The organism is Rhizobium phaseoli, from assembly GCF_010668805.1.
Classification (GTDB): domain Bacteria; phylum Pseudomonadota; class Alphaproteobacteria; order Rhizobiales; family Rhizobiaceae; genus Rhizobium; species Rhizobium phaseoli_A.
In genome coordinates this window covers 1-42,757 of sequence record NZ_WUFT01000032.1, presented here as the reverse complement: position 1 = coordinate 42,757, position 42,757 = coordinate 1, and the positions used below count along the sequence as shown (strand labels likewise).

The following is a 42,757-nucleotide window of genomic DNA, read 5'->3' as shown; positions in this document are numbered from 1 at the left end:
AACCGGCTCCAACGCTGCGCGAGATGAAAGCTTCGCGTTTCCGCCGGTTGCTCACACCGCGCCACTTGGCGTATTCAAAACCGCCGAGGCTCTAATCGCCGCCGGATGAAAATTCAGTGGCAGGTCACCGTGACGGTCGCAGCAATGAGCCGTCCCTACGAAAAGTCTCAGGAGCACAAGCCCCCGGATGTGCAAAACGTTACCGGCTATTCCTCGACAACAGTCCAGTTACTGCGGTCGGGATTGAAGTCTGATCGCCGCAGCTTTCTCCTCGGTCGTGACTCGAGATCGCGCTGATAGATCAGGTTCATGCCTTTGACGACAAACGTTTGCACCCCGGTCATGCAGTATTTGACGGGCCAAGCAATCAGCGCAAAGCCTGCTGTCGTATGGCCATTGACGAGGTGGCTCTGCTTGCCAACCAAGCACGTTTGCGCGCTGCCCGGTGAGGATGCGATAGTGATATCCGAATTGCCATCGCCTCGATTGGCCTTGCCGAACGCGGCCGTTTCGATCAGGGCGCTTGCGGGCCTGTCCTCATCGTAAAGGCCCGGCTCCCATTATGGACCGTTTCGCATGCCCCGGCGTGCTGATCAGCTTCTGGGCATACTACTAGCTTTCCTGGCCCCGTAAGAGGCGGGAAGAGTCAGGTGGAAAACAGATGCACCTCGCTCTGCCACAAACGGGCGACGGTGAGCTTGCCGCTACGATAGGCGCGTGTATCGAGATTGAGCCGTTTCGACCGTATGTCGGGCTCGTTGTTCGGCGTATGGCCGTGAACGACGAGTTTCGGCAACGGCACCCGGCTTTCGAGAAACCGCTGACGGATGATGACCAGATCCTCGTCCGTCTGCTCGCCGAGCGGCAGCTTCGGATTGATGCCGGCATGCACGAAAATTACGCTCGGAGTATCCAGCATGACAGGCATCGCCCGCATGAAATCGATATGCGTGCGCGGTAGCGACTGGCGGATGAAGGCATCGAGCTTTGCGCCGGAGGGAAAGACCAGCGGCAGATGCTCCGGATCGAGTCCATAGGATTTGAGCGACTCTGCCGAACCCATCCCCATCCACTCGTCATAGGAGATCCAGCCATCGATATAGTCGAGCATGGCAATTTCGTGATTGCCGGCGAGGCAGATGCGATCGAACTCATCCGGCGGCGGCTCCATGAGATGAGTGATGACCTGGGCCGATTCCGGCCCACGGTCGATATAGTCGCCAAGCGTGACGATCAGCTTGCGCCCTGGCAGCCGCGCGGCATCGCGCAGGATCGCCTCTTCTGCTTTCACAAGCAGATCGTACCGCCCATGGATGTCACCGATCGCATAGGTGGGTATAGCAGCGATATCCAGCGTCAGGCGCGGTCTCGGCTGGCGTGCCATTTTCGAAACCTCGCCGTTGCGAGCAAGAGTACTGCCCATCAAGTTTCTCGATCAAGGAAGCCCCACTTCACCGTAAGTAGAGTGGAGCACAAGGCAATCAAGCTGGTAAGAAAATTCAAAGCCTTTGGGTTTTGTAGAAAAACCGGCCTTATCATTCGTGGGCCGATCCCCCACTCCTGTATCTCTCGCATCGGCCCGAAAATCGGAGCGATTTTCGGAAAGCACGAGGCGCCGAGTCAACCTGTTGCAGCATTCTTTGCAGGTCTGAAAAGAGCCTGCGGCGCTGTAGGAAAGAGTGACCGATGGGAACGGTATCGCAGTTTCAGGATAAAGTGAGGCCTCCCGCACATCGCATCGAAAGTGAAGAGGAGGCGATATCCACCGCCCGCAGCCTCGCCGCCGCATTCCGGCATCAGGCGAGGGAACGCGACATCAACCGCGTGCTGCCCTTTGCTGAACTTGATGCGCTGTCGGTCTCGGGACTGACGGCGATCACTGTTCCGCCCGACCATGAAGGGCTCGACGTATCGAACGCGCTGCTCGCCGAAATCGTCGCAATCATCGCCGAGAGCGATGCCTCGATCGGCGAGGCGCTGGAAAACCATTTTTGCGCGCTGGAAGCGCTCCGCACCCAGGCTGGTGAGGATTTAAAGGCATCGCTGTTTGCCCGTGTGCTGCTCGGCGACCGCTTTGCCGGCGCCACCTTCACCGAGGGAGCCGAGCTTACGGCCGAAGGCCCGGGCTACCGCCTGAGCGGGCGAACGCGGCAAGCGCCCGGCATTCTATTTGCCGACTGGATCGCGGCCGCCGCCACCGCTCCACCCGGCCGCCCGGTGACGCTCTACCTCGTACGCAATGACGAAGGCGTGCAGGTGATCGACGATTGGGACGGCTTCGGCCAGCGCACCAACGGATCCGCGACGGCGATCGTCAGCACGCTTCACGTCAATGCCGATGCGATTGCGCCAGCCCCCTCCTTCGAATATTCGACCGGCATCTCGCTCGGCCTGCTGCTCAAGGCAGGTGTCAGCCTCGGCATCGCGCGGGCCGCATGGAACGACCTAATGACGACAATTGGCGATCGCGGCACGACGATCCTTCCCCGGATCGGCGAACGCGCCGTCCGCATCGAAGCGACGGCCGCAGCCCTGGAACGGGCTGGCCGCAAACTCGACATTGCCCAGGTCAATCCTGTGGAGGCCGCGATGGCAGACGCGCATTTCTCCGCGTCGGCGGCCGCGATCCTTGCCGGGGAAACGGCACTCGACTCCGCAAACGCGCTGTTCGAACTAGCGGGGGAAACATCAGCCGGTATCGGGCTCAATCTCGACCGGCATTGGCGCAATGCCCGCATTCATGCGCTGTCGCTGCCACGGGACAAGCTGCTGCGTGCCGCAGGCGAATATAGGTCGACGCCCAGCGACGCCTAACTCAGCTGGCGGCGGAGACTGGGAATTGTTCCTCGGGGCCTTCGATGCGGCCACCGGCGGCGACGAATTGCTCGAGGCTCATATTGTCGAGAATGGCGGCGATCGCGTCACGAACATCGGTCATCGAGCGCCGCACCTGACAGGTTTCCGGATCGGCGCAGTCGTCGCAGGCCTCGTAAGCCGTACGGCTGGCACAGCGGATCGGCGCCAGCGGCCCATCGAGCGTGCGGATGACATGGCCGATGCGGATTTCGGAGGCCGGCCGCGACAGGGAATAGCCGCCGCCCGGCCCCTTCTTCGAGCGCAGGATGCCGACATTGCGCAGTTCGAGCAGGATCGTATCGAGGAATTTCTTCGGGATATTATTGCGGTTTGCGATGTCATTGATAAAGGCGGTCTCACCCGGCGCCAGCCGCGCCAGATCCACCAGCGCCTTCAGCCCGTATTTGCCCTTTTTAGTCAGCATCGTCGTTGCCCTGTAGAAAACGCAGTATTTATCCTGCCAATAGCAAGCAAATAGCGTCAAAAGCGTGAACATACAACAAAATAGCTATTATTTATAGCTTATATCGGCAACGTCCACAGGCCGCCCGGCAGTCTTGGAAAGAGCCGACTTGCTGAGGGATGCTGCTACTGCATAATTCCTTAAATCGGAATCGATTTAAGGACAATTATGCAGCAATTCAAAGTGCTACAGCGTCCTTTGCGCGTCTGAAAAGACGCGCGGCGCTGCAGGACCAGTCAGATCGTCTTCAGCATACCGCCATCGACGAAATAGGTGGAGCCGACGCAATAGCTCGCGCGCTCCGAACTCAGGAAGACGAAGACGTTTGCCAGTTCTTCGGGCGTGCCGAACCGTTTGGAGGCGGCGTGCTCGTTGGCGACGCTCTGCAGGTAGCCTTCCCAGTTTCCGCCGGTTTCGGCCGTCAATTGCTTGGCGGTCTTGATCCAGTCGGGCGTCAGGATCAGGCCGGCATTGACGCAGTTGACGCGGATATAATCCTTGATGAGCTCGGTCGAGAGCGTCTTCGAAAACATCATCAGTGCCGACTTGCTGACATTGTAGATCGGCTCGTACCAGAGCGGCTGGACGGCGCAGATCGAGGCATTGTGCAGGATCACACCGCCGCCGCGTTCCTTCATCTGCGGCGCAATTCCGCGCGCCAGCCGCACGGCAGCCATCACATGCAGATCCCAATAGGTCTGCCACTTCTCGTCGGGCGCCTCCATCACCGTCTCGTTCGAACCGGTGCCGGCATTGTTGATGAGGATGTCGGCGCCGCCTTTTTCGGCCGCTGCCGCAATGATCGCCTCGGTTCCCGCAACCGTCGCCACATCGGCGACAATAGCGGCGGCGCTGACGCCATACTTCTCGGCGATCCGGGCGGCTTCCGACTCGAGCCGTTCACCGCCGCGGGCCGCCAACACGAGATTGGAGCCCTCAGCCGCCAGCCCCTCGGCGATCGCCAACCCAATGCCGACAGACGCGCCGGTGATGACGGCGGTCTTTCCCCTCAGTCTCAAATCCATATGTTCCTCCAAAGCCTGCGGTTCCGGCTTGACGCACTGAGTGTTTCGCCAATGGATCCGGGCGTCAAGCACCCAAACGCCTCTTGCGACAGGCACCGATCTGTCGCAGCCTGGATCCACACAGAAGAGGAGCTTTCATGCGACATTATTCAGCCTGCATAGAGTGGCTGTTTGCCGAAGAGGGCGACAGCTTTTCCGATCGCATCCGCCGCGCTCATGCCAGCGGCCTGACGGCGATCGAGTTCTGGCGCTGGACAGACAAGGATCTGGACGCGATCGAGGCGGCGCTTGATGAAACCGGCCTTGCCGTCACCAGCCTCGTCGCCGAACCGATGATCGCGCTGACCGAGGCCGGCAACCGGCAGGCCTGGCTGAAAGGCCTTGCCGAATCCGTCGCCGTGGCAAGGCGTCTCGGCGCGCCGGTGCTGATTGCCCAGGCGGGCAACGATCTTCCGAACGTGCCCCGCAAAGAGCAGCGCCGAACGCTCACCGAAACGCTAAAAGCCGGCGCCGATATTCTTGCAGGCAGCGGTGTGCGCCTCGGCGTCGAGCCGCTCAACATCCGCATCGACCATGTCGGCTATTTCCTCGATTCAACTAGCGAGGGCCTCGACATCATCGATGACGTCGCCCGCCCGGAGATTGGCATCGTCTACGACATCTACCATTCCGCCGTGATGGACGAACGGACGGAAGAGGTGCTCGAGGGCCGCCTCGACCGCGTGATCCACGTCCATGTCGCCGATCATCCCGGCCGCAACGAACCGGGCTCCGGCAGCATCGACCTTGCCCACCGCCTCGGCTGGATCTTCGCCAACGGTTACGACGGCGCCGTCGGCTTGGAATACCGGCCGACAATGCCCGGCGCCGACGCAGTCATGGCCGCGATCGCTTCGCTGAACGGTTAGGTCGGGTTTGCACCTTCGGCAAAGGCTTCAAGCTCGGGGTCGAAATCGACCTCGACGACATTGTTGAAGACGGCGGTGGCCAGCATGATGCCGGCGAAAGCGACGAGATCGACCAGCACCTTGGTCTCGTAGCGCTGTTTCAGCTTCGCCCAGACGTCAGTGGGAATAGCGTTGGAATCGACGACGATCGCCTTGCCGAAAGCGTCGAGCAGCGCTTCCTCCTCGGAAAGTTCCAGCGCGTCGGGATTGAAACCCTTGTTGATCAGCGCCCGGCGAAAGAACGTAATGGCTATCTTCGATTGCGCCGCTTTCGAGATTGCATGGGAGAATATCCAGATCGCCCGGTCGCTGATAGCGGGATCGAGTTCTGCCCGCAGCGTGAACCATTCGGCATAGATGCGATGGGCGGCGGGCGAATGTAAGAGCGTTCGCTTCATGTTGGTCATGCGTCCGCGCAGCCTGACTTCCTCGTCATGCGCCGCACGAACCTCTTGCGAAGCGCTGTCGTAATCGATCTGTGGCAGGTGGCTCATCGGGTCCGCTCTTTCTGATGCACGAAAATAAATCCGCTTGGCCGCCGCGCCGCGCCCAGCTAAAGCGCGTCGCGATCTTTCAGATTCGCTCCTTGCGCTTTAGCTTTTTGTTTTTACGCGTGTCGTTGCCGCAAAACCGCTGCACACTTTTGCGCGACATGCTTTAAATTGCTCACATCGAAGGTGGAGGCAAGGCATGAGCGACGATCACGAGCATCACCACATCGACTGGCGGGAACATGGCGTCAAGGTCGTTCCCGGCAATTCGCTCGATCCGAACACTGCGCAGACGGCAGGCATGAACCGGGCAACCGCGATCAACAATGCGCGTGCCGGGGCCGAGAAGATCTGGGCCGGCACGGTGACGATCCATGCCAAAGCCAAGACCGGCGCCCATCATCACGGTGACCTCGAAAGCATCATCTACGTGGTCAAGGGCAAGGCCCGCATGCGCTGGGGCGAGCATCTGGAATATACCGCCGGCCGGTCCCGGCGACTTCATCTATGTTCCGCCCTATGTGCCGCACCAGGAGATCAACGCCAGCCGCGACGAGACGCTGGAATGCGTGCTCGTCCGTTCAGGCCAGGAGCCGGTCGTCGTCAATCTCGACATCGATCCGATCGAGAAACCGGAAGATGTGCCCTGGATCGACCCGATCCATCGCTGATGCATGCCGTCAAGCCCGCCGGGAAGGAAGCGACCGCGGCGCGTCCCCTCAAGCGTGAACGGCGCCAGCGCTGCTCATCACAGGGTTCTCGATGATCCGGCCGGTATCGGCGGCATAGAGATGGATCGCGCTATGGTCGATGGCGATGCCGATCAGATCGCCGGATTTCACTTTCACGGCTTCGGTCAGCGCCACGGCAAAGGGCAGCCCGTCGAAATCGGCGTGAACGACACGGCTTGCGCCGAGTTCTTCGATGAAATCGGCCGTTGCGGTGAGAGCGCCGGGCGCATCCGGGGCCACCAGCCTGGCCGCTTCGGCGCGCATGCCGAGCACGACGCGTTTGCCTTTCAGCGGTGCTGCGCGCTCGCGCGGCAGCGCGATCTTGCGGCTCTGATCGTAGACGAAGACACCCTCGTCATTGATCGTGCCTTCGAGCAGGTTCATCGCCGGCGTGCCGACGAAGCCGGCAACGAAACGCGACACCGGATGATGATAGACTTCTTCCGGGGTGCCGACCTGCTCGACCGTGCCGCCGTTCATCACCACCAGCCGGTCGGCCAGCGTCATGGCCTCGGTCTGATCATGCGTGACGAAGATCGAGGTGGCGCCGAGGCGGCGGTGCAGGCGGCGGATTTCGGCGCGCATGGCGATGCGCAGCTTGGCGTCGAGGTTCGACAGCGGTTCGTCGAAGAGGAACACCTTCGGCTCGCGGATCATCGCGCGGCCCATGGCGACACGCTGGCGCTGACCACCGGAAAGGGCGGCCGGTCTGCGTTCGAGGAACGGTTCGAGGCTGAGCGCCTTGGCGACCTCGCCTATGCGCCGGGTACGCTCCGCCTTCGCAACGCCAGCCACCTTCAAGGCGTAGCCGATATTCTCGGCGACGGTCATGTGCGGATAAAGCGCGTAGTTCTGGAACACCATGGCGCAGCCGCGCTCGCGCGGCTCCAGCTGGTTGACGACGCGCCCGTCGATGGCAATTTCGCCGCCGCTGATTTCCTCGAGGCCGGCGATCATGCGCAGCAGCGTGGACTTGCCGCAGCCGGACGGGCCGAGGATGACGATAAATTCGCCGGACTGGATTTCGAGATCGACGCCGTGAATGACGGGATTCTTGCCGTAGCTCTTCTTCACATCACGGATTGAGATAGGTGCCACAGGACTATTCCTTCATTTCTCGGTAGAGATAAGGCCGCGCACGAACCAACGCTGCATCAGGATGACGAGCACCAGCGGCGGCGACATGATGATAAGTGTACCTGCCATGGCAACGTTCCAGTCTGGCAGGCCGAATTCGGAGGGGATGAGGGTCTTGAGCTGTGTCACAGCAATGCCGAAATTCGGATCGGTGGTAATCAGCAGCGGCCAGAGATACTGGTTCCAGGCCCAGACGAACATGATCGTGAACAGTGCAATCATGTTTGGCCGCGAAAGCGGCACCAGAATGTCCCAGAAAAACCGGACGGGACCCGATCCGTCCATCTTCGAGGCCTCGGCAAGTTCGTCCGGAACCGTCAGGTAAAACTGCCGGTAAAGGAAAGTGCCGGTCGCGGTTGCGACCAACGGCAGAACGAGACCGGGATAGGAATTCAGCAGGCCCCATTCGAGCTTGATCTGGATGCCGGTGATCTGCGCCACGAGCCAGCTTATGCCGAGAACATCGAGGATCGTCTGGAACGGCTGTAGCGCATTGGCCGCGATCGAATAGGTCGGCACGATGCGGACTTCCAGCGGCAGCATCAGCGTGATGAAGATGATCCAGAAAATCACATACCGGCCACGGAAGCGGAAGTAGACGATCGAGAAGGCTGCCATGGCAGAAAGGATCACTTTGCCGGCGCCGACCGCCGCAGCAAAGATGATGCTGTGAAACAGCTTGTTGCCGAGATCGGCACGGACCCAGGCGGTCTGGACGTTTTCCCAGAAGTGCGAGCCTGGCGTAAGCGGCAGCGGCACACGATTGACCGTCTCCAGATCGAGGGTCGACGCGATGATGACGATGGCGAAAGGCAGGAGCGCGATGACCATGCCGAGCGCCAGAAGCGTATAGCAGATGAAATTGAATATTGGCGTGCGTTCGATCATGTGCAGGGGCCTTACTTGTAGTGCACGCGCCGCTCGATAAAGCGGAACTGAAAGATGGTGAGAAGAACAACGAGCACCATCAGAATGATCGACTGGGCTGCGGCGCCCGAATAATCGAGGCCCCTGAAGCCGTCGAAATAGATCTTGTAAACCATGAGGTCTGTCGCGCGCGCCGGCCCCCCCTGCGTCATGACGTCGACGATGCCGAAGGAATCCTGGAAGCTCTCGGTGATATTGATGACGAGCAGGAAGAACAGCGTCGGCGTCAGCAAGGGCAGCTGAATATCCCAGATACGGCGCATCGGCCCCGAACCGTCCATTGCGGCCGCCTCGATCAGCGAGCGTGGAATGCCTTGCAGGGCCGACAGGAAGAAGATGAAGTTGTAGCCGATATATTTCCAGGAGAAGGCGACGATGACGGCGATCATCGCATCCTTGCCGTCGAGCGCCGGGTTCCAGAGACCGGGCCAGACGTGATTGATGACCGACAGAAGGCCGGCCTCCGGCGCCAGGATGAAGCGGAAGGCCAGGCCGAGAGCCGGAGCGGCAATCGCGTAGGGCCAGATGAAAACCGACCGGTAGATTTTGTGGCCGCGCAGTTCGCGATCCGTCAAAAGCGCCAGGATGAGCGCCAGCCCCATGGCAATCGCGGTCGAGCTGAAGCCAAAGATCATGCTGCGAGAAATCGAGTCCCAATAGATCGGATCGGTGAGCAGCTGTTTGAAATTGTCGAAACCGACCCAGGCATTACCGCCGCCCCATGGCTGCTCGAGCGTGAACGCCCAATAGAGCGCCTGCGCGCTCGGCCAATAGAAGAAGACGAAAATCAGCAGCAGCATCGGAAATGCAAAGAGCAGTCCGATCGTCGTCGAGGAGAAAGTGACGCGCTTTTCCATGAGTGGTCGTTTTCGCCCTGGTTTGGCCCACAGCGCCGCGCCTCTTTCAGACGCGCAAAGGACGCTGCAGCTTTTGAATTGCTGCATAATTTATCCCTGAATCGATTCCGATTTAAGGGATTATGCAGGAGGCGCGGGCGGCGAGTTCGCATCCGCGTCCGATTGAAGAACCTGCAAAAACGCACCCAGCGCGCCAAACGCGGGCTGGGTGCGGCTCATATCGGACGATCAGGGAAGCTGAACGTTCTTGTAGGTCTGCTGGAAGCGACGCAGCAGCTGGTTACCGCGTTCGGCAGCGCCGTCGAGCGAAGCCTGGACGTCAGCGTTGTTGACGAAGATTGCCTGCAGGCTGTTGGCGATTTCGGTGCGAACCTGCAGCAGACCGCCGAGGCGGATGCCGTGCGCAGCCGTGTCGTCAGCAGGCGATGCTGTCAGGCTCTGAATGGCGAGTTCGCGGCCGGCGTAAGGAGCCTTGTCGTAAAAGCCCTGCTTCTTCAGATATTCGAAGCCGGAGTTACGAACCGGGATATAGCCGGTCACGGTCGACCAGGTGAGAGCTTCTTCCGGCTTTGCGACGAAGTTGAAGAAAGCAGCGGCAGCCTTATATTCGGCATCGGAGTGACCCTTCAGAACCCAGAGCGAAGCGCCGCCGACGTAGGAGCTGTGGCGGGTTGCGTCGCCGTAAGTCGGGAGCGTGGCAACGCCCCAGTTCATGCCCTGCTTGGCGGTGCGGCCAACATTGCCGTGGTCGCCGACGGAGGTCAGCATGACCTGGCAATCGCCGGCAGCAAAAGCCTCGACAAAGGTCTGGCCGACGGCCTTGTTCTTGATGAATGCAAGCTTGTTGTCGTACCAGGACTTGAGATCCTTGACATAGCTGACGAGCATCGGGTTCTTGTTGAACACCAGCTCGGCATCGAGGCCCTCAAAGCCGTTCTTCTTCGTCGCGATCGCTTCGCCGTTGACGGCTTCGAACTGCTCGATGTACTGCCAGACTTCGTTGTTGGAGATGTCGAAGGCAAGCGGGCAAGCATAGCCGGCGTCCTTCAAAGCCTTGAAATCTGCGCCGGCTTCCTGCCAGGTGGCGGGAGCATGGTCTTTGCCGATCTTGGCGAAGGCATCCTTGTTCCAGTAGAGCAGTGCGGTCGAGGAGTTGAAGGGGAAGGAATACATCTCGCCCTTCGACGTCGCATAATAGTTAGCGATGCCGGAAAAGTAATCTTTCCAGTCGACGGTGTAGCCCATGTCGGTCATCAGCTGGTTGGCCGGGTAGTAGGCGCCGGAAAGCATGATGTCGAGCGTGCCGGCGTCGGAGACCTGAGCGATGGTCGGCTGCTTGCCGGCGCGGAAGGCGGCGATGGTGTTCTGCAAGGAAGCGTCGTAGCTGCCCTGGCTGGTGCAGACGACTTCGTAATCGGCCTGCGACTGGTTGAACCGATCGCACTGTTCCTGGACACGCTTTGCGATGTCACCGGAATTGCCGAACCAGAAGTCGATCTTGGTCTTATCGGCGGCGGCAGCGGGACCGGCAAGAAACGCTGTAGCGAGAAGGGCGCCAACGGCGCCGAGAAGCTTGGCTTGCATGAGAACCTCGAACGTAAAAGGGATGCGCACTTTCAGCGCACGCCCTATTAGCTGGTTCAAATTGCTGCGGCTAATGAATATTACATGACATGAAACGATCGAAATCGTACCGTCACAAAACCTTCATTCGGATATTATTTGCCACAGCCGAGGCTATATTGATTGAAGCCTCGCCAGCCTCCCCAGGGCACCGCCGAACAGTTATATTCATATTCGAATAAATATAATTATCAAGGGTTTTCAATATTTGCCTATATTGCGACAGCGCATTCTTATTCGGGGAATACCGTCACATGAAACTCGCAAAATCGGCTACCTCTACGCCATTGCACTGCTGTGGAACGCCTGGTTTCAGCCTTGAAATTAAAGGGAATCCTTCAAAATTGCAGCAAAACGTGGATCGAACGCGTGGCTGATCGGCCCGGCGGCAGCACCGAGTGCGACCGACCAGGGATCGGCCATGCCGGGCTGCAGTCGCGGCAGTATGCGACCGCGACGTTCGGCAATCGAGGGCAGCAACGGGCCGATTGCCGCAATCAGCTTGTTCACCAGCGCTTCGGGCGCGCTGCCGCAGAGGATAACGGTTTGCGGATCGAACAGGGTTTCGATGAGATGGATGCTCCAGCGCAGGTCCACCGCCGCCGCCTCGACCCAGGCGTCGATGCCTCGATCGCCGCTCAGGGCAAGGTCGTTGATGCGCGCATGGAGATCAGGATCGGCGGGATCGGCTGACAGATGCTGATAGAGCGAGGCAAGGGAGGCACGATGTTCGAGCGGCGTCGACTTGCCGTCGGCAAACAGCAGCGCCATGCCGATCTCGCCGGCGTTGCCGTTGGCGCCGCGGTAGAGTTCGCCATTCAGGATAAGGCCGGCGCCGATGCCATAGCCAACGAAGAGGCAGACGGCATGGTCGAGCCCATGGGCCGCCCCCACCATGCGCTCGGCGGTCGCCGCCGCGGCCGCATCGTTCTGCAGGTCGACATCGAGCCCGGTACCGGCGGTCAGCGTTTCCACTAGCGGAAACTTCTGCCAGGCCTCCATCATCCACGGATCGTCGCCGCTGCCGGCGACCCCGAATGGCCCGGGCATGGCCACGCCGAGGCCGACAAGCCGCTTTTCCGACTGCCCTACGACGCCGGCAAGCTTCGAACGCACGCTGGCGACAAGATCAAGGATCACCTTCGCCCCTTGCGACGGACCTCCAGGTGAGAGCCCGGCCTCGTCGCGCACCAGAACGCTGCCGACAAGATCGACGGCAACCGCCCGCGTCACGTGCCGGTCGATCTGCAGGCCGACCGCAAAAGCGCCTTCCGGAACGAGCCGATAAGGCGTCGAGGGCTGGCCCCTGCCCTTCCTCACCGCCTCCTGCGAGCTGACGAGACCGTCGCGTTCGAGTTCCTCGATGATATTGGACACTGTCTGCTTGGTCAGCCGCGTCGCCCGCGCCAGATCGGCGCGAGAAAGCGCGCCGTTGATTCTCAGGGCATCGATCATCACGCGCCGGTTATGGGCACTGGTGCCCTCGTGGTTGGTGCCGCGCTTGGCCCGGATCGGACGGCTGTCATTCATGTGCAATTGCCTCTTGACTCCAATAGAATGTTGAACAAGTAATTAAGTCAAGACATTTGACTTAATAAGGGACCGGAGAGTTCCAGGGAACGCAGGACGCCGACAAGGGCTCCAACGACGCTCCGAGACGACTTCTCGAACACCGACGGCGGAGGGCCGCCCTCGGCAATGCGTAAATGTCAAAAACTGGAGGCTGCAATGCTGAAATCCTTTAACAAGACGCTTCTCGGTGCGGCCCTGATCGGCGCATCTCTTGCACCGCACGCTTTCGCCGAGACGACGCTGAACGCGCTTTTCATGGCGCAGGCCGCCTATAGCGAGGCCGACGTGCGTGCCATGACGGATGCCTTCGCCAAGGCGAACCCCGATATCAAGGTCAATCTCGAATTCGTTCCCTATGAAGGTCTGCACGACAAGACGGTGCTGGCCCAGGGTTCCGGCGGTGGCTACGACGTCGTCCTCTTCGATGTTATCTGGCCGGCCGAATACGCCACCAACAAGGGGCTGGTCGACGTCTCCTCGCGCGTCACCGACGAGATGAAGAAAGGCGTGCTGCCGGGCGCCTGGACCACCGTGCAGTATGACGGCAAATATTTCGGCATGCCGTGGATTCTCGATACCAAATACCTGTTCTACAACAAGGAGATCCTTGAAAAGGCCGGCATCAAGGCTCCGCCGAAAACCTGGGACGAGCTGACCGAGCAGGCAAAGACGATCAAGGACAAGGGCTTGCTCGCCACGCCGATCGCCTGGAGTTGGTCGCAGGCCGAAGCGGCGATCTGCGACTACACCACGCTCGTCAGCGCCTATGGCGGTGATTTCCTCAAGGAGGGCAAGCCAGCCTTCCAGACCGGCGGCGGTCTTGATGCGCTGAAATACATGGTCTCCAGCTATTCGTCCGGCCTGACCAATCCGAACTCCAAGGAATTTCTGGAAGAGGACGTCCGCAAGGTCTTCGAAAACGGCGATGCCGCCTTCGCGCTGAACTGGACCTACATGTACAACATGGCCAACGATCCGAAAGACAGCAAAGTCGCGGGCAAGGTCGGCGTCGTCCCGGCACCGGGTGTGGCCGGCAAGAGCCAGGCTTCAGCCGTCAACGGCTCGATGGGCCTCGGCATCACCTCGGCCAGCCAACATCCGGATGAAGCCTGGAAATACATCACCTTCATGACCTCACAGGCGACGCAGAATACCTATGCCAAGCTCAGCCTGCCGATCTGGGCCTCCTCCTATGAGGACCCGGCCGTCACCAAAGGTCAGGAAGAGCTGATCTCTGCCGCCAAGGTCGGCCTTGCCGCGATGTATCCGCGTCCGACGACACCGAAATATCAGGAGCTTTCGACCGCCCTGCAGCAGGCGATTCAGGAATCACTGCTCGGCCAGTCCTCTCCCGAGGACGCACTGAAGTCGGCGGCCGACAATAGCGGCCTCTGATCCGGCTCGGAACCCCGGGCGACGCCAGCCGTCGCCCGGTTTCCAAAACTTAAGAATGAAGAAGGGTCGCCTTGATGTCGGGCACTTGGCTGACAACCCGCGCGTGGCTTTTGATGCTGCCGCTTCTCGTGGTCATGATATCGGTCATCGGCTGGCCTCTGATCGATACTGTCGGCCTCTCCTTCACCGATGCCAAACTCGTCGGCACGGAAGGAAGCTTCGTTGGTATCGACAATTATGCGAAGATGATCTCCGGCTCGAATTTTCAACGCACCCTCAACACCACCGCATGGTTCGCGATCGTCTCGGTCGCCGCCGAAATGGTGATCGGCATTCTGGCCGCCTTGCTGCTGAACCAGCAATTCCGTGGCCGCACCGCGCTTCGCGCCCTGATGATCCTGCCCTGGGCGCTGCCCACCGTCGTCAACGCCACGCTCTGGCGGCTGATCTACAATCCGGAATATGGTGCGCTCAACGCGGCGCTGACCCAGCTCGGCCTGCTCGACGCCTACCGCTCCTGGCTCGGCGAACCGGGCACGGCGCTGGCAGCCCTCATCGTCGCCGACTGCTGGAAGAATTTCCCGCTGGTGGCGCTGATCGCGCTGGCCGCACTCCAGGCCGTGCCGCGCGACATCACCGCCGCCTCGCTCGTCGACGGCGCCGGCGCTGTCGCCCGCTTCCGCTTCGTCATCTTGCCCTATCTCGCCGGCCCGCTGATGGTGGCCTTGGTGCTGCGCACGATCGAAGCCTTCAAGGTGTTCGACATCATCTGGGTCATGACCCGCGGTGGCCCGGCCAATAGCACGCGCACGCTGTCGATCCTCGTCTATCAGGAAGCCTTCTCCTTCCAGCGGGCGGGCTCCGGCGCGTCGTTGGCCTTGATCGTGACGCTGCTGGTGACACTGCTTGCCGCCGGCTACGCCGCCCTGGTGCGCAAGACCGCCGGGAGTGCTGCCTGATGGAACGCCAAAGCCCGCTGTTTTCCGCCTTCATCTATATCTGCGCGCTGCTGCTTGCCGCCGTCATCCTGGCGCCGATCCTCTGGCTGTTCATCATGAGCATCTCGCCGGCCGCCGATCTTGCCGCAAAACCGCTGCGCTGGTGGCCGCAAACGGTGGATTTCTCTCGCTACGCCGTGCTGCTCTCGACGATCGAAAACAGCGCCGGCGCCGCCTTTACCGCGTCGCTGCGCAACAGCATCGAGGTGGCTGGCATGGCGACGATCGCCGCCATCGCGCTTGCAATTCCGGCCGGCTGGGCAGTGTCGCGCACGCCTTCTGTCGGATGGTCGCTATCGATGGTGATCGCCACCTATATGCTGCCGCCGGTAGCCCTCGCCGTGCCGCTCTATATGGGTCTCTCTCATCTCGGCATGCTGAACAACGTCTTCGGCCTTGCCTTGGTCTATCTGACCATCCTGGCACCCTTCACCACCTGGTTGATGAAATCGGGCTTCGATTCCATCCCGCGCGAGATCGAATCCGCCGCGATGATCGACGGCGCCGGCCTATTCCAGACGCTGAGGATCATCACGCTGCCGCTCGCCGGCCCCGTGGTCGCGACATCGAGCCTCTTTGCATTCCTGCTTGCCTGGGATGAATTCTTCTACGCGCTGCTCTTCACCTCGGACCAGCGCGCCAAAACGCTGACAGTCGCCATTGCCGATCTCGCCGGCGGCCGCGTTTCCGATTACGGACTGATCGCCACGGCAGGCGTGCTCGCCGCCCTGCCCCCGGTGCTGATCGGTCTCGTCATGCAACGCGCCCTGATTTCAGGGCTCACCAGCGGCGGCGTCAAGGGATGAACATGACAACAGAAAGAACCCGGCCGGCCGGACTTGCCGCGATCGACCGCGAGATGGCGCGCCAGCATGCCGATGCGATCGCCTCCTATGAAGTTGCCGGGCCGATCGCGACAAGAGCCGCTGCCTCGCTTGAGAAAACCGGCCGGTTGCTCTTGCTCGGCATGGGCGGCTCGCATGCCGTCAACCGCGCCGTCGAACCGCTCTACCGCTCGCTCGGCATCGATACCGTCGCCTTGCCGCTCTCCGAGCAGCTCGGCCAGCCGCTGCCCATTGACGGCAGGACGATCTTCGTCACCTCGCAATCGGGTGAGAGCGCCGAGGTGGTGCGTTGGTTCGACGAGACCGGAGGCACAGAGGAGACCTTCGGCCTGACGCTCGAAGCCAGTTCCTTCCTCGCAAGAACCGCCCCGTCATTGGTGGGCGCCGGCGGCACCGAACTTGCCTTTGCCGCAACCCGCAGCCTGACGGTAACCTTCGCCCTGCATCTGGCAATCCTTTCCGCCCTCGGCGAAGATCCCACGGCCGCACTTGCCGTCCTCAGGGCGCCTGAAGACCATGATATCGCAGCCGCCCTCACCAATCTCGAAGACGTCGCAACGGTCGTCACCTCAGGCCGCCGGCTGCAAGGAATCGCCGAGGCATTGGCGCTCGGATTGACGGAATTGTCGCGCCGCCCCTGCTTCTCGCTTGAAGGCGGCCAGTTGCGCCATGGGCCGATGGAGATGCTGGGGCCGGAAATCGGCGTCGTGCTGTTTCGCGGCTTGGACGAAACAGCCGGTCTGGTGACGGCGATGGCGGTCTCCGCCGTCGAGACCGGCGCACCGGTCATCCTGTTCGACGCATCGGGGCAAGCGCCGATCGTCGGCGCGGTGACAATCCGCTTTGCCGCGGCGACGGGCCTTGCCGCGATCTTCGCCATGCTGCCGATTGCCCAGCGGCTGATGATCGCCTTTGCCGACGGCCGCGTGGAGAATGCGGGAACGCCGGTCCGTTCCACCAAGATCACCCGGAGCGAATGAATGCGGCCGCTTGCAGTCATCGGCAACGTCAACGTCGACTTGATCCTTGGGCCGGCAGCCGCCTGGCCTAAAGCCGGGACGGAAATCATCGTCGATCACGACGAATTACGGGTCGGCGGAGCCGCCGGCAACAGCGCGCTCGCCTGGCAGGCGCTTGGCGTCGAATTCGAGATCGCCGCCAATATCGGCAGTGACCAATTCGGCCGCTGGCTGAGCGAGGCCTTCGGCCACCGCTCCAAGAAGTGGCCCATACGTCCTGAGAAAACGACGCTCTCCGTCGGCATCACTCATCCGGACGGCGAGCGGACCTTCTTCACGACCAAAGGCCATCTGCCACGTTTCAGTCTGGCCGATGTCTTCGCGGTCCTCGACGCAGCGCGCCTTGGGAGCGGTTACGCCCTCCTTTGCGGCTCGTTCTTGACCGACGATCTGACCGAGCAATACGACGCCTTCTTCGACTGGGCCGACAGCCATGACATTACCGTCGCACTCGACACCGGCTGGCCGCTCGACGGTTGGACGCAGGAAAATTGCGCGGCGACACGCACCTGGCTGTCCCGCAGCGGCATCGCGCTGTTGAACGAAATCGAAGCGACGACACTTGCCGGCATCGTCGATCCGATCGAGGCCGCACGTCATATCAGGCTGCATATGCCACAGGATGCGATCGTCGTTGTTAAGCGTGGCCCGGACGGCGCGATCGCGATCGGGCCGGAGGGCGTGTTGGTTTCGGTAGGCGCACCCATTGTCGAAGTTGTCGATACGATCGGTGCCGGCGATGTCTTCAACGCCGCTTTCCTCGCTGCTCTCGCAGGTGATGCGCCGCTGCTTTCCTGCCTGATAGCCGGAACCGAGGTTGCCTCGCGCGCCATCTCAACCCTTCCCCGCAATTATGGCGGTCCGACAACTCTTCAGGAGCCGGTGCGATGAGTGCGCTCGAAATCCAGACCATCCGCAAGTCCTATGGTGATGTCGAGACCCTGAAAGGCATCGACATCTCACTGGAAAGCGGTGAATTCCTCGTGCTGCTCGGCTCGTCGGGCTGCGGCAAATCCACGCTCCTGAATATCATTGCCGGCCTTGCAGAGGCAACGAGCGGGGACGTCAGGATCGGCGGGCGCTCAGTGCTCGGCGTGCATCCGAAGGACCGCGACATCGCCATGGTCTTTCAATCCTATGCGCTCTATCCAAATTTGACGGTGCACAGGAACATCGGCTTCGGGCTGGAAATGCGCAAGGTGCCGGCGGACGACCGCGACAAGGCCGTGCGCGATGCGGCAAAACTGCTGCAGATCGAAAACCTCCTCGAGCGCAAACCGAGCCAGCTTTCCGGCGGCCAGCGCCAGCGCGTGGCGATCGGCCGCGCGCTGGTGCGCAAACCCGAGGTCTTCCTCTTCGACGAGCCGCTTTCCAATCTCGACGCCAAGCTCCGCATGGAGATGCGCACCGAGATCAAGCGGCTGCATCAGATGCTGAAGACCACCGTCGTCTACGTCACCCATGACCAGATCGAGGCGATGACTCTGGCGAGCCGCATCGCCGTCATGCGCGACGGCCGCATCGAGCAGCTCGGTACGCCTGAGGAAATCTACAATCATCCGGCTACGCTCTATGTCGCCACCTTCGTCGGCGCGCCGCCGATGAACCTGCTGAAGGCGACCGTGCGTGACGGCCGTCTGGCGCTTTCAGGCTCCGATGCTACCCTGCCCCTGCCCGCCCGTTTCCGCGACGTAGCCGACAACGGCCGCGACCTCATCCTCGGCATCCGTCCCGAGGCGCTTCGCACCGACGGCGCCGGCCTGTCGATCGAGGCAACCGCCGAGGTTTCGGAACTGACCGGCCCGGAACTCGTCGTCACCGCCCTTGCGGGAAATCAGCGGCTGATGGCCTGCCTGCCGCCGCGCACGCCGATCCGCGACAACAAAAAACTGACCCTCTTCTTCGACGAGGAGGCGATGCATCTCTTCGACCTGGAAACCGGTCTCAGCTGCCTCCGCGAGCGATAGGCCGATCAGGCAACCTGAGCCACTCGTTCAATTCGCTGCGTCGGCAGGCTTTCGCTTGTAAACATGGATATAGTCGACGAGCAGAATGGAAGGGTTCGGCGTTTCATCGATCGGCCATCCCGAGCCGAGCGCCAGATTGACCAGCGGATAGAACGGCATGTGGTACTCCTTCGGGGTGTCGAAGCTCCAGAGATATTGCCGATCCAGATAGAAGGTCGTCTTGTCAGCCTGAATATCGACGCCGTAGGTATGATACTCGCTGTTTAGAATCCCGTCCTCGACCGTTTTCCAATAGCCGCCGGTGGAGTTCTGGCCGCCTTGGCTCTGACGCCAGATATGAAAACCCATGCTGAATTCGTAAGGCGCGCGTCCATAATATTCCAGCACGTCAATCTCGGCTGTGTATTTCGACCGGTCGAGCCCGATGAGCCAGAAGGCCGGCCAGACACCCTTGCCCGGCGGCAGCTTCATCCGTGCTTCGAAATAGCCGAACTGCTGCGAGAAACCTTCACCCTTCGGGTTCACCGATGACAGCAAGCCTGAACGCCAGGTGCCGTCGGCCTCCTTGCGCGCTTCGATCTTCAGAATTCCCTGATCGGTGGTAAACGGAAAGCCGGGAGCCGGATCGGTGAAACGGGCATCACCGAAATCGCCGTTCCAGGGCGTATGAGCGATCCAGCGGGAGCTCTTCTCTCCCCAGGCCGAAACGTCGAGGCTGTCGAAACTCTCGTCGAATGTCAGCTGGTATGCATCGATATTGAGCGGTTCTTGGGCCACGCTGGGCTGGCCGGGCAGCGCGCCTAGACCGAGAACGACGAGCAGACCGAGCCACTTGGCAGATATCCCGTAACGCATTGTTACTCCCTTGAAAACGCTTGAACAAAATCGTCGGGGGCATTTGCCCCGATCATGAGGTGAGAACCTCGTTTCGTCGCGGGATGAGCCTTTGGACGATGATGGTCTCGATGCCGTCGGGCCTTCCGATCATCTGCCACAACAGCAACGCGACAGCCCAGAAAATCCCCGCTGCCGCCCCGCCGAAAAGCGCGAGGCCGACGATAAGATTGACGCCGACAGGCATGGCGACGAGCATCGGCTCCACCCAGAGCAGGAAAGCGATCATCGGCAAGCTCGCAAGCAGAGGCCGGAAAAACGACATCAATTGCGCGGCAAAACTCGCGCCGATCAGCCGCCTGGTGATGACGAGCGATGCGCCATAGGCGACGAGGACCGCTACGATCCGCGCGCCCAGCGCGCCCGACACCTGGAAATAGGCGATAGCCAGAATGGTGACCGGCGCCCTGACGGCGAACTCGATAAACATCCTGAGAGCGACATAGCGGGTATTGTTCATGACCATGGCCAATGGCGGCATCATGTTCGTGGGAAGACCAAGCAGGCTGACAAGGCACAGCCATTGCAGGATCGGCGCGGAGGATGCCCATTTCTCGCCGACGAGGATACGCACGGTCGGCTCGGCGAGAAGGGCAAGAGCGATCAGAATGGGTGCCGCGACGAAGGTGATCGCATTCGTCGCCTTTAGATAGGCAGCAACCAGGTTGCGGCGGTCTTCGACGGTGGAGAATGCCGCCATCAGCGGGCGCAGCAACGGTCCGACGAAGGTCTGGTACGGAATACCCGCGATATTGTCGGCGACGCTGAAGGCACCGAACGTCGACAATCCGGTAAACCGCGGCAGAAGCAGCCGGTCCAGCTGCCAATTGATCGAATTCAGCACCTGCGACACGGTATTCCAGCTGATCATGTCCTGAAAATGCTTCCATTCGGAAAGGCTGAACGTCGGCCGCATCGGCGCAAAGACATAGGACGTGATCATCGCTGCCGTCGGGCCGGCGACCGCTCCGATCGCCAGCCCCCAGTAGCTGCCTGTTGCCACAGCCACACCCACCCCGAACAACAATGTCGATCCCTTGGTGATGAGATCGAGCGCGAACTCGCGTTTGAAATCGAACCGCTGCATGAAAAGAACCATGCGCGGGCTGATCATGCTGCGCATGGCAGGCGCGATCGAAAGAACGGCGACAAGGGCGAAAAGCCTGGGGTCGTCGTAGGCCAGCGCCATTGGCCAGGAGATGATCATCATCAGCAGGCTGATGGCCAGCCCTCTCAGCAGGCTGAGGGTGAAGGCCGTGGCGAACATCTCGTCCGAAGGCGACGATTGGCGCATCAAGGCCTGCGTCAACGGCAGGTCCAGGATCGCCTCGACGATGACCAGGACCGACGTCGCGATGGCGACCAGGCCGAAATCCTCAGGGCTCAGCAGCCTTGCCAGGACAAGGAGGCTGACGAAATCGAGCATCCGCGCAAGAAATTTTCCGCTGATGGTCCAGATGCTCGCCGTCGCCGTCCTCTGAGATACGCTTGACATGATCTGTTTATCTATTCCTCGTCGAGGGCTTGAGACGGTTTCGGGCGGGGCGCGGTAAGGCAGGCAGCTCCGTTCCTTCCCCCTCAACCGTGCCGTCTTCTGAAGACGTCGGCAGACCCATCTCCATGGCTGGACAACTGTTGCTCGATCAGACTGGACAGACGATCGCGGAATACGGCGGCGGAGAATTTCAGCGAGTGCGCACGGATTGCATGCGGATCGATATCGTCCTCGACCGCTTCGAATGCTTCCATCGTTTCCAAAAGGGCTTCCGTCGTCTGTTGCGCGAAGCGAAAGCCGACCTGTGGCGCGGATACGGTTTCCCGGGCGCCGCCCGCGTCGAAAGCCAGAACCGGCCGCCCTGATGCCATGGCTTCCACCGGCAGGATGCCGAAATCCTCCGTGCCGGGAAACAACAGGGCACGGCATCGCGAAAGATGGTCGCGCAGGACGTTGAAGGGCTGATGGCCGAGAAACTCAACGGTCGGGCCGGCGATCGACTTCAGATAAGGTAATTGTTCTCCCTCACCGATGACGACCAGCTTCCGGCCGGCCTCGGTGCAGGCGCGCACCGCGATATCCGGCCGCTTGTAGGTGGTCAGTTGTCCCGCATAGAGATAAAATTCGCCTTTCCCCTTCCCCACCGCAAAATCGTCGGTCGCAACGGGCGGATGAATGACGACGGAGTCCCGATCGTAGAAGCGACGGATGCGGCTTGCGACGTAATCGGAGTTGGCCACGAACACATCGACGCGCGAGGACGTCGTCACGTCCCAGGCGCGCAGCATCGGCGCGGTAATCGACATTAAGGCGCGTCCCACCCAGGGAAGACCATGGCGATAGACATGGAACTGATCCCAAATATAGCGCATGGGCGAATGGCAGTAGCAGACATGGAGAGCGTCGGCGCGCGTGATGATGCCTTTGGCGGGGCCGGATTCGCTCGACAGCACCAGGTCGTAATCCTGCAGATCGAACTGCTCGAGCGCGAAGGGCATCAGCGGCAGCATCTTGGTGTAATGCCGCTGCGCGCCAGGGATCTTCTGCAGGAAAGACGTGCGGATATTCCGCGTCTTCAGAAAATCGCTGATGCGATCCCGGTTGCAGACGAGGGTGAAGATGTCGGCCTGCGGAAACATGCGGCACAGCTCTTCAAGGACCTTTTCACCGCCGCGCATCGAAACGAGCCAGTAATGCACGATGGCGACCCGAAGTTGCCCGGTGTCGCCTGTCCTTCCGGCCTCGGCAACCCGCCTTTTCGCCATGACAGGCGCATCGGTCAGAAAGGCCCTCGCGTCGGGAAGAGAGGTTGTTGCTTTAAGGGTCAACTCAATACTCCTTGTATCGCGACACCGTCTGTCAGCTCGGAAACCGCAGTCGTCGAAATCAGGCTGTGATATTCGGCAAGAAGCGCGTCGCGCCATTCCTCGTGTGTCGAGGCGAGACCCGGGGACAGCCGGAAAGCCCGCTCGCTCATGGCACGGACCTCTTGCCTGGGCATTCGGCTAAATCGCGTCAGAGTGTCGGCAAAGGCGCTTTCATCGGCCGTGTCGCAGGCAAGTGCCATGCCGGCTCTTTCCATTTCCTCGGCGAGAAAGGCGCTACGCGACATGATCACGGGCAGACCGCTCCTGGCCGCTTCGATAGCGACGAGACCGAACGGCTCGGGATAACGCGAGGGCATCAACAGCGCACGCGCCTTGCGGATGGTCGGGCCGATCTCCGCATGCGACTGCCAGCCGACGGCCCTGACGTGATCTCCTGACGCGGAAACCAGCGGCATCAGCGGCCCGTCCCCGATCACGCAAAGCCTGACGCCGGCTCTGCGCGTGGCGGCGACGGCGTCCTCCACGCCTTTCTCCTCGTCCAACCGTCCGATGAACACGAACTCGTCGTTGGCCTCGGCCTCGATCCGTTTGATGGAGAGGGGAGCGACAGGATTGCGGATCGTCGTCAGCCGTTCGGGCCGATAGCCGGCGCCGACGAGAAAGCTCGCCATCTTCTCGTGCAGCAGAATGATCCGGGCGAAATCGGCCTTATCCTTCAGGAGTCGGAGGATATTGGACCCGCGCGCGACACGCCACAATTTGTGCGAATAACTTCTCTTGTCGCAAGCCGTCGCAATGCAGCTTCCGCCGAGCGGGCGTCGCAGGCAGATCTCCTGCGCCTGATAGTCGAAGAAGGCACCGTTGGGGCAGGCCGTGAAGAAATCATGCGCGTGAACCACGCATCGTCTGGCGACCGGCACCAAAGCCCTGAAAATCGCGGGGGACAGAATCTGGTGCCAGCCATGCACATGGTAGATGGTGTTGGCGGTATCGTTTGCAGCAATCCAGTTCGCGACCATGCGGACGGCGGCGCCATTGTGAATGCCGGTGACGAACGCCTTCGCACGCTCGGCACTGAGCAGGTCGCGGCTTTTCAGTCCGACCATCGAGACTCCGAGCGCGGCAAGCTCCGCATTGGCGGCGTCATCTCCGCAAATATAGGTCACCGGAATGCCGAGCCCGCGAAAAAGCTTGGCAGACAGCACTGCCAGGCCTGTCGCCCCACCTCTGGCCACCGAGTAGTCGTCGATAATGACCACGCGATCGATCTTTGTCGTGCCAGGGCCGGGAAACCGGCCGACGCGTGCGGTGGATCGGATGGCCTCGGAAGGCGACAGGCGCATCATTTCACCGAAGCCGCACCGTTGGCACAGGCTTCCAGCGCCTTTCGGTTCAGAATACGGATCTTGCCCTGCCCCCCGTCGATGATCTTGCCTTCACGCAGGCGCCGCAGGCATTGATTGACCTTCTCGCGGGAGGCCGGCAGCGTCGCGGCCAGATCATTTTGCGAGATGATCAGTTCGTCCCCACTGTTTGCTGCATCTTTTCCATAAACGGCGGAGAGCCGCAGCAGTGTGCTGGCCAGCCTCGACTGCAGGCTCGAAGCTGCATTGGCAACGATCCGGAGTTCGAGCTCCGAAATACGCGCCAGCGCCCTGGAGAAGACCTTTTCGCGAAAGCTGGGATCGCTGGCATACATGTCGCGCAGCAGGCGGCCTTCGAAGAAGTGCAACTCGCAGTTGGAACCGGCTCGGTATTCAAGGCTCAACGTCTGCCTGCGCAAGACCTCGAGCTCGCCGATCAGGCCCGATTTCGGGATGATCTCAACGATAAACTCTCTGCCGTCGGGCAGCATCGTGCTTGCGCTGACCACCCCCGAATGCACGCGAGCGAACATATCGATCAGGACGCCGGCCCCGGCGATGACCTCGCCGCGCCGGAAACGCCGGACGCTCGACCGGCACGAAAGGAATTCGTCGTCGAGCACCATGCGGTTGCCGAGATGAATGCCGCCGCTAGCCGATATCGCCGCCTTGCCGACCCCGGCCCTGCGATCTGATGCGTGTGTCACCCCGTCCATGCGCATAACTCCAGTACTCGAATAACGATAGGCAATGCTGCACTGCATCATTTATATTACCTTAATATCCAAGTCAAATAACATCACCGAGAGACAGCGTAAAGGTGAAGACTATATTTGGGTCAAAAACAAAAATACATCAGTGGCGCAATCAAAAACCCGAGGAAACCAAAGAACGATCGTATGATTGGGGCAAGGTGCTTATTAAAAAGTCATTCCAGTTAAAAAACAGACACAATCGAAATGATGATTGCAAAAATATAAATGAATTTCAGTGGATTAATCACCTTTAACTAGGTTAGATTGCCTTTTAGAATGAAAATAATTCGCCGAAAGAAACAATCAGAGTTATTTTCTGTCGTTTAGTAGCATAAAGAATTTATTAAGGATTATGACCTTGGTAACAGACAATCAGAGTGCGGCGCAGCAAAGTTTCAACGGTTCTTAATCGGAAAGTTTTGGAGACCCCCAATGGCATGGGAAGCACATAGTTTCGAGGCATGGTCGCGTGACGGAAGGTCTGCGAATGGCGGCGATCTGAATGCGTCCCGGCCTCGTGCAGCAGGCAGATCGTCCAAGCGCGCACTCGACCTCCTGATGGCGATCACCGCCCTGTTCCTGCTTTCCCCGCTTCTTTTGGTTGTCGCCTTGATCGTAAAGGTCTCCGACCGCGGCCCGGTCTTCTACTCCCATACGCGCATCGGCTTCGGCGGATCGCCATTCGGCTGCCTCAAATTTCGCACGATGAAGACCGATGCGAGTGCTCAGCTTGCCGAATTGCTCGAAAACAACCCGGTTGCGCGCAGCGAGTGGGAAGCGACACACAAGCTGAAAGACGATCCGAGAATTACAACCGTCGGCGACATTCTGAGGCGGTCGAGCATCGACGAGCTGCCCCAATTGTTTAATGTCCTGCGCGGCGAAATGAGCCTCGTCGGCCCTCGGCCAATCACCGTCGAGGAATTGCCGCGCTACGGCGAGCATATTTGGGCGTACATGGCAGTCCGCCCCGGCCTGACGGGTCATTGGCAAACCAGCGGGCGCAACGATGTCAGCTACGAGCACCGGGTTTCCCTCGACGTTCACTATCTCGATAACTGGTCGCTCGGCCGGGACTTGATCATCATAGCCAAGACCATTCCCGCACTGTTTTCGCAGCGGGGCTCGTACTGAGCAACGGGGGAGAGCTGCCGATCATGCCTGAAATCGGAAGACATGCACCTCTCTCCGTCCCCTCCACGCTGCAGGTATCTGATCACCCGGCACCTGGTTACTCCGTGATATCGCCATTTTGGATTAGGACGACATGACATCGAGCACGATCTTCAGCGGCGTTTCTCCGATATCTCTGCCTGCCGCAACAACTGGGGGGAATTCACCGCTGACTTTGCGGGATATGCTTTTCTTTCTCAGAATGCGCTGGCCGTGGATTGTGGCGACGACGATCGCCTTCCTCGTATTGGCGGGGAGCTACGTACTGACCGCCGAGCCGACTTTCGTTGCCAGCACGCAACTTGTCATCTTTCCCCAGGTGAGCGGCTCCGAAGCACAAAGGGCATTTGCGGAAGATGCATTCATAGAGGGACAGCTGGAAATCGCCAGATCCAGCGACGTCGTCGGCGGAACGGTAACGGCGCTTGATCTCGACAACGATCCGGAATTCGTCGATCAGGCGCCTTCGCTGCAGGACAGGGCAAAGAATTGGCTGACGGGCCTTTCTTCGCAGCAGGATACGCCATCGCAGGCAGCGACGGACAAGGGAACGGGAGAAGCGCAGCCGGAGGGGGAGCGGCTCCATGACTGGGCGACGGCCACGTTGCTGAACATGACGGAAATACGCCGGATCGGAAGTTCGACGGTCATCGAGATATCGGCCGCGGCAACGACCCCCCAGAAAGCTGTCGACATCGCCGACACGCTCGCCAGGCAATATATTCAGAAGAATATCTCCATGAAGGCCAACGCCGCCCGCCAATACAGCGACTGGCTGGCGAAGTTCATAACCGAGCAACAGCGTGGACTTGCCGAAGCTGCCAGCGCCTTGGCTGGTTTTACGAGCAATCCGCGCGATCAGTTCAAGCTTGCGGAGCTGCAAAGCGCAACGGACGCTCGCCGCACCCTTTACGAAAGCACCTTGAACCAGCTTACCGAAGCCAAGCAGCGCATCACCTACCCGGTGTCCGATGCCACGATCGTTTCGCGAGCCACGCTGCCGCTTTCGAAGGCCAGGCCACGCAGCACGCTCATCCTCGCCTTTGCGGCGGCGGTCGGTCTTGGTCTCGGCCTGGCACTTGCCATGATAAGGCACGCCGGTGATCGCCGGATCATCCGTCCCCATCAGATCGCCGATGCTGCTGGACTGCCCTTCGTCACTCTGCTGGCGACATCGAAAAGGACCAGCAATCGACACCCTGCGCATTTCCTTGCCGCCGGCACGGATAGGAGCACTGCCGCCTATCCTGATATCCCAGGCATGGCGGAACTGAGCGCGACGGTCGTCGGTCTTCGGCGCAAACGCCGGGTCGTCATCGGAATCGTCGCCATCGACCCCGGCAGCGGGGCATCGACCATCGCGTGTGAACTTGCCATGCTGTCGGCGATATCAGGAGCTCAGACGCTGCTGATCGATGCGGCTGCACAGAAATCGTCGCTCAGCAAATCGATCGCGCCCCATAGTTCCACCGGCCTCGTCGATGTCCTCGACAATGGAGAACTGATTCAGACGGCGGCATTGCCGCTCACCCCGACGCTGAAATTCCTTCCGCTCGGCGATGTCGAAGCGGTGACGCCGGCCATTCGCCTGAGCTCCCGTCGCACACAGTTGAGCTTCGCCGATCTGAAAAAGGAATTCGACGCCATATTCGTCGACATTTCCGCATTCTCCGCTTCGCCGGATGCCAATGCGATCGCGCCGGAACTGGACGGCGTCCTCATCGTCACCTCGCACGGCCGCACCTCGATCGACGATACCATGCGCGTCATCGACACGATGCGGAACGTCGGGGCGGAGATCCTCGGCGCGATCATCAACCATGCACCGAAGAGAATGCAGTCATGACCTCGTTTTCGGCAGGAGCAACCAAGCAGGGCGAGCCAATCGGGCCGGCGCCTGGTCCTTGCGGCACTGAAGCCGCGGCAGGGCGCGCGAGCCGCCCATTGCGAATTGCCATCGGGATTGCTTCGGCAGGCCGCCCCTCGATCCTGCGGGAGACGGTCGATTATCTCACCGGGCTGCCCGATCAGGCTGAGCGGCTGATCGTCTGCGTGCCCTTGATCGACGATGCCGCCGGGCTTGCCGACCGCGTCGACGTGGACGTCATCGTCGGTAGCCGTGGCCTGACCTCTCAACGCAACAGGATCATCGAGGCCGCCGCGGCCGATACGGATATTCTGATCTTCCTGGACGACGACTTCATTCCCGCCGCAACCTTTCTGTCGCGGATTGCGGCCGTTTTTGCGCTAAGGCCCAACGTGGCGATCGCCACCGGCGAGGTCCTGGCCGACGGCATCCTCGACGGCGGCCTCAGCATGTCAACGGCGCTGCAGGTTCTTGAAACGGCCGGCGAAGCGGCCGAACAGGTGACGGAGGTCTATAACGCCTACGGATGCAACATGGCGGTTCGCCTTTCATCCGTCATCGAGCATGCGCTGACTTTTGACGAGCAGCTGCCGCTCTACGGCTGGCTCGAGGATGTCGATTTCAGCAGGTGCATCGCCCGCTACGGCAGGTCCGTGCGTGTCGAAGGCGCCCGCGGCGTGCATCTCGGCGTCAGATCCGGGCGTCAGCCCGGCCGAAGACTCGGCTATTCGCAGGTTGCCAATCCTGTCTATCTGATCCGCAAGGGCACGATGTCCAAGGGCCGTGCAATCGCACAGATCGGCCGCAACATTCTGGCGAACGCCTCGGGCCTATTGTTCAAAGACCGCTTGATCGACCGTTGGGGACGTTTGAATGGCAATTTGCTGGCGCTTTCCGATCTTCTTGTCGGCCGCGCCTCTCCGTCCCGCATTCTCGAACTCGGCAATCCGCCGCCGCGCGAGATGACTTCGCCGTCGATCGCAACGAAACGGAGATAGATCAATGCAACCTACATCCTTGTCCGATCGCGCCATCTCCGCCGCACTCGCCTTGCTGGCTTTCTGCTGCCTGACCGGCTGGAGCGTCGCCCATGCACAGACATTTACCCTCGTACCGGAAGACAAGGTAAGACTGCGCGTCGTCGAATGGCGCTCTTCGGATTCCCGCTATGCCAGCTGGGAGGCTCTCGACGGCGTCTATACCGTCGACGATACCGGCGACCTGTCGATCCCGATCGCCGGCCACGTGCAAGCAACCGGAAAGACAACTGAGGAGCTCGCCGATGCCATCGCCGGCGCGCTGGCCGAAAAGGCGGAACTCCCGGGCAAGCCGTACATCGCCCTGGAGATTGCCGAGCATGCACCGATCTTCGTGACCGGAACCGTGCAAACTCCCGGACGCTATCCGTTTGAACCCAACATGACCGTCATGAAGGTGGTCAGCATCGCTGGTGGTTTCCAGCGGGAACGCGAGGATAATACCTATTTCGAGCGCGACCGGATCCAGGCTGCCGGCGCCTACCGAACGGCCGTTCTCAACCGGCGCGATCTGTTGATGCGGCAGGCGCGGCTGCGCGCGGAGATCGCTGGCGAGCAGAGTTTCGAAATTCCTGGCGAACTCGTGGGAACGCCCGATATAGACAAGCTGAAGGCACAGGAATTGAACCTGATGCGGCTGCGGCGCGTCGATATCGACAGCCAGATCGAAGCGGCGAATGATCTGACCCGTCTCTATGGCCAGCAGGTCGAGTCGCTTGCGGCCAAGATCAATTCGCAAAAGCGGCAGATCGACCTTGCCCAAAAGGAATTGGACAATGTCAACAGCCTAGTGAGCAAAGGCTTGGTCAGCAATTCCCGCCAGGTCTCGGTCGACCGCGGGGTTGCGGATGCACAAGGCACCCTGATCGATCTCGAAGTTGCCCTGACCACGGCTCGCCAGGGCCTCAGCGAAGCCGACCGTTCCAAGATCAACATCGTTAACCGGCAGAACAGCGAAAACCAGGACTTGCTCAATCAGGTCAATCTGGCGATCGGCAGGGCGGCGATCGATATCCAGGTGGCCCAGCTTCTCGGCGAACAGGCCGGCTACGACGCTCAACTCGCCCAGATCAGCACCGACGTGCCGGGTCTCAGCAGAGCGCAGAAGAACTACAGGATCGTGCGTCGCAATGACGACGGAACCTATCGCACCATCGTGGCGGACGAGCAAACCGCATTGCTGCCGCACGATCTGGTCGAGGTCGGTTTAGACACGAGCCTTCAGGGCTCATCCCAGTCGCCGCAGGCCGCGCCGCAGAAACAGAGTTCGACAGTCCCGTCGTCCGATGTGGCCGGGGACAGTCGGTCGGCCCCCGGTTGGGTATCTCAGGCGGGATCGAATTAGGTGGCGGTGGTGATCATTGGCCGCATACCCTCCGGATCAGGATCTGAAGCATGTCGATAGAACCGATCGGTTTCATCGTTCTGCTGCTTGGCGTGCTCGGCATGATCTACGGCGCGCGCTTTGCTCTTGCGACCCTGTGCCTGTCGACGCTGCTGGGAGCCGCAGCGGCTCTCCAATTGCCCGCGCTCGGCGGCAGCAGCATCCAGCCAAGCCATCTTCTGGTGCTCTTTCTCGTTTTGGCCGCCCTACTGCGCCCGGCTCAAACGCAGACGGTACTGGCCAGCATCGCCTATCCGGGCCCTGGCTTCTGGTTTGCCGCCTACATCCTGTTTTCCGTGGCATCGTCGTTCTTCTTGCCCCGCATCTTTGCAGGCGCGACCCTCGTCTACTCCTCTGCACGAGACGTCTCCGGGATGATGTCGACAGTGGCCGCTCCGCTGGCTCCAGGTTCGTCCAATCTCAGCCAATCCGTCTATCTGCTCGGCGACCTCGCCTGCTTTGCCGTCGTCTCGGGGCTCACCAGGCTCGGATATGCCCGTTTCGTTGCACAACAACTGATCGTCGCGTCGCTGGTATGTTTTGCATTGGCGCTTATCGATATCGGAACCTTCCTGACCGGACAGTCCTACCTGCTCGATATCATCAGGAATGCGAATTACACGATGCATACGGCCGAGACGATCAGCGGCTTCAAGCGCATCGTCGGTTCCTTTCCCGAAGCGAGCATGTATGGCGCTGTCGCGCTGGCCTATTTTTCCTTCACCCTGATGCTCTGGCTGGAGCGTGTTCAAAGCCGCATGGCGGGACTTGCAACACTTTTCATCGGCCCGACGATCATGCTTTGCACGTCAACAACCGCCTATATTGCCGGCATCTTCGTTATCAGCTTGTTCGTGCTGTTCTGCCTGAAACGACTGATCGGCGGCCCGGCCACGACCCCGCACGTGACACTCCTGGTGATCACGCTGTTCTTGATCCCCTGTGCCATCGTTGCACTCAGCCTCGTCCCCGACGCATGGGATTCCATTGTCGGCCTGGTGAACAGCACCCTGTCGGACAAGCTCCAATCGCAATCCGGCGAAGAACGGACCGCCTGGAACACGCTGGCATTGATCGCATTCGTTGATACCGCCACCTTCGGCGCCGGGCTCGGCACCGTTCGAGCATCGAGTTTTATCGCTGCATTGCTTTCCAATGTCGGATTAACCGGCACTCTTCTCTTCGTCACTTTCCTGTGCAGCCTTTTAAGGGCTTCCGGCCGGCGCGTATCAGGCGATCGCGAAAACCACGTGATCGGAAACGCCGCGATTATGGCATGCATCGCCCAGGTCGCCTCGGCGGCGATATCGGGAAGCGGCACCGATCTCGGCCTGCTGTTCAGCACCACGGCGGGTCTGGCGGCCGGGTGCCTGGCGCCAACCAATATCTCGCCGCGACGCACGGCCCGCTCGCTCGCCAACCGGATCCCACGGGAGACATCGATATCTCTGATGAGAGCGTCGATGTTTTCAGCACGATGATGCCCGCGCTCGAACTCCGCCGCCGCGCGAGAAGGAGCCCGTCGGCCAAAGGCACTCCTGCAAAGCGCGCCGCAGACGGATATGCTGGGAAGTCTACGTCTGCATCAGCCTTGCGGGCGCTCGCTGCTGGTCGCGACGTTGTCTGCGACCGAATTATTTTCCCGCAGCCTGGCACTACGCCGCAAAAGCCCCGACACGAATACGCCCGCGAGGTAGCCGATTTCCATCATTGCGAGGATGGCAAAACCGGAGAGGACCGCCGCAAGCACGGAAGACCCATCAGCGAAAGCCACGCTGCCGAACCCGATTGCCACGAGGAATGCAAAAAATGCGAAGGCCCAGGCACGGATGGAAGCCCCGGCAGCGATCGAAATCACGGCTGCCACGATCGTGGTGATCAGCATCGCAATCCCCCTTCCCTCTGCATTCCGACACGGCTTGCAACCCCAATCGTCGGTCCGCGAAACAAGATGTCGAAACCCAGTCTTGTGACAGGCAAGGCACTCTTCATGGTGAATATCTCAACAATGATCACACAAAAGCCGCCGGCAGCCAGATCCGACTCGGCCACCACCGGACTGGACGCGTGCTATATATACCGAACGGGGCCTTCATATGACAGACCCGTCGGCTCAATTCACAACTGTTCCCTCGACTGGAAAGACAATGCCGGTTCATTTGTATCGCGCACAATCGGAAGGGTGATGACATGAACAATCAGTGTGTCGTCTACGTCACGGATGTCGAGTATTCATTTCCGACTATTCTCTCGGCGCTGCAGGCCCGCAAATTCGCAAGCCCCGCGACCGATGTCTGCGTTCTCATGTCGGAACATCTCGATAATTTCGAAGAACTGAAAGCCCTGCTCGCAACGAGCGGGGTCGACTTGGTTGATGTGACCGAAGCGCTGCAGGATTCGCTCGGCAAGCTCGACGGATCGCATTTCCAGGGACGCATCAGCGTCAGCACGATGGCCAAGCTGGTGCTTTGCGAGATTTTGCCTGCCAACTATACCCAGATCATCTACCTTGACGGCGATACGCAGATCGTGAGCGATCTCAGCGGGCTCGAAAACGCCGCCGTGCCCGAAGGCAGGTTTTTCGCGGCGCGCGATTACACGGCGATCCATGATTTCCTCGACACTGGAAAGAGCAGCCACTATTTCAACGCGGGAGTCCTGAAATTCCATCGCAACGGCTGGATCGGGCAGGAGGCACTTGAGCTTTTTGCTAAAAATCCTGAGGCCTGCGAGGGCAAACACGATCAGGGCGCATTGAATTATGTCTGTGGCTCATCGCTGATCCTGGTATCGAACCGCTGGAACTTTCCCAAGCAGTTCCTTCATCTGGTCAACATGTCCTCCTTGGCGATCGTGCATTACATGGCCCATCCGAAGCCATGGCACGGAACCTTCTTTCCATGGACAGATAAGGAAAGCCAGGTTTACGTCGACCTGCGCAAAGCTCATCCGATTTACAACTCTTTGTATCGCGGAATAAGCTTCGATCGTAAGATCTTGTATAAGTACCGGTCGATCCGAGCGCGCATCGAACACGCAATTGAGAAAAGCGGACCTGATCCGCGGGTCCAAAACCTGCTGGTCGGCGATTACGCCGTATGATGACGCATCGTTGGTTCATCATGAGGGGAATGTCGGCGTGACCGATCTCAGCATCGCCGGTCGACCCTTGGATCGCAGGCGGGAGCGCAACTATTCATCTATTCATTCCAGGATAGAGGATGTTCAGGACAGAATATGAGTTATAGGGCTTCCGCCGCCAGTATCTCGCATTACGCAAAAGCCCGCCTGCGCCGGTCGCTCAAGGCCCGGCAGGTTCGCTATGACCTGCTGCGCGATGGGCTCAGCCAGGCACGTCACGTCGTCATCTGCGTCATCCGCGACGAGGGGCATCGACTGGCATTCTTCCTGCAATATTATCGTGATCTCGGCTTCGAGCATTTCATCTGCATCGACAACGGCTCGACCGATGGCACGGTCGAGTTGCTGTCCAGCTTCGACGATGTCTCACTTGTTTCTGCCCACGGGTCCTACAAGGCGGCGAGATTCGGAAACGACTGGATCAACGAAGTCATCAATCGGCACTGTCGGGAGAAATGGGTTCTCTATGTCGATGCAGACGAATTCTTGGTCTATCCCCATTGCGACACGCGGCCGATCGATCAATTGACTGCCTATATCGATTCCATGGGCGGCCGTTCCCTCCGCTCGGTGATGATCGACATGTACAGCCCCCATCCCGTTCTCGAAAACATCTGCGAACCCGGTCGAAATCCGCTCGAAGTCTGCAATCTCTTCGACCGGTCCGGCTACGTCGCGCATTTCGACAAACGCAACTGGACGATATGGATCAAGGGCGGCGTTCGTGGGCGGGTCTATTTCCATGACCGGCTCTGGGATGGCCCTGCGCTCAACAAGATACCCCTCGTCTACGTGGGCGGCGAGCGTCTTTTTCTGAAGTCATCCCACCAGGTCTGGCCGCTCTCCCTGAATTTGGGCGACATGCACGGCGCGCTCGGCGTATCCGGCGCGCTTCTGCATTTCAAGTTCCTGTCGACCTTCGTGCACAAGGTTGCCGATGCGGCGCACCTTTCCCAACATACGGAGGAATATGCGGTATATTCCTCGAGCAAGGACAAGGGTGATTTCGTCTACGACGATACCGGCACCTACAGAAGCTGGAAGGATCTCTCCGATCACGGGCTTATCCAGGGTGAAGGCTGGAAATACTGGAGAAATGCCTCCGAGAGCGAAGTCTGATGCAGGTCGTCTAAATGCACTGCTTGCACCTCCAGTTCGCCGATCAGTCCGCCTTTTGGAACGATTTCCACGATGAACTCTCGTCCGTCGGCGAGCCGGGTGCTTGCCCTCACCATTCCGCGCTGAACGCGGGCGAACATGTCGATGACGTCACCGGCGCCGGCAATCACCTCACCGCGGCGAAACTTTCGGACACTTGAACGGCAAAACGGGAACTCATGATCCAGATTCCTCCGGCCACCGTATACAATACCAACAGGCCCGTGAGTAACCGCCTCGCCTAGTCGCAACGCGTCTCCTCCAGTCTTGTTATCTCTGATGTCAATCGCCCCGCGACACACCCAGATCCACACAGAATAATTCCTTTACTATCGTTGACGACACCGAAAATAGATTAAATCAATGAGTAAAATTAGAAAAATATAAAAGACTATCTACAATTATACGTAAATCATGATTGATCCTCATGTTTATATACAGAGAAGTAATATTTAATTCTGTTAATTATTTAGATTTTGAGATTTTATTTGAATTTGACGCGATCATGGCAATTTCTAAATTATCGAACAAGTCGGAACGGCAGATGATTAATCCCATTGCCGCACATTAATACTAATAACATTTCGCTTATTTACCCCTGGCACGCAAATAGTATTTTAAATATCCACAAGAACACTTTGGGATAGAAAGAATTTATTCACCAATATGACCTCGGTCACAGACATCAAACCTGTATTAAAACAAGCTTTCGCTGTGATTTCTGGGCTTCGCCCAACGGAGACGCGGATGGCGGGAAAAAATCATGGCATCAACCGAACCGACCCTTGGCGGGATTACACCAGCAGGCGGCAGGAAGGGTATCCATTCAATTCGTCCAAATCCCACACCATCAGCAGGATTCTGAAGCGCGTATTGGATTTCACCATTGCGGCGTCTCTCTTATTTCTTCTGTCGCCGCTCCTTCTGTCTGTAGCACTCATCATAACGCTAAGCGATAGGGGCTCCATTCTCGATTCCCATCGGCGGGTCGGCTATAGGGGAAAAGAGTTCGGTTGCCTCAAATTTCGGACGACGAGAACCGACGAAGGAGTCGGCCCGCACGTGACTGTCCTCGGCGCCATCCTGACGCGATCGAGCCTCGACAAGCTTCCAAAATTGATCAACGTGCTGCTTGGGCAAATGAGCCTCGTCGGACCCCGCGCCGTTACCAAAGAAGAGCTGCCGCGTTACGGCGAACATGCCTATGCCTACATCGCGGTCCGTCCCGGCCTGATCGGTCATTGGCAGACGAGCGAGCGCATCAGCTATCAGAATAGCGTTTCCCTCGACGTCGAGTATCTGTGCAAATGGACGCTCGCGTTGGATTTCATGATCATGGCAAAAACGCTGTCGGCCCTGCTTTCCCGGCACGCCTTACTGCCCAAATTGGACTCGTAGAGTATTTCGGTTTTCCCGCCGAAAAGCGTAAGCGATTTTCGGCGAAGTTATGATGTAAATATCTGATTGAGAAATTATTTCAGGCATTCAGACAACCTTAAACCATTCTGTTCCAGCGGGCGAAAATCGTCATTTTTGTGGAAGTTGCCTTCGTTCCGGCACGGCTGAGATACCTCACGGAGGTCGCATCCTGCCTGCTCAGCCATTGCATTATCCGTGAGGATGCTTGCCGGTCACATGTGAGCGCTCGGTGATAGCGTCCTTTTTCCGCCTCTTTTGGACATGCGCCCACAAGGAGTAGCCGAATAGACCCACCAGATAGCATATTTCCATCAGTACAAGCGCTTCGAGAGAGTAGGCGACCGCGTCCGAAAAGGAGGAGCCTTTCAGCAGGATCACAACACCCAAGGCAGCGACCAGAAGAAATGCAAAGATTGCAAAAGCCCAAGCGCGAATGGTCGCTCCGGCAGCGATGGAGATGGCAACCACGATGAGCGTGCTCTTCAGCATTAATTCTGCTCCTCTCTTCATGCCTCCTTCAAGCCACCGCCTGCCCTCAATGACATGGCAAAACCCAAAGTCGAAACGAAGTCCGATCAAAGTATTTTATCTATTATTGTTAAAATATTGCTAATAACCGCAGAACAACCCAATCGAACCGCGCGAAGAATATTTGGCTATTCCTTATATAGGGTCGTTCATCGTCCGAAATCAAAGATGCTTGGAGCATGCGGGAAGGTTTAGGTATCGAATTTGTAAGGAGGAGCCGCGGTGCTGCCGCGAAGTTTCAGCGCTTAACTGAACATTCGTTCGTTTGTACCGAAAAGATAAGCCTGAACATAAGCTTGCGTGTGTGAAGTTATGCAGCTGCTATGCTCCAAATAGCGCCTGTCAGCCCAGCAGACGATGCGACGACCTCAGTGATCTGCGGCAAGCCTGCCCCAGGCTCGACCTTCGCGACGGGATCGGATCTTCCTCGGTGGCGGTCGACCACGTTGCAACGAAACAGGGCTCGCCAGTGATTGGCGAGCCCTGCTGATGTCTTTGCCGGTTAGGCGGCGATGGAATTGCCGGCCTCGCGACCGGCATCTGTAAGTCTATTTCGCGACTGCGGCAGCCAATTGCCGTTTTGCGCCGCGTTGGAGACTGAGGTTTTCAAGCCAAGTGACTTGTTTTCGCAATTTCAACGCCGGCTTTTCAATGAATCTCCACGAGAGGGCAGCAAAACAAGTCGCAACGATGCTGCAGACAATGCCGTTCAACAACCAGTTATGCGCCCAAGGGCCGAGCGCTACGAACGCCTGTTGGATGGGATATCCATAGAGGAAGACACCGTAGGAGTAGTCGGCCCCGCGCAAAACACCGAGCTTGCGGGGCGAGGTCAGGCCGAGGAAAACCGTGACATATCCCATAGCCGGAATGGCTATGAAATCCCCAAAGGCGGTGAACCAGTAGGCCCAGAATATCATTGCCACCGAGGCAAGGAAAATTCTCGCATCCCACAGAACCTTATCCTTGTAGAGATAGAACGTCACGCCCACGAGAAAAGCACAAATAAGCAGATTGCCCGACGCGGTCGTGGGCATCGTCGCCCAATCACCTTCATGTTTCCAATACCTTGCGATACCGAAGCTTACGATCAAAGCCGGCGTTGCGATAAGGGCGATTACGCGTCGCCTGACCACGCCGAGCACAAAGAGGGAGGCGATCACAGCATAACACTCGAGCTCGAAGGGCACCGTCCAGAGTTGCCCGTTCACCATCGTGGCGTCGGGATTATCCAGGAACACCCCTGGAAGATTGAAGTGAATGTGCCCTGTGACATTCAGCAGGTAGGTAAAGAATTGAGGGTCGGTGAAATAGTCACGCAGGTCATACTCTGTATAGATTGCCCCGAGTATAAAGGCAGCCAGCAATACCTCCACTGCAAGAGCAGGGTAGATCCGGATAAATCGGTTACCGAGAAATGAGATCAATGTCTTTGACCGTTCAAGACTGCCGGCCACCAGGAATCCACTCAAGACAAAGAACATCGGGAGCACTGACTTGATGACAGGACGGAAGGATGACTCCCAGAGAAAGAGGTCATCGCCGTACGTGACGCGGGCCGTATGTATCCAAAGCACTGAAAAGGCTAACAGTAATCGCATATAATCGAATCCTGTTGGTCGCCCGTTCGCTAGATCAAGCTTTTCGCCGAGAAACATCTGTGCCCCTTTCAGAAGTATCACTCGATTTAGAATGGCAAGCTGTTGCCGCAGAGCGGCGGCGGCAACATTGCCAGATCGGAGCCGCGTGTCAGTGACCAGAGGTACATCAGGAATAAATTGAACGAGAGAGCTCCCCTCTCCCGAAGAAGAGAGAACTGACCATCAACCCAATGGCCCTGTGCTTCCCGAGGTGCCATGCGACGGTCGGAATTTAAGTCCAGGCGATCGGGCGGCGGATTGGATGAGGAAACGATGAAATTTCTGGCCGCCCTGTTCTGTATTGTTCTTGCCTTTATCGGATTGGCCCTAACGGGAGGCGGCACCGTGCTGCTCAGCCTCGGCGGCTCGCCCTATTACGCGATCGTCGGGCTTGCCTATCTGATCGCCGCGCTTCTGCTGTGGCGCCGGAACACGTCAGGCGCGCTCATTGTCCTGCTTATTGCCGTTTTCACCCTTCCCTGGGCACTATGGGAGTCGGGTCTCAATTTTTGGGCGCTCTTTGCCCGCTTGATGTCCCCCATCGCGTTAGCGGGCTTTGCACTTCTCTTTGCACCGTCGCTATCGCCAACTGCTAACCGAAAACTCTTCTATGGCGGCACCTTGCTTGCGGCCACCCTGTTCACAGCGGGGTTCAGCCTTGCTTTCACGCCGCATGGGCTAATCCGCCCTTCCGCCGACATCCCCGCCTATAAGACTGCCAAGGGCGACAACTCACCCTCCGACTGGGCATCTTATGGCCGCAGCACGGCTGGAGATCGCTACTCCCCGTTCGATCAGATCAACCGCGGCAATGTTGCCAGGCTAGACCTTGCCTGGACATATCGCACAGGAAAAGGTGAAGGCGCCGATCAGAACACGCCTCTGCAGATCGGCGATACGATCTACACCTGCACGCCGACGGACGTCATCGCAGCGCTTGACGCAGATACGGGCAAACCGCGCTGGACCATCGATCCCAAGGCCGCGGCGCCGTACTGGCAGCGCTGCCGCGGCCTCGGTTACTACAAGATGCCGCAGGAGGCCCAATCCGCCGACGGCCTTTGCAACGAACGCTTGGTGCAGACAACGATCGATGCCCGCCTCCTGGAGATCGACAGCAAGACCGGCGCGCCCTGCAAGGGTTTCGGAGACAATGGCACCGTGCAGCTCTCCCAGGGCATGGGTGAAGTCAAGTCAGGCTATTATTTCCAGACATCGGCGCCGCTGATTGCCCGCAATCTGATTGTCGTCGGAGGCTGGGTCATCGACAATCAGGAGGTCGGCGAACCCTCGGGCGTCATCCGCGCCTTCAATGTCGTCACCGGCGAGCTCGAATGGGCATGGGATCTCGGCAACCCTGAGGTCACCAAACTCCCACCGGAAGGCCAGACCTATACGCGGGCCACGCCCAACATGTGGACGACGGCCGCGTTCGACGACAAGCTTGGCCTCATCTATGCGCCACTCGGCAATACCACCCCGGATTATTACGGCGTCAATCGCCCGGCTTTCGCCGATCGATACAATTCCACATTGGTGGCGCTCGATGTCACGACGGGACGGGAGAAATGGAAGTTCCAGACCGTTCATCACGACATCTGGGATTATGACCTCCCGGCTCAACCGGTTCTGATCGACCTGCCTGATGGCAATGGCGCCACCGTGCCTGCACTCTTGCAGACCACCAAACGCGGGCAGCTTTTCCTGCTCAATCGTCAGACCGGTACACCGCTTGCCGAGGTTCAGGAAAAGCCGGTGCCGCAGGAAGGTGGCGCGCCGGGAGAGAAATTATCTCCGACGCAACCCTATTCCGTCGGCATGCCGACAATCGGGGCGGACCGGGTGACGGAGCAGACGGCCTGGGGCCTGACGATGTTCGATCAGCTGGCATGCCGCATCGCCTTCCGAAAGATGCGCTATGATGGCGATTTCACCCCGATCGGCCCGCAATATGCGATCCAGCAGCCGGGAAATCTGGGCGGCCTCAACTGGGGGAGCGTATCGGTCGATCTGCCGAACAACCGGGTCTTCATGAACGATATCCGTGTGCCCAGTCTCTTCGCACTCATCCCACGCGGGGAGTATGTCGATTTTTCCCTCGCCACGACCGCGCATGGCCCCTCTGCTCCGCAGCGCGGTACACCCTATGGCATGGCCACCGAAATGTGGACCTCGAGGCTCCGAGTTCCCTGCACGCAGCCGCCCTTCGGAACTGTCACGGCCGTGGATCTGAATACCCGCAAGATCGCATGGCAGGTTCCAGCCGGGACCGCCGAAGAACTCGGGCCATTTAAGGTCAAAACCAATCTGCCCATGCCGATGGGCCTGCCGAGCTATGCCGGCACGTCCGCGACCGCCGGCGGTGTCGTTTTCTTCGCCGGTTTTCAAGACTATTATATCCGCGCCTATGACGCCGAAAACGGCTCGGAACTCTGGAAATATCCCCTGCCGGTCGGCTCGAGCGCCACGCCCATGACCTATGTCTCGCCCAAAACCGGAAAGCAGTATGTCCTGATATCGGTTGGTGGAGCGCCATATTCGACGGACGTCGGCGACTATGTGTTGGCCTTCACTCTCAAAGACGAACACTAGCCGCTGTCAGCGCACAAGCTTACCCGACCCTCTCCACGCCAAACGAACTCATCGCGGGACCCGCAAGGCAGTGAGGATTTGGCGACGTTGCCCGTCGCATTGTGCTATTTTGGTCCGACGAGGAACTGAGGCTACGAGCGTGACGCGAAAACTGGCGGCGATCCTGGTCGCGGATGTGGTCGGCTACAGCCGCCTCGCCGGTGCGGACGAGGATCGCATCCTGGCGCGGCTGCGAACGTTGCGCAGCGATCTGGTCGATCCGACCATCGCCGTGCACAATGGCCGTGTGGTCAAGCGTACCGGAGATGGAAGCCTCATCGAGTTTCGCAGCGTCGTCGACGCCGTCCGCTGCGCGATCGAAGTGCAGACCGCGATGGTCGAGCGAAATATCGGCGTGGCTCCCGAGCAACGCATCGAGTTCCGGGTCGGGATCCATCTGGGGGATGTCGTCGAGGAGAGCGATGGCGATTTGATGGGTGACGGCGTCAATATCGCTGCGCGGTTGGAGGGAGTTGCCCAGCCCGGCGCCATATGCCTCTCCGAAGATGCCTACCGCCAGGTGAGAGCGCGGCTTGAATGTGCGGTGACCGATCTCGGCAAAGTCCCTCTCAAGAATATCGCGGAGCCGATGCAGGTCTATTTGCTGCAGGTCGGAACCGTCTCGCCGCCGGCGTCGCCACGGCAACCTGGAGAGCAGCCGGCGACGAAACGGCCTTCGGCTGCAGCCGTTCCCGACAAGCCCTCCATCGCCGTACTGGCCTTCAACAATATGAGCGGCGACGCCGAACAGGAATATTTCTCCGACGGGATCAGCGAGGACATCATCACCGATCTCTCCAAGCTGTCCGAATTGCACGTGATCGCCCGCAACTCATCCTTCATCTACAAGAATGTAACAGCCTCGGTGCCTGAGATGGCTAAGGCGCTCGGCGTCCGTTATGTCCTCGAAGGCAGTGTGCGCAAGGCCGGCAATCGCGTGCGTGTGACGGCCCAATTGATCGACGCCAGCAATGGCGGACATATCTGGGCCAGCCGCTACGATCGCGATCTCACCGACATCTTTGCGGTTCAGGATGAACTGACTAAGGAGATCGTCACAGCGCTGAAGCTCAATCTCACCCATGGCGACCAGAACCGCTTAGCCCACGGGCGCGCTGTCGATGTCGGCGCTTACGAGTTGCTATTGCGTGGTCGCGAACAGGCATCGGCCCATACCCGAACAGGAAATCGAGCCGCCCGCAGCCTGGCGGCAGACGCTATCACCATCGATCCGGACTATGCAGCGGCATGGGCACTCATGTCCTTCACGCATGTGCTCGACTACGTCAACGCCTGGAGCGACGATCCGGAGGCTTCGCTGCAGGTCGGGCTGGATCTCGCGCAGCAGGCAGTGGAAATGGCTGAGGAACAGCCCAACAGCCACTTCGCACTAGGCATGGCCTGCATGTGGAACCGCGAACTGGACCGGGCCCGGGCAGAAGTGCTGCGAGGCCTTGCGCTTTCTCCCAACTCCGCCGAACTCCTGATACTGATGGCCCATATCCAGATATTTTCCGGCGATCCCAAAGGCGCCTTGGAAACGCTCGAGGCATCGGTGCGGCTTGACCCGCATCATCCGGAAATTCTTTTCCAATTTCTCGCTGATGCGCGTTTTTCTCTCGGTGAATATGAGCAAGCGATCATCGCGATCGAGCTGCGGCTCCAACAAAACTCCCAATCGGAAACCGCCTATGCCCTGCTGGCATCATGCTACGGCCACCTCCGCCGGCCCGAGGAGTGCCGACGCGCATGGGAAAAGGCACTCCAGATCAATCCAAATTTTTCCGTCGAGCGCCGCCGCCGCGTCCTTCCCTTCCGAAACCCCGAGGATTTTAACCGCCGCGTTGAAGGACTCCGCAAGGGCGGCCTGACCGTCCCTAATCTCGATCGGTGAACCACCCCATAAACGCAAAAACCCGCCGTGAGGCGGGCATTTTGTTATTGTATGTTTGATATCCGGGGGTTTGGTTGCGGGGGCAGGATTTGAACCTGCGGCCTTCAGGTTATGAGCCTGACGAGCTACCGGGCTGCTCCACCCCGCGCCATTGCAGATCGATTTGATCTGCTTGAGTATTGTAACACGAAAGGCC

At 59.5% G+C, this 42,757-nt stretch carries 36 protein-coding genes, 1 tRNA gene and 2 pseudogenes; 19 read left to right on the top strand and 20 right to left on the bottom strand.

Annotated features, from left to right (window positions below):
• Window positions 1-206: 206 nt before the first annotated feature.
• Together GR197_RS32905 and GR197_RS29830 are read right to left on the bottom strand one after the other, a co-directional pair.
• The gene (locus GR197_RS32905; RefSeq protein WP_432444210.1) at window positions 207-425 is read right to left on the bottom strand and encodes a DUF2950 family protein; all 219 of its coding nucleotides are present in this window, start codon (window positions 423-425) and stop codon (window positions 207-209) included.
• 221 nt (window positions 426-646) lie between these two features.
• Window positions 647-1,423, bottom strand: coding sequence for a metallophosphoesterase family protein (locus GR197_RS29830; RefSeq protein ID WP_204330462.1), 777 nt, complete (start codon window positions 1,421-1,423; stop codon window positions 647-649).
• Between the two features lie 263 nt (window positions 1,424-1,686).
• Between GR197_RS29830 and GR197_RS29825 the strand changes: the two genes are divergently transcribed.
• Window positions 1,687-2,814, top strand: a complete 1,128-nt coding sequence (locus GR197_RS29825; protein ID WP_164016165.1) for a monooxygenase — start codon at window positions 1,687-1,689, stop codon at window positions 2,812-2,814.
• A gap of 1 nt (window position 2,815) precedes the next feature.
• Here GR197_RS29825 and GR197_RS29820 read toward each other — a convergent pair whose 3' ends face one another.
• Complete coding sequence (locus GR197_RS29820) at window positions 2,816-3,280, bottom strand: RrF2 family transcriptional regulator (protein WP_164016163.1); 465 nt, start codon at window positions 3,278-3,280, stop codon at window positions 2,816-2,818.
• A gap of 275 nt (window positions 3,281-3,555) precedes the next feature.
• Window positions 3,556-4,344: an SDR family NAD(P)-dependent oxidoreductase gene (locus tag GR197_RS29815; RefSeq protein ID WP_164016161.1), complete on the bottom strand. Its 789-nt coding sequence runs from the start codon at window positions 4,342-4,344 to the stop codon at window positions 3,556-3,558.
• 137 nt (window positions 4,345-4,481) lie between these two features.
• Between GR197_RS29815 and GR197_RS29810 the strand changes: the two genes are divergently transcribed.
• The gene (locus GR197_RS29810; protein WP_164016159.1) at window positions 4,482-5,252 is read left to right on the top strand and encodes a TIM barrel protein; all 771 of its coding nucleotides are present in this window, start codon (window positions 4,482-4,484) and stop codon (window positions 5,250-5,252) included.
• On the opposite strand, the gene GR197_RS29805 is transcribed toward GR197_RS29810, so the two are convergent.
• Entirely contained in the window at window positions 5,249-5,785 is a 537-nt protein-coding gene (locus tag GR197_RS29805) for a hypothetical protein (RefSeq protein ID WP_164016158.1), read from the bottom strand. The two genes, GR197_RS29810 and GR197_RS29805, sit on opposite strands and share 4 nt — an antisense overlap.
• 196 nt (window positions 5,786-5,981) lie before the next feature.
• Between GR197_RS29805 and GR197_RS29800 the strand changes: the two are divergent.
• A pseudogene (locus GR197_RS29800) lies at window positions 5,982-6,453 on the top strand (cupin domain-containing protein).
• 48 nt (window positions 6,454-6,501) lie between these two features.
• Here the strand turns inward: GR197_RS29800 and GR197_RS29795 are convergent.
• The 5 genes from GR197_RS29795 to GR197_RS29775 form a co-directional block, all read right to left on the bottom strand.
• The gene (locus GR197_RS29795; protein ID WP_164016156.1) at window positions 6,502-7,611 is read right to left on the bottom strand and encodes a sn-glycerol-3-phosphate ABC transporter ATP-binding protein UgpC; all 1,110 of its coding nucleotides are present in this window, start codon (window positions 7,609-7,611) and stop codon (window positions 6,502-6,504) included.
• A gap of 12 nt (window positions 7,612-7,623) precedes the next feature.
• Window positions 7,624-8,538 (bottom strand): ABC transporter permease subunit, encoded by a 915-nt coding sequence (locus GR197_RS29790; RefSeq protein ID WP_164016154.1) that lies wholly within the window; start codon window positions 8,536-8,538, stop codon window positions 7,624-7,626.
• Between the two features lie 11 nt (window positions 8,539-8,549).
• Window positions 8,550-9,434, bottom strand: coding sequence for a carbohydrate ABC transporter permease (locus GR197_RS29785; protein ID WP_007630632.1), 885 nt, complete (start codon window positions 9,432-9,434; stop codon window positions 8,550-8,552).
• Between the two features lie 228 nt (window positions 9,435-9,662).
• The gene (locus tag GR197_RS29780; RefSeq protein WP_164016152.1) at window positions 9,663-11,018 is read right to left on the bottom strand and encodes an extracellular solute-binding protein; all 1,356 of its coding nucleotides are present in this window, start codon (window positions 11,016-11,018) and stop codon (window positions 9,663-9,665) included.
• 363 nt (window positions 11,019-11,381) lie between these two features.
• On the bottom strand, window positions 11,382-12,587 hold the full coding sequence (locus GR197_RS29775; RefSeq protein ID WP_164016149.1) for an ROK family transcriptional regulator: 1,206 nt from the start codon (window positions 12,585-12,587) through the stop codon (window positions 11,382-11,384).
• Between the two features lie 198 nt (window positions 12,588-12,785).
• Here GR197_RS29775 and GR197_RS29770 point away from each other — a divergent pair, with 198 nt between their 5' ends.
• The 6 genes from GR197_RS29770 to GR197_RS29745 all read left to right on the top strand — a co-directional run bounded on the left by GR197_RS29770 (window position 12,786) and on the right by GR197_RS29745 (window position 18,853).
• Window positions 12,786-14,024: an extracellular solute-binding protein gene (locus tag GR197_RS29770; protein WP_164016147.1), complete on the top strand. Its 1,239-nt coding sequence runs from the start codon at window positions 12,786-12,788 to the stop codon at window positions 14,022-14,024.
• Window positions 14,025-14,098: 74 nt separating this feature from the next.
• Entirely contained in the window at window positions 14,099-14,983 is an 885-nt protein-coding gene (locus GR197_RS29765; protein ID WP_164016171.1) for a carbohydrate ABC transporter permease, read from the top strand.
• Window positions 14,983-15,828 carry a carbohydrate ABC transporter permease gene (locus GR197_RS29760; RefSeq protein ID WP_164016145.1) on the top strand — a complete coding sequence of 282 codons (846 nt, stop codon included), beginning with the start codon at window positions 14,983-14,985 and terminating at the stop codon, window positions 15,826-15,828. The genes GR197_RS29765 and GR197_RS29760 overlap by 1 nt, the downstream gene beginning before the upstream one ends.
• Window positions 15,825-16,847: an SIS domain-containing protein gene (locus GR197_RS29755; RefSeq protein ID WP_164016143.1), complete on the top strand. Its 1,023-nt coding sequence runs from the start codon at window positions 15,825-15,827 to the stop codon at window positions 16,845-16,847. The genes GR197_RS29760 and GR197_RS29755 overlap by 4 nt, the downstream gene beginning before the upstream one ends.
• Window positions 16,848-17,777 (top strand): PfkB family carbohydrate kinase, encoded by a 930-nt coding sequence (locus GR197_RS29750; protein ID WP_164016141.1) that lies wholly within the window; start codon window positions 16,848-16,850, stop codon window positions 17,775-17,777. It begins immediately after the preceding gene.
• Window positions 17,774-18,853, top strand: coding sequence for an ABC transporter ATP-binding protein (locus tag GR197_RS29745; protein ID WP_164016140.1), 1,080 nt, complete (start codon window positions 17,774-17,776; stop codon window positions 18,851-18,853). Before GR197_RS29750 ends, GR197_RS29745 begins: the two co-directional genes overlap by 4 nt.
• A gap of 27 nt (window positions 18,854-18,880) precedes the next feature.
• Here the strand turns inward: GR197_RS29745 and GR197_RS29740 are convergent, their stop codons facing one another.
• The 5 genes from GR197_RS29740 to GR197_RS29720 form a co-directional block, all read right to left on the bottom strand.
• A complete protein-coding gene (locus GR197_RS29740) occupies window positions 18,881-19,708 on the bottom strand; it encodes a glycoside hydrolase family 16 protein (RefSeq protein ID WP_164016138.1) in 828 nt (275 codons plus the stop codon).
• Between the two features lie 52 nt (window positions 19,709-19,760).
• Window positions 19,761-21,242, bottom strand: coding sequence for a lipopolysaccharide biosynthesis protein (locus GR197_RS29735; protein WP_164016136.1), 1,482 nt, complete (start codon window positions 21,240-21,242; stop codon window positions 19,761-19,763).
• Window positions 21,243-21,325: 83 nt separating this feature from the next.
• A complete protein-coding gene (locus GR197_RS29730; protein WP_164016134.1) occupies window positions 21,326-22,570 on the bottom strand; it encodes a glycosyltransferase family 4 protein in 1,245 nt (414 codons plus the stop codon).
• Complete coding sequence (locus GR197_RS29725) at window positions 22,567-23,913, bottom strand: glycosyltransferase family 4 protein (RefSeq protein WP_164016132.1); 1,347 nt, start codon at window positions 23,911-23,913, stop codon at window positions 22,567-22,569. The genes GR197_RS29730 and GR197_RS29725 overlap by 4 nt, the downstream gene beginning before the upstream one ends.
• Window positions 23,913-24,650, bottom strand: coding sequence for a Crp/Fnr family transcriptional regulator (locus GR197_RS29720; protein ID WP_164016130.1), 738 nt, complete (start codon window positions 24,648-24,650; stop codon window positions 23,913-23,915). Before GR197_RS29720 ends, GR197_RS29725 begins: the two co-directional genes overlap by 1 nt.
• Window positions 24,651-25,121: 471 nt before the next feature.
• Between GR197_RS29720 and GR197_RS29715 the strand changes: the two genes are divergently transcribed.
• The 5 genes from GR197_RS29715 (at window position 25,122) to GR197_RS29695 (ending at window position 31,631) form a co-directional block, all read left to right on the top strand.
• On the top strand, window positions 25,122-25,823 hold the full coding sequence (locus GR197_RS29715; RefSeq protein ID WP_164016129.1) for a sugar transferase: 702 nt from the start codon (window positions 25,122-25,124) through the stop codon (window positions 25,821-25,823).
• Window positions 25,824-25,956: 133 nt separating this feature from the next.
• Entirely contained in the window at window positions 25,957-27,708 is a 1,752-nt protein-coding gene (locus tag GR197_RS29710; protein ID WP_164016127.1) for a GumC family protein, read from the top strand.
• Complete coding sequence (locus tag GR197_RS29705) at window positions 27,705-28,727, top strand: glycosyltransferase family 2 protein (protein WP_204330460.1); 1,023 nt, start codon at window positions 27,705-27,707, stop codon at window positions 28,725-28,727. Before GR197_RS29710 ends, GR197_RS29705 begins: the two co-directional genes overlap by 4 nt.
• A gap of 4 nt (window positions 28,728-28,731) precedes the next feature.
• Complete coding sequence (locus GR197_RS29700; protein ID WP_164016125.1) at window positions 28,732-30,111, top strand: polysaccharide biosynthesis/export family protein; 1,380 nt, start codon at window positions 28,732-28,734, stop codon at window positions 30,109-30,111.
• A 50-nt stretch (window positions 30,112-30,161) separates the two neighbouring features.
• Complete coding sequence (locus GR197_RS29695; RefSeq protein ID WP_164016124.1) at window positions 30,162-31,631, top strand: hypothetical protein; 1,470 nt, start codon at window positions 30,162-30,164, stop codon at window positions 31,629-31,631.
• 104 nt (window positions 31,632-31,735) lie between these two features.
• Here GR197_RS29695 and GR197_RS29690 read toward each other — a convergent pair whose 3' ends face one another.
• Complete coding sequence (locus tag GR197_RS29690) at window positions 31,736-32,035, bottom strand: hypothetical protein (protein ID WP_164016122.1); 300 nt, start codon at window positions 32,033-32,035, stop codon at window positions 31,736-31,738.
• 305 nt (window positions 32,036-32,340) lie between these two features.
• On the opposite strand from GR197_RS29690, the gene GR197_RS29685 reads away from it, so the two are divergent.
• On the top strand, window positions 32,341-33,252 hold the full coding sequence (locus GR197_RS29685) for a glycosyltransferase family 8 protein (RefSeq protein WP_164016120.1): 912 nt from the start codon (window positions 32,341-32,343) through the stop codon (window positions 33,250-33,252).
• A gap of 135 nt (window positions 33,253-33,387) precedes the next feature.
• Entirely contained in the window at window positions 33,388-34,410 is a 1,023-nt protein-coding gene (locus GR197_RS29680) for a glycosyltransferase family 2 protein (protein WP_164016118.1), read from the top strand.
• Here GR197_RS29680 and GR197_RS29675 read toward each other — a convergent pair.
• Window positions 34,374-34,751, bottom strand: a pseudogene (locus GR197_RS29675) (cyclic nucleotide-binding domain-containing protein); the annotation flags it as partial. The gene GR197_RS29680 and the pseudogene GR197_RS29675 overlap by 37 nt on opposite strands.
• A gap of 445 nt (window positions 34,752-35,196) precedes the next feature.
• Here GR197_RS29675 and GR197_RS29670 point away from each other — a divergent pair.
• Window positions 35,197-35,847 carry a sugar transferase gene (locus GR197_RS29670; RefSeq protein WP_164016116.1) on the top strand — a complete coding sequence of 217 codons (651 nt, stop codon included), beginning with the start codon at window positions 35,197-35,199 and terminating at the stop codon, window positions 35,845-35,847.
• Window positions 35,848-36,057: 210 nt separating this feature from the next.
• Here GR197_RS29670 and GR197_RS29665 read toward each other — a convergent pair whose 3' ends face one another.
• Together GR197_RS29665 and GR197_RS29660 are read right to left on the bottom strand one after the other, a co-directional pair.
• Complete coding sequence (locus GR197_RS29665) at window positions 36,058-36,357, bottom strand: hypothetical protein (RefSeq protein WP_164016114.1); 300 nt, start codon at window positions 36,355-36,357, stop codon at window positions 36,058-36,060.
• A gap of 587 nt (window positions 36,358-36,944) precedes the next feature.
• Window positions 36,945-38,054 (bottom strand): acyltransferase family protein, encoded by a 1,110-nt coding sequence (locus GR197_RS29660; RefSeq protein WP_164016113.1) that lies wholly within the window; start codon window positions 38,052-38,054, stop codon window positions 36,945-36,947.
• Between the two features lie 255 nt (window positions 38,055-38,309).
• On the opposite strand from GR197_RS29660, the gene GR197_RS29655 reads away from it, so the two are divergent.
• Window positions 38,310-40,628: a membrane-bound PQQ-dependent dehydrogenase, glucose/quinate/shikimate family gene (locus GR197_RS29655; RefSeq protein WP_164016111.1), complete on the top strand. Its 2,319-nt coding sequence runs from the start codon at window positions 38,310-38,312 to the stop codon at window positions 40,626-40,628.
• A 139-nt stretch (window positions 40,629-40,767) separates the two neighbouring features.
• Window positions 40,768-42,561: a tetratricopeptide repeat protein gene (locus GR197_RS29650; protein WP_164016167.1), complete on the top strand. Its 1,794-nt coding sequence runs from the start codon at window positions 40,768-40,770 to the stop codon at window positions 42,559-42,561.
• 71 nt (window positions 42,562-42,632) lie between these two features.
• On the opposite strand, the gene GR197_RS29645 is transcribed toward GR197_RS29650, so the two are convergent.
• Window positions 42,633-42,709, bottom strand: a tRNA-Met gene (locus GR197_RS29645).
• Window positions 42,710-42,757: the final 48 nt, after the last annotated feature.

Coding starts and splice junctions, on each gene's coding strand:
- GR197_RS29830 (WP_204330462.1), bottom strand. CDS start 1,423: ATGGGCAGTACTCTTGCTCGCAACGGCGAGGTTTCGAAAATGGCACGC.
- GR197_RS29825 (WP_164016165.1), top strand. CDS start 1,687: ATGGGAACGGTATCGCAGTTTCAGGATAAAGTGAGGCCTCCCGCACAT.
- GR197_RS29820 (WP_164016163.1), bottom strand. CDS start 3,280: ATGCTGACTAAAAAGGGCAAATACGGGCTGAAGGCGCTGGTGGATCTG.
- GR197_RS29815 (WP_164016161.1), bottom strand. CDS start 4,344: ATGGATTTGAGACTGAGGGGAAAGACCGCCGTCATCACCGGCGCGTCT.
- GR197_RS29810 (WP_164016159.1), top strand. CDS start 4,482: ATGCGACATTATTCAGCCTGCATAGAGTGGCTGTTTGCCGAAGAGGGC.
- GR197_RS29805 (WP_164016158.1), bottom strand. CDS start 5,785: ATGAGCCACCTGCCACAGATCGATTACGACAGCGCTTCGCAAGAGGTT.
- GR197_RS29790 (WP_164016154.1), bottom strand. CDS start 8,538: ATGATCGAACGCACGCCAATATTCAATTTCATCTGCTATACGCTTCTG.
- GR197_RS29785 (WP_007630632.1), bottom strand. CDS start 9,434: ATGGAAAAGCGCGTCACTTTCTCCTCGACGACGATCGGACTGCTCTTT.
- GR197_RS29780 (WP_164016152.1), bottom strand. CDS start 11,018: ATGCAAGCCAAGCTTCTCGGCGCCGTTGGCGCCCTTCTCGCTACAGCG.
- GR197_RS29775 (WP_164016149.1), bottom strand. CDS start 12,587: ATGAATGACAGCCGTCCGATCCGGGCCAAGCGCGGCACCAACCACGAG.
- GR197_RS29770 (WP_164016147.1), top strand. CDS start 12,786: ATGCTGAAATCCTTTAACAAGACGCTTCTCGGTGCGGCCCTGATCGGC.
- GR197_RS29765 (WP_164016171.1), top strand. CDS start 14,099: ATGTCGGGCACTTGGCTGACAACCCGCGCGTGGCTTTTGATGCTGCCG.
- GR197_RS29760 (WP_164016145.1), top strand. CDS start 14,983: ATGGAACGCCAAAGCCCGCTGTTTTCCGCCTTCATCTATATCTGCGCG.
- GR197_RS29755 (WP_164016143.1), top strand. CDS start 15,825: ATGAACATGACAACAGAAAGAACCCGGCCGGCCGGACTTGCCGCGATC.
- GR197_RS29750 (WP_164016141.1), top strand. CDS start 16,848: ATGCGGCCGCTTGCAGTCATCGGCAACGTCAACGTCGACTTGATCCTT.
- GR197_RS29745 (WP_164016140.1), top strand. CDS start 17,774: ATGAGTGCGCTCGAAATCCAGACCATCCGCAAGTCCTATGGTGATGTC.
- GR197_RS29740 (WP_164016138.1), bottom strand. CDS start 19,708: ATGCGTTACGGGATATCTGCCAAGTGGCTCGGTCTGCTCGTCGTTCTC.
- GR197_RS29735 (WP_164016136.1), bottom strand. CDS start 21,242: ATGTCAAGCGTATCTCAGAGGACGGCGACGGCGAGCATCTGGACCATC.
- GR197_RS29725 (WP_164016132.1), bottom strand. CDS start 23,913: ATGCGCCTGTCGCCTTCCGAGGCCATCCGATCCACCGCACGCGTCGGC.
- GR197_RS29720 (WP_164016130.1), bottom strand. CDS start 24,650: ATGGACGGGGTGACACACGCATCAGATCGCAGGGCCGGGGTCGGCAAG.
- GR197_RS29715 (WP_164016129.1), top strand. CDS start 25,122: ATGGCATGGGAAGCACATAGTTTCGAGGCATGGTCGCGTGACGGAAGG.
- GR197_RS29710 (WP_164016127.1), top strand. CDS start 25,957: ATGACATCGAGCACGATCTTCAGCGGCGTTTCTCCGATATCTCTGCCT.
- GR197_RS29705 (WP_204330460.1), top strand. CDS start 27,705: ATGACCTCGTTTTCGGCAGGAGCAACCAAGCAGGGCGAGCCAATCGGG.
- GR197_RS29700 (WP_164016125.1), top strand. CDS start 28,732: ATGCAACCTACATCCTTGTCCGATCGCGCCATCTCCGCCGCACTCGCC.
- GR197_RS29695 (WP_164016124.1), top strand. CDS start 30,162: ATGTCGATAGAACCGATCGGTTTCATCGTTCTGCTGCTTGGCGTGCTC.
- GR197_RS29690 (WP_164016122.1), bottom strand. CDS start 32,035: ATGCTGATCACCACGATCGTGGCAGCCGTGATTTCGATCGCTGCCGGG.
- GR197_RS29685 (WP_164016120.1), top strand. CDS start 32,341: ATGAACAATCAGTGTGTCGTCTACGTCACGGATGTCGAGTATTCATTT.
- GR197_RS29680 (WP_164016118.1), top strand. CDS start 33,388: ATGAGTTATAGGGCTTCCGCCGCCAGTATCTCGCATTACGCAAAAGCC.
- GR197_RS29670 (WP_164016116.1), top strand. CDS start 35,197: ATGGCGGGAAAAAATCATGGCATCAACCGAACCGACCCTTGGCGGGAT.
- GR197_RS29665 (WP_164016114.1), bottom strand. CDS start 36,357: ATGCTGAAGAGCACGCTCATCGTGGTTGCCATCTCCATCGCTGCCGGA.
- GR197_RS29660 (WP_164016113.1), bottom strand. CDS start 38,054: ATGTTTCTCGGCGAAAAGCTTGATCTAGCGAACGGGCGACCAACAGGA.
- GR197_RS29655 (WP_164016111.1), top strand. CDS start 38,310: ATGAAATTTCTGGCCGCCCTGTTCTGTATTGTTCTTGCCTTTATCGGA.